The organism is Geodermatophilus sp. YIM 151500, assembly GCF_025716945.1.
Lineage (GTDB): Bacteria > Actinomycetota > Actinomycetes > Mycobacteriales > Geodermatophilaceae > YIM-151500.
In genome coordinates this window covers 57296-102049 of record NZ_JAOVZT010000008.1, presented here as the reverse complement: position 1 = coordinate 102049, position 44754 = coordinate 57296, and the positions used below count along the sequence as shown (strand labels likewise).

Annotated in this window: 39 protein-coding genes; 26 read left to right on the top strand and 13 right to left on the bottom strand. The window is 75.8% G+C overall.

The genetic code is table 11. The annotated features are described in order from the left end of the window. Positions 1 to 93: 93 nt before the first annotated feature. Positions 94 to 1365, bottom strand: coding sequence for an acetyl-CoA C-acetyltransferase (locus OF117_RS14705; protein ID WP_263553589.1), 1272 nt, complete (start codon positions 1363 to 1365; stop codon positions 94 to 96). A gap of 61 nt (positions 1366 to 1426) precedes the next feature. On the opposite strand from OF117_RS14705, the gene OF117_RS14700 reads away from it, so the two are divergent. Further along, the gene (locus tag OF117_RS14700; protein ID WP_263553588.1) at positions 1427 to 2095 is read left to right on the top strand and encodes a TetR/AcrR family transcriptional regulator; all 669 of its coding nucleotides are present in this window, start codon (positions 1427 to 1429) and stop codon (positions 2093 to 2095) included. Next, the gene (locus tag OF117_RS14695) at positions 2092 to 4164 is read left to right on the top strand and encodes an acyl-CoA dehydrogenase (protein ID WP_263553587.1); all 2073 of its coding nucleotides are present in this window, start codon (positions 2092 to 2094) and stop codon (positions 4162 to 4164) included. The genes OF117_RS14700 and OF117_RS14695 overlap by 4 nt, the downstream gene beginning before the upstream one ends. Before the next feature lie 154 nt (positions 4165 to 4318). Here OF117_RS14695 and OF117_RS14690 read toward each other — a convergent pair whose 3' ends face one another. Further along, the gene (locus tag OF117_RS14690) at positions 4319 to 7060 is read right to left on the bottom strand and encodes a SpoIIE family protein phosphatase (protein WP_263553586.1); all 2742 of its coding nucleotides are present in this window, start codon (positions 7058 to 7060) and stop codon (positions 4319 to 4321) included. 159 nt (positions 7061 to 7219) lie between these two features. Here OF117_RS14690 and OF117_RS14685 point away from each other — a divergent pair, with 159 nt between their 5' ends. Both OF117_RS14685 and OF117_RS14680 read left to right on the top strand, forming a co-directional pair. Continuing rightward, positions 7220 to 8311 carry an EAL domain-containing protein gene (locus OF117_RS14685; RefSeq protein WP_263553585.1) on the top strand — a complete coding sequence of 364 codons (1092 nt, stop codon included), beginning with the start codon at positions 7220 to 7222 and terminating at the stop codon, positions 8309 to 8311. Positions 8312 to 8415: 104 nt separating this feature from the next. Further along, entirely contained in the window at positions 8416 to 8583 is a 168-nt protein-coding gene (locus tag OF117_RS14680; protein ID WP_263553584.1) for a DUF1059 domain-containing protein, read from the top strand. Between the two features lie 66 nt (positions 8584 to 8649). On the opposite strand, the gene OF117_RS14675 is transcribed toward OF117_RS14680, so the two are convergent. Continuing rightward, a complete protein-coding gene (locus tag OF117_RS14675) occupies positions 8650 to 9570 on the bottom strand; it encodes an aldo/keto reductase (RefSeq protein WP_263553583.1) in 921 nt (306 codons plus the stop codon). Between the two features lie 279 nt (positions 9571 to 9849). Here OF117_RS14675 and OF117_RS14670 point away from each other — a divergent pair, with 279 nt between their 5' ends. Next, the gene (locus OF117_RS14670) at positions 9850 to 10134 is read left to right on the top strand and encodes an HU family DNA-binding protein (RefSeq protein WP_263553582.1); all 285 of its coding nucleotides are present in this window, start codon (positions 9850 to 9852) and stop codon (positions 10132 to 10134) included. Between the two features lie 150 nt (positions 10135 to 10284). Beyond that, positions 10285 to 11637: a serine hydrolase domain-containing protein gene (locus OF117_RS14665; RefSeq protein ID WP_263553581.1), complete on the top strand. Its 1353-nt coding sequence runs from the start codon at positions 10285 to 10287 to the stop codon at positions 11635 to 11637. A 104-nt stretch (positions 11638 to 11741) separates the two neighbouring features. Here the strand turns inward: OF117_RS14665 and OF117_RS14660 are convergent, their stop codons facing one another. After that, positions 11742 to 12203, bottom strand: coding sequence for a MaoC family dehydratase (locus OF117_RS14660; RefSeq protein ID WP_263553580.1), 462 nt, complete (start codon positions 12201 to 12203; stop codon positions 11742 to 11744). A 69-nt stretch (positions 12204 to 12272) separates the two neighbouring features. Here OF117_RS14660 and folP point away from each other — a divergent pair, with 69 nt between their 5' ends. The 4 genes from folP (at position 12273) to OF117_RS14640 (ending at position 15904) form a co-directional block, all read left to right on the top strand. Beyond that, positions 12273 to 13133, top strand: coding sequence for a dihydropteroate synthase (gene folP / locus OF117_RS14655; RefSeq protein ID WP_263553579.1), 861 nt, complete (start codon positions 12273 to 12275; stop codon positions 13131 to 13133). 87 nt (positions 13134 to 13220) lie between these two features. Continuing rightward, entirely contained in the window at positions 13221 to 13607 is a 387-nt protein-coding gene (locus tag OF117_RS14650; protein ID WP_263553578.1) for a VOC family protein, read from the top strand. 146 nt (positions 13608 to 13753) lie between these two features. After that, positions 13754 to 14182 (top strand): PaaI family thioesterase, encoded by a 429-nt coding sequence (locus OF117_RS14645; protein ID WP_263553577.1) that lies wholly within the window; start codon positions 13754 to 13756, stop codon positions 14180 to 14182. Positions 14183 to 14302: 120 nt separating this feature from the next. After that, positions 14303 to 15904, top strand: coding sequence for a 4-coumarate--CoA ligase family protein (locus OF117_RS14640; RefSeq protein ID WP_263553576.1), 1602 nt, complete (start codon positions 14303 to 14305; stop codon positions 15902 to 15904). On the opposite strand, the gene OF117_RS14635 is transcribed toward OF117_RS14640, so the two are convergent. Beyond that, positions 15888 to 16895, bottom strand: a complete 1008-nt coding sequence (locus tag OF117_RS14635) for an AraC family transcriptional regulator (protein WP_263553575.1) — start codon at positions 16893 to 16895, stop codon at positions 15888 to 15890. The two genes, OF117_RS14640 and OF117_RS14635, sit on opposite strands and share 17 nt — an antisense overlap. Before the next feature lie 157 nt (positions 16896 to 17052). Here OF117_RS14635 and OF117_RS14630 point away from each other — a divergent pair, with 157 nt between their 5' ends. The 3 genes from OF117_RS14630 (at position 17053) to OF117_RS14620 (ending at position 19173) form a co-directional block, all read left to right on the top strand. Beyond that, positions 17053 to 17751, top strand: coding sequence for an NAD(P)-dependent oxidoreductase (locus OF117_RS14630; protein WP_263553574.1), 699 nt, complete (start codon positions 17053 to 17055; stop codon positions 17749 to 17751). A gap of 66 nt (positions 17752 to 17817) precedes the next feature. Next, on the top strand, positions 17818 to 18120 hold the full coding sequence (locus OF117_RS14625) for a DUF1905 domain-containing protein (protein WP_263553573.1): 303 nt from the start codon (positions 17818 to 17820) through the stop codon (positions 18118 to 18120). A 69-nt stretch (positions 18121 to 18189) separates the two neighbouring features. Beyond that, entirely contained in the window at positions 18190 to 19173 is a 984-nt protein-coding gene (locus tag OF117_RS14620) for an NAD(P)H-quinone oxidoreductase (protein WP_263553572.1), read from the top strand. An 8-nt stretch (positions 19174 to 19181) separates the two neighbouring features. Here the strand turns inward: OF117_RS14620 and OF117_RS14615 are convergent, their stop codons facing one another. Beyond that, entirely contained in the window at positions 19182 to 21374 is a 2193-nt protein-coding gene (locus OF117_RS14615; RefSeq protein ID WP_263553571.1) for a SpoIIE family protein phosphatase, read from the bottom strand. A gap of 133 nt (positions 21375 to 21507) precedes the next feature. On the opposite strand from OF117_RS14615, the gene OF117_RS14610 reads away from it, so the two are divergent. Beyond that, positions 21508 to 22086 (top strand): bacterial proteasome activator family protein, encoded by a 579-nt coding sequence (locus OF117_RS14610; protein WP_263553570.1) that lies wholly within the window; start codon positions 21508 to 21510, stop codon positions 22084 to 22086. Between the two features lie 93 nt (positions 22087 to 22179). Then, entirely contained in the window at positions 22180 to 22374 is a 195-nt protein-coding gene (locus tag OF117_RS14605; RefSeq protein ID WP_263553569.1) for a DUF1707 domain-containing protein, read from the top strand. On the opposite strand, the gene OF117_RS14600 is transcribed toward OF117_RS14605, so the two are convergent. After that, positions 22343 to 23284 carry a slipin family protein gene (locus OF117_RS14600; protein ID WP_263553568.1) on the bottom strand — a complete coding sequence of 314 codons (942 nt, stop codon included), beginning with the start codon at positions 23282 to 23284 and terminating at the stop codon, positions 22343 to 22345. The two genes, OF117_RS14605 and OF117_RS14600, sit on opposite strands and share 32 nt — an antisense overlap. 296 nt (positions 23285 to 23580) lie before the next feature. Between OF117_RS14600 and OF117_RS14595 the strand changes: the two genes are divergently transcribed. Beyond that, positions 23581 to 23871 carry a hypothetical protein gene (locus tag OF117_RS14595; RefSeq protein WP_263553567.1) on the top strand — a complete coding sequence of 97 codons (291 nt, stop codon included), beginning with the start codon at positions 23581 to 23583 and terminating at the stop codon, positions 23869 to 23871. 146 nt (positions 23872 to 24017) lie between these two features. Here OF117_RS14595 and OF117_RS14590 read toward each other — a convergent pair whose 3' ends face one another. The 4 genes from OF117_RS14590 to OF117_RS14575 all read right to left on the bottom strand — a co-directional run bounded on the left by OF117_RS14590 (position 24018) and on the right by OF117_RS14575 (position 29956). Then, positions 24018 to 24821, bottom strand: a complete 804-nt coding sequence (locus OF117_RS14590; protein WP_263553566.1) for an HAD family hydrolase — start codon at positions 24819 to 24821, stop codon at positions 24018 to 24020. Beyond that, positions 24814 to 25773, bottom strand: a complete 960-nt coding sequence (locus OF117_RS14585) for an HAD family hydrolase (protein WP_263553565.1) — start codon at positions 25771 to 25773, stop codon at positions 24814 to 24816. Before OF117_RS14585 ends, OF117_RS14590 begins: the two co-directional genes overlap by 8 nt. Further along, positions 25770 to 27071 carry a serine--tRNA ligase gene (gene serS, locus OF117_RS14580; RefSeq protein ID WP_263553564.1) on the bottom strand — a complete coding sequence of 434 codons (1302 nt, stop codon included), beginning with the start codon at positions 27069 to 27071 and terminating at the stop codon, positions 25770 to 25772. Before serS ends, OF117_RS14585 begins: the two co-directional genes overlap by 4 nt. A 128-nt stretch (positions 27072 to 27199) precedes the next feature. Continuing rightward, on the bottom strand, positions 27200 to 29956 hold the full coding sequence (locus OF117_RS14575) for a response regulator (RefSeq protein ID WP_263553563.1): 2757 nt from the start codon (positions 29954 to 29956) through the stop codon (positions 27200 to 27202). A gap of 136 nt (positions 29957 to 30092) precedes the next feature. Between OF117_RS14575 and OF117_RS14570 the strand changes: the two genes are divergently transcribed. From OF117_RS14570 to OF117_RS14540, 7 genes are all read left to right on the top strand, one after another. Beyond that, a complete protein-coding gene (locus OF117_RS14570) occupies positions 30093 to 30476 on the top strand; it encodes a response regulator transcription factor (protein ID WP_263553562.1) in 384 nt (127 codons plus the stop codon). After that, positions 30473 to 31549: a HEAT repeat domain-containing protein gene (locus OF117_RS14565; protein WP_263553561.1), complete on the top strand. Its 1077-nt coding sequence runs from the start codon at positions 30473 to 30475 to the stop codon at positions 31547 to 31549. The genes OF117_RS14570 and OF117_RS14565 overlap by 4 nt, the downstream gene beginning before the upstream one ends. Beyond that, positions 31549 to 33015: a glycosyltransferase family 2 protein gene (locus OF117_RS14560; protein ID WP_263553560.1), complete on the top strand. Its 1467-nt coding sequence runs from the start codon at positions 31549 to 31551 to the stop codon at positions 33013 to 33015. Before OF117_RS14565 ends, OF117_RS14560 begins: the two co-directional genes overlap by 1 nt. Before the next feature lie 58 nt (positions 33016 to 33073). Next, the gene (locus OF117_RS14555) at positions 33074 to 34513 is read left to right on the top strand and encodes a GuaB1 family IMP dehydrogenase-related protein (protein ID WP_263553559.1); all 1440 of its coding nucleotides are present in this window, start codon (positions 33074 to 33076) and stop codon (positions 34511 to 34513) included. Then, positions 34510 to 34857, top strand: coding sequence for a metallopeptidase family protein (locus OF117_RS14550; RefSeq protein ID WP_263553558.1), 348 nt, complete (start codon positions 34510 to 34512; stop codon positions 34855 to 34857). The genes OF117_RS14555 and OF117_RS14550 overlap by 4 nt, the downstream gene beginning before the upstream one ends. Positions 34858 to 34946: 89 nt before the next feature. Continuing rightward, a complete protein-coding gene (locus OF117_RS14545; protein WP_263553557.1) occupies positions 34947 to 35318 on the top strand; it encodes a GroES family chaperonin in 372 nt (123 codons plus the stop codon). Between the two features lie 23 nt (positions 35319 to 35341). Then, positions 35342 to 36226 (top strand): ketopantoate reductase family protein, encoded by an 885-nt coding sequence (locus OF117_RS14540; protein ID WP_263553556.1) that lies wholly within the window; start codon positions 35342 to 35344, stop codon positions 36224 to 36226. A gap of 22 nt (positions 36227 to 36248) precedes the next feature. Here the strand turns inward: OF117_RS14540 and OF117_RS14535 are convergent, their stop codons facing one another. Beyond that, entirely contained in the window at positions 36249 to 36719 is a 471-nt protein-coding gene (locus OF117_RS14535; RefSeq protein ID WP_263553555.1) for a MarR family transcriptional regulator, read from the bottom strand. A gap of 88 nt (positions 36720 to 36807) precedes the next feature. Here OF117_RS14535 and OF117_RS14530 point away from each other — a divergent pair, with 88 nt between their 5' ends. After that, on the top strand, positions 36808 to 38907 hold the full coding sequence (locus OF117_RS14530; RefSeq protein ID WP_263553554.1) for an MMPL family transporter: 2100 nt from the start codon (positions 36808 to 36810) through the stop codon (positions 38905 to 38907). Between the two features lie 165 nt (positions 38908 to 39072). Here the strand turns inward: OF117_RS14530 and pheA are convergent, their stop codons facing one another. After that, positions 39073 to 40008, bottom strand: a complete 936-nt coding sequence (gene pheA / locus OF117_RS14525) for a prephenate dehydratase (RefSeq protein ID WP_263553658.1) — start codon at positions 40006 to 40008, stop codon at positions 39073 to 39075. Positions 40009 to 40127: 119 nt separating this feature from the next. On the opposite strand from pheA, the gene OF117_RS14520 reads away from it, so the two are divergent. Next, positions 40128 to 41849, top strand: a complete 1722-nt coding sequence (locus OF117_RS14520) for a sensor domain-containing diguanylate cyclase (RefSeq protein ID WP_263553553.1) — start codon at positions 40128 to 40130, stop codon at positions 41847 to 41849. Positions 41850 to 41950: 101 nt separating this feature from the next. After that, on the top strand, positions 41951 to 44743 hold the full coding sequence (locus tag OF117_RS14515) for a diguanylate cyclase domain-containing protein (protein ID WP_263553552.1): 2793 nt from the start codon (positions 41951 to 41953) through the stop codon (positions 44741 to 44743). Positions 44744 to 44754 lie beyond the last annotated feature (11 nt).

The window sequence follows — 44754 nt, the reverse complement described above, 5'->3', positions numbered from 1 at the left end:
ACGGCGGCGGAGTCGCTCCGGTTCCCCACCGGAGGTGTGTGGGTCGGGAGACGGCGGCGGAGTCGCTCCGGTTCCCCACCGGAGGTGTGTGGGTCAGGACTCGAGGATGGCGACGACGCCCTGGCCCCCGGCGGCGCAGATGGAGATCAGCCCGCGCTTGCCCGGGCCGGCCTCGTGCAGCTGCTTGGCCAGCGCGGCGACGATCCGCCCGCCGGTCGCGGCGAACGGGTGCCCGGCCGCCAGCGACGAGCCGTTGACGTTGAGCTTCGACCGGTCGACCGCACCCAGCGGCACGTCGAGGCCGAGCTTCTCCTTGCAGAACGCCGGGTCCTCCCAGGCCTTGAGCGTGGCCAGCACGGTCGAGGCGAACGCCTCGTGGATCTCGTAGAAGTCGAAGTCCTGCAGCGACAGCCCGTTGCGGGCCAGCAGCACCGGGGTGGCGTGCACGGGCGCCATGAGCAGGCCCTCGCCGCCGTGCACGTGGTCGACCGCCGCGGTCTGCGCGTCGACCAGGTGGGCCAGCACGGGTAGATCGCGGGCGGCGGCCCACTCGTCGGAGGCGAGCAGCACCGCCGAGGCGCCGTCGGACAGCGGCGTCGAATTGCCGGCCGTCATGGTGCCGTCCTCGCCGCCGAACACCGGCCCGAGCGCGGCGAGCTTCTCGACGTTCGAGTCCGGGCGCAGGTTCTCGTCCCGGGTCAGGCCGAGGTAGGGGGTGACCAGGTCGTCGAAGAAGCCCCGGTCGTAGGCGGCGGCCAGGTTGCGGTGCGAGGCGACGGCCAGCTCGTCCTGCTCCGCCCGGCCGATCTCCCACTGCCGCGCGGTGACCGCTGCGTGCTCGCCCATGGACAGCCCGGTGCGCGGCTCGGCGTTGCGCGGCAGATCGGGCACCACCTGCCCGGGGCGGAGGCCGGCGAGCGCCTTGAGCCGCTGCTGCACCGTCCGCGCGCTGGCCACCTGCAGCAGCACCCGGCGCAGGTCGTCGTTGACGGCCAGCGGCGCGTCGGAGGTGGTGTCGACGCCGCCGGCGATGCCCGATTCGATCTGCCCGAGGGCGATCTTGTTGGCCACGAGGACGGCCGCCTCGAGCCCGGTGCCGCAGGCCTGCTGGACGTCGTAGGCCGGGGTGCGCGCGGCGAGCTGCGAGCCGAGCACCGACTCGCGGGTCAGGTTGAAGTCGCGGGAGTGCTTGAGGACGGCGCCGGCGACCACCTCCCCCAGCTGCACGCCCTGCAGCCCGAAGCGGGCGACCAGCCCGTCGAGGGTGGCGGTGAGCATGTCCTGGTTGGACGCCCGCGCGTAGGCGGAGCCCGAACGGGCGAACGGGATGCGGTTCCCGCCGACGATCGCGGCCTTCCGCGTCATGGAACACCTCCGGGGGATGGATCGCTGACCGGTACCCACGGTATCAGGTACTCTCCGTCACATGAAGGCCGAGGTGGGAGGCCCCGCGGCCGGGCGTGACCGGCGCGACTCCCGATGGGACGCGCACCGCCGCGCGCGCCGTGCCCAGTTGGTCGAGGCAGCGGTCGCCGCGGTGGGCCGGCACGGCGCCGGCGTCGGCATGGACGAGATCGCGGCCGAGGCCGGCACCAGCAAGACCGTCGTCTACCGCCACTTCGCCGATCGCGGTGAGCTGCACACCGCCGTCTGCGCCCGCGTCGCCGAGCAGCTCACCGGCACGCTCCGGACGGCGGTCCTCGGCGCCGCGCACCCGCGCGCCATGCTCGCCGCGGCGATCGAGGCCTACCTGACGTTCCTCGAGGCCGATCCCGAGCTGTACCGCTTCGTCGTCCACCAGCACCTGGCGCCGACCGCGGACGGCGACCCGATCACCACGCTCGCCGACCTCGTCGGCGACGAGGCCGCCGCCCTGGTCGCCCCGGCCCTGCAGGCGGCCGGCCGCGATCCCGCCGCGGCCGCGCCGTGGGGGCACGGCGTCGTCGGGCTGGTCCGCTCGGCCGCCGACTGGTGGCTGCGCGCCGACCGGCCCATGCCCCGCGACGAGCTCGCCGCCCACCTGACCGATCTCGCCTGGACCGGGCTCGCCGGCATCGCGCCCGCCCCCCGCACACCCGAGAAGGAGACCCCGTGACGAGCACGCTGCCTCCCGCCGTCGACCCGGCCCGCATCCAGGAGGTCCTCGACGGGCGCTGGGCGCACGTCCGCCGCGACGCCCGGGACAGCCTGCGCGGCCCGGACCTGCTGCCGGTCTACGGCGAGACGGTCGCCGAGGCCCGGGAGCGGGTCACCCGTGCGGTCCGCCGCCTCGCCGACACCGGCCGGGTCTTCCTCGGCTTCCCGGAGGAGTACGGCGGCGACGGGGACCCCGGTGGCTCGGTGGTCGCCGTCGAGATGCTGGCCTTCGCCGACCTCTCGGTGATGGTCAAGGCCGGCGTCCAGTGGGGGCTGTTCGGCGGCGCGGTGGAGCTGCTCGGCACACGGCGCCACCACGACGCCCACCTGCGCGACATCATGGCCTTCGACCTGCCGGGCTGCTTCGCGATGACCGAGACCGGGCACGGCTCCGACGTCCAGCAGCTGCGGACGACGTGCACCTACGACCCCGCCACGGGGACCTTCGACCTGCACACCCCGCACCCGGCCGCCCGCAAGGACTACATCGGCAACGCCGCGAAGGACGGCCGCGCCGCCGTCGTCTTCGCCCAGCTGGTCACCGGCGGCCGTCCCCACGGCGTGCACGCCTGGCTGGTGCCGATCCGGGAGGCCGACGGCCGGCCGCGCCCCGGCGTGACCATCGAGGACGACGGCCCGAAGGCCGGCCTCAACGGCGTCGACAACGGCCGGCTCTCCTTCGACCACGTGACGCTGCCGCGGGAGGCGCTGCTCGACCGGTTCGGGCAGGTGCACGAGGACGGCACCTACGAGAGCCCCATCGAGAACGAGACCCGGCGCTTCTTCACCATGCTGGGCACGCTGGTGCGCGGACGGGTGAGCGTCGGCGGGGCGGCGGGCTCGGCGACGAAGCTGGCCCTCGACATCGCCGTCCGGTACGGCGAGGTGCGTCGCCAGTTCACCGTCCCGGGAGCCGAGCGCGAGGTGCTGCTCAACGACTACCTGGTGCACCAGCGGAAGCTGCTGCCCGCGCTGGCCACGACCTACGCGCTGCACTTCGCGCAGGACGAGCTGGTCGTCCGGATGCACGAGCTCCAGGTGGCGCGGGCGGACGGCCGGGCGGACGGCCGGGCGGACCGCGCGCAGGTCGGCGGGTTCGTCGACGAGGCCCCGCAGCGCGAGCTCGAGTCGCGGGCGGCCGGCCTGAAGGCCGCGCAGACCTGGCACGCCACCCGGATCATCCAGCTCTGCCGCGAGGCCTGCGGCGGCGCCGGCTACCTGCAGGAGAACCGGCTGCCGCACCTCAAGGCGGACACCGACGTGTTCACCACGTTCGAGGGCGACAACACGGTGCTGCTGCAGCTGGTCGCCAAGGGCCTGCTGACCGGCTACCGCGAGGAGTTCGGCTCGCTCGACGGCTGGGGCCGCGCGGCCTTCATCGCCGACCTGGTGCGCGAGACCGTGCTGGAGCGGACGGCGGCGCGGGCGCTGATCGCCCGGCTGGTCGACGCGGTACCCGGCCGCGACGACGACGTCCCGCTGCTCGACCGCGGCTGGCAGCTGCGGATGTTCGAGTTCCGCGAGAAGCACCTGCTCGACGGCGCCATCCGGCGGTTGCGGCGCGGGGCCCCCGCGCGCGACGCCGACCAGTTCGCCGTCTTCAACGCCGTCCAGGACCACCTGCTGGCCACCGCCGAGGCGCACGTCGACCGCGTCGTCCTGGAGGCGTTCGTGGCCGGTGTCGAGCGGACGTCGGACCCGGACGCACGGCGGCTGCTCGACGCGGTCTGCGACCTGCACGCGCTGGCGACGATCGAGGCCCGCAAGGGCTGGTTCCTCGAGCACGGCCGGCTGACGCCGGCCCGCGCCAAGGCGGTGACGGCGACCGTCAACGCGCTGGTCGCCCAGCTCCGGCCGCACCTGGTCACGCTGGTCGACGCCTTCGCCATCCCGGACGAGTGGAAGGGCGCGGCGGTCCTGCGCGAGGAGGCCGGCCGGCAGGAGGCGATGGCCGCGCACGACGCGCTGCTGCGGCAGGGGCACCGGCAGGGCACGGCGACCGCGCTGGAGGTCGTCCCCGCCCAGTAGAAGGACCCCCCTGCCCCCCACGCCTCGCACGCTCGGCGCGGGACCCTGCAGGGGGGCCGCTCCAGCACGTCACCACGCTCGGCGCGGGGCCCTGCAGGGGGCCGCCCCAGCACGTCACCACGCTCGGCGCGGGGCCCTGCAGGGGGGCTCATGATCAACCCGGGCGGGGGACGTCCAGGCGGACGGCGAGGACGGCGACGTCGTCCTCGGCGTCGGGCAGGAAGAGGCTGTCGAGCACCTCGTCGCAGAGATCCGTCAGCGGCAGCTCGGCACACCCCCGGAGCAGGCCGAGCAGCTCCTCGGTGCCGGTGTCGATGTCGCGGTCGCGGCGCTCCACCAGGCCGTCGGTGTAGAGCAGCACGGTCGACCCGGGCGCCAACGCGGTCACCCGGTCGGACCGCGGCACGTCGGGCGACACGCCCAGCAGCAGGTCGGCCGGGGCCCCGTCGAGCAGGGCCACCTGACCGTCCGGCGCCACCACGACCGGCGGCGGGTGACCGGCGCTGGCCCAGCGCAGCACCGCGCCCGCGGATCCCGGCTCGCGCTCCAGCCGGGCGACCAGCGCGGTGGCCATCGTGTCGAGGGCGAGCCCCTCGACCGCCCGGTCGAGCTCGGTGAGCACAGCGGCCGGCGGCGCGCCGCTGGAGTAGCTGATGCCACGGAGCAGGCCGCGCACCTGCCCCATCGCGGCCGCCGCCCGCGTGTCGTGGCCGACGACGTCGCCGATGGCCAGCACGGTGGCGCCGTCGGCCTGCAGGAACGCGTCGTACCAGTCGCCGCCGATCTCCACACCCGCCGCGGCGGGCACGTAGCGGACGACGATCTCGCAGGAATCCGGCTGCGGCGGCGCGGTCAGCATGCTGTGCTGCAGCGCGTCGGCCAGCGCCCGCTGCTGGGCGTAGAGCCGGGCCTGGTGCAGCGCCAGGCCCGCCCGGCGGCCGATCTCGACGGCCGTCTCGATCTCGGCGACGGTGTGCCGGCCGCGCTCCGGGCCGGTGAACAGCCCCAGCGCGCCCAGCGTCTGGCCGCGCGCCTCCAACGGCACGATCACGCCCGCCGAGGCCCCGAGCCGCAGCAGCGACTCCCGGGCGGCGGGATCGGGCAGCGCGCGCTCGATCCGCTCGCGGTCGATGACGGGCAGCACCATGGGCCGCCCGGTGGTGGTCACCACCCGGGCGCCGGCGTCGTCGGTCATCACCGAGACCATCGAGCGGACGTACGCCTCGAGCTCGGCGCGCCGGGTCGGGTCGCGGTGCGCCGAGGCCAGGTCGTGCAGCCGGCCCTGCTCGTCGGTGACCACCACCCAGCACCAGTCGCCGAGCACCGGCACGACCAGGGCGGCCAGCTGCTCGACCTGCGCGGTGATGTCGGAGGCGCCGGCGAACACCCGGCCGACGTCGGCGAGCAGCTGCAGCCGCTCGGTGACCTGCGCGGTGGCCGCCTCCGCCGCGGCCCGCTCGGCCGCGGCCTGCATGCGCGAGATGCTCAGCGCGATCTGCGCGGACAGCCCCTCGAGCAGCTCGACGTCCTCGTCGGTGAACGCGTGGTCGGTAGTCCAGTACGCGACGAAGGCGCCGAACAGCCGGCCCTCCACCCGCAGCGGCAGGGCGGCGATCGCGTGCAGGCCGAGCGCGCCGGCCACTTCGGCCAGCCGGGGGAACCGCTCGCGGCCCGACTCGACGGTCGGCAGCAGCACGGGCTCGCCCGTCCGGACCGTGTACTGGGTGGGCAGCGAGTCGTCGAGCTCGATCTCGATGCCACCCGGTGGCAGCTCGTAGTCCTCGGCCACCGAGCGGACGACGTCGACGAGCCGGCGGCCGAGGTGCACGCGCACCCGGCCGTCGAGCGGGTCGCGGACGGCGATCCCGCCGGACTCCGCGCCGAGCACCTGCGCCCCGCGGAGGGTGATGTCGGCCAGCTGGTCGATGCGGGTCGCGTGCGCCATCTCGGCGGCGACGTCGGAGATCGCCGCGGCCCGCTGCATCGCCGCCATCCGCTGGTCGCTGAGGTCGCGCGCCTCCGTCACGTCGAGGGCGGTGCCCAGGATGCGCACCGGCTCGCCCGAGGGATCGACCAGCACCCGTCCGCGGGAGACGGTCCACCGCACGCCGCCGTCCGGACGCATGTTGCGCACCTCGACGGAGTACTGGCTGCGCGCGGCGATCGCCTCCCGGATGACCGCCTCGGCCGTCGCCCGGTCGTCGGGGTGCACGTGCCCGGCCATCAAGCGGTCCATGGGCATGGAGACGGCCCCCTCGACGCCGAAGATCGCCGCGCACCGCTGGTCGGCGACGAAGGTCCCCGTCCGCAGGTCGATCTCCCAGATGCCGACCGAGCTCGCCTCCAGGGCGACGTCGAGCCGGTCGAGGGAGGAGCTCGCGTCGGCGTTGGCCGCCCCGAGCTCCAGCTCCGCGACCACCGAGGCCGCCAGGTCCCGCAGCGCGGCCACGTCGTCGTCCGACCAGACGCGCGGGACGACGTCGAAGACGCTGAGCACCCCCACGACGTGACCGCCGGCGGCGACCAGCGGCACGCCGAGGTAGCCCCGCAGCAGGCCGGCGCGCGCGGCGGGCAGGTCGCGCAGCCGCTCGTCGCCGGCGGCGTCCTCCGCGGCCAGCGGCGTACCGAGCCGCACCGTCCCGGCGCAGGGCGACCCGGCCAGCGGGAGCTCGTCGGCCGCGGCGATCTCGGGCAGCCCGTCGCTGCCGAGCACGACCTCGGCGTCGGTGACCAGGCACACGAGCGCGGACGGCGCACCGACCAGCCGGGCGGCCAGCCGGGCCAACCGGTCGTACGAGGGCGAACCGGGGCGGTCGCCCAGTAGCCGGGCAGCCGCCGCCAGCCGCTCGGGGTCGGTCAACCGGTCGGGGACGCGCGGCGGCTCGAGCGTGGCCACGCACTCCTCCCTCCGGGGTCCGACCGGGACGGCGGCCCCGGGGTCGGCTCCCATGCTCGCACGCGATCCGTCAGCGAACCGTCACACACCGCCCGGCCTCCGGCCCGCGAGGGGGCCGACCCGCTCAAGGAGCCGGCACCCGGCGCCGATGAGATCACCGTGACCGGGTCGTCCACCACCTCGCTGCCGGACTGCCGGCCGCTGCTGGCCGACCCCGACGACCTCACCCTGGTGTTCCAGCCCATCGTCGACCTCGCCGGCGCCACCGTAGCCGGGTACGAGGCGCTCGCCCGCTTCCCCGGTACCGCCGGACCCGACGTCTGGTTCGCCGCGGCCGCCGAGGCGGGTCTGGCCGCCGAGCTGGAGGCGCTGGCCATCCACAGGGCGCTGGCCGCGGTGCCCGGCCTGCCCGCGAACACCTTCCTCACCGTCAACGTCAGCCCGCACCTGCTCGGCACCGCGCCGGTGCAGCGCGCGCTGGCCGGCCGGGACCGCCTCGAGCGCGTCGTCGTCGAGCTGACCGAGCACACCCCGGTCGACGACCTCGACGCGCTGGGCGACCAGACGCAGGCCCTCCGCGACCGCGGCGCGCTGATCGCCCTGGACGACGCCGGCAGCGGCTACTCCGGCCTGCAGCAGCTCGCCACGTTGCGGCCGCAGATCGTCAAGCTGGACCGGGCGCTGGTCAGCGGCGCCGACACCGACCCGGTGCGGGTGGCGCTGGCCGAGATGATCGGCGAGTTCGCCGGGCGGATCGACGCCTGGTTGCTGGCCGAGGGGTTGGAGACCGCGGCCGAGCTGGCCGCCTTCGTCCGGCTCGGTGTCCCGCTCGGGCAGGGCTGGGTGCTCGGCCGTCCGGCGCCGGTGTTCGCCGCCCTCGACCCGCAGGTCGAGCGGCTCCTCCGGTCGCAGAACGCCCGCGCGCGGCTCACCGAGAGCGTGGCCAGCCTGCTGCGGCCGGTGCGGCAGGTCCCCCGCGACGAGGTGGACGGCATCCCGCCCGCGGTGCTCACCGGCCCGCTCGGCGAGCCGGTCGGGCTGGTGCTGTCCGACCCGCGGACGGGCGAGGTCTACACCGCCCCGGTCTCGCTGCGGGTGCACCCGTCGGCCGACATCGGGGAGACGCTGCAGCGGGCCCTGACCCGGCCGCCCGCGCACCGCTTCGAGCCCGTGCTCTGCACCGACCCGACCGGCGCCGTCCTCGGCCTGCTCCGCCTCGAGGACCTCGCGTCGGCCCGGAAGGCGCGCTGACCGAGCACCCCGCCGGCCGGCAGCGGGCCCCCCGCGGGGGCCACCCGGACCCCGGCCGCGCAGGGCGGCCGGTCGCACCACCCGACCCGACAAGGAGTCCGCCCATGAAGACCTTCGCCTGCGGCGACGTCATCCCCGGCTGCAGCGCGCGGTTCACCGCCGCCGACGAGGACGGCATCTTCAGCCAGGTCGCCGGCCACGCCGCCGCCGACCACGGCGTCACGACCGTGACGCCCGAGCTGGTCGCCGCCGTCCGCGCCCACATCCACTGACCCGTTGATGGAGTGCGAGGGTGCAGGCTTCTGCGCCCTCTTCCCTGCGCCCTCGCACTCCGCTGCTCAGGTGCTGGCGTCGGTGAGCGACTGCCGCTGGTCGTCGGTGAGCACGAGGTCCTGCATCGGCAGCAGGTCGGCGAGCTGCTCCACGGAGCGGGCGCTGGCGATCGGCGCGACGACGGTCGGCTGGTCGGCCAGCCAGCGAAGCGCGACCGCGGCCATCGGCACACCGTGCGCGTCGGCCACCTCGTGCAGCGCCGAGAGCACCCGGTCGCCGCGCTCGCCGGCGTACTCGGCCGCCTTCGCCGCGCGCGGCGAGTCCACCCGCTCGCCCGCCCGGTACTTCCCGGTCAGGAACCCGCGCGCCAGCCCGAAGTAGGGCAGGACACCCAGCCCGCGACCGGCGACGACGTCGCGCAGCTCGTCCTCGTAGACGGCGCGCTCCATCAGGTTGTAGTGCGGCTGCAGCGCCACGTACCCGCGCACGCCGAGCCGGTCGGCCGTCTCCACGGCCTCGGCCAGCCGCTTCGCCGAGTAGTTCGACGCCGCGGCGTAGCGCACCTTGCCCGCCCGCACCAGCTCGTCGAAGGCCTGCAGCGTCTCGTCCAGCGGGGTGGTCTCGTCGTCGAAGTGCGCGTAGTAGAGGTCGATGACGTCGGTCCGCAGGTTGCGCAACGACCGCTCGGCCGCCGCGCGGACCTCGCCCGCCGACAGCGGGTGCTCCTTCCGCCCCGGCGAGGCCTTGGTGGCCACCACGACCCGGTCGCGCAGCCCGCGCTCGGCCATCCAGCCGCCGAGGATCCGCTCGGAGGTCCCGTCGCCGTACGACTCCGCCGTGTCGACGAACACCGGTTGCGGGTCGACGGCGTCCATGAACCGGTCGAGCACGGCGAAGGACGTCGCCTCGTCCGCCGTCCAGCCGAACACGTTGCCGCCCAGGCAGAGGTCGCTGACGGTCAGGTCGGTCCCCGGGAGCTGCGGCATGGCTCCCACGCTAGGCGCGGCGGCCCCGGCCGCGCCCGTCGGGACGGCCCGGGGCGGGTGGGATCGGCGGGACGGCGGCGGGTCCGTCAGGCATCCCCACTGGCCAGACCGCCCGTCATCTGGCACGGTGCCCGGGGTCCCGGTCGGCCACCGGCCGGGACCCGCCGGTCCGCGCGTCGCGCGCGGACCCCAGGATGTCCCGGTCCGGCGCGACCGCTCCGGGCTCCGGAGCCGGCCGCCTGCCGAGCCCTGGCACAGCCATCACACGAAGGGAAACCCATGAACAAGGCCGAACTGGTCTCCGCCATCGCCAAGCGCGCCGACGTCCCGGCCGCGACCGTCGACTCGGTAATCTCCGGGCTCCAGGACGAGCTCGTCGACGCCATCACCCGCGGGGAGAAGGTCGCCGTGTCCGGCCTGCTGACCGTGGAGCGCACCCAGCGCTCGGCGCGAAGCGGCCGCAACCCGCAGACCGGCGAGTCGATCGAGATCCCGGCCGCGAACACCGTCAAGCTGACCGCCGGCTCCAACCTCAAGAAGGCCGCCAGCTCCGTCCCGGTCTGATCGGCGGTCCGCGGTCCGATCCGGCGGCGGGCCGGCGGTCCGGGCCGGCCGCGGGGCGGCCCGGCCGACCGTGGGCCCCTCCCCGGCGGTCGTGTCCTCCCCGCCCGCCGCCGGGCGGGCGCCCGACCCGCATGGTCCGCCCACGGTGCCGTGGGTCAGGATGCGGGTCCCGGCGCCGCCCGGCGGCGGGAGGACGACGGACGGCGGGGCGAGGGCCTCCCGCCGTCCCCGCACCCGGAGGTGACCGTGGGCAACGACCTGCACGTCGACACCGACCCCGCGGAGGTCGGCGTCGACCCGGCCCGGCTGGCGCGGCTGGACCGGCGGCTGGCGCGCTGGGTCGACGACGGGCAGCTCCCCGGCTTCCTGGTCACCGTGGCGCGGCACGGCCGGCTGGTGCACGTCGGCCGGTACGGACGGCGCAACGTCGAGGAGGGCCTGCCGGTCGAGACCGACACCCGCTGGCGCATCTTCTCGATGACCAAGCCGGTCACCTCGGTCGCGGCGATGATGCTGTACGAGGAAGGCGCGTTCGAGCTCAACGACCCGATCGCCCGGTGGCTGCCGGAGTTCGCCGAGACCCGGGTGTACGTCGCCGGCTCGGCGCTCAAGCCGGTCACGGCGCCACAGGTGGAGCCGATCCGGGTCAGGCACCTGCTCACCCACACTTCAGGGCTGACCTACGGCTTCCACCACGCCCACCCGGTCGACGCGATGTACCGCGCGATGGGCCACGAGTGGAGCACGCCGCCGGACGCGGACTCCGCGGAGGCCTGCCGGCAGTGGGCGTCGGTGCCGCTGGTCTTCCAGCCCGGCACCGAGTGGAACTACGGCGTCTCCACCGACGTGCTCGGCCGGCTGGTCGAGGTGCTCTCCGGTCAGCCGCTCGACGAGTTCTTCGAGTCACGGATCTTCGCGCCGCTGGGCATGCGGAGCACCTCGTTCGGGCTGCGCGACGGTGACGACCTCGAGTCGCTGGCCCGGCTGTACGGGGCCGTCCCGGGGCAGCCGGGTGGTGCGCCCACGGGCTTCGCGTTCCTCGAGGCCTTCGACGCGGCCGCGCACGCGAAGCCGGCGTTCCTCTCCGGCGGCGGCGGGCTGGTGTCGACCGCGGGTGACTACCTGCGCTTCGTGGAGCTGCTGCGCCGCGGCGGGGCCTACGACGGCGGCCGGCTGCTCGGCTCGCGCACGATCGCGCACATGGTGCGCAACCACCTCCCGGGCGACCAGGACCTGGAGACCTTCGGCCGGCCGCTGTTCGCCGAGACGCCGCTGCGCGGGGTCGGCTTCGGCCTGGGCTTCTCGATGGTGATCGACCCGGTGCGCTACGGCGTGGTGTCCAGCGTCGGCGACTACAGCTGGGGCGGGGCGGCGTCCACGGCCTTCTACGTCGACCCGGTCGAGGACGTGACCGTCACCTTCTTCACGCAGCTGATGCCCTCGAGCACCCTGCCGATCCGCGGCTACCTGCGCGCTCTGGTCAACCAGGCCCTCGTCGACTGACGCCCCCTCCCCCCCGGGGCATAGGAAGCTTTGCCTGCGTATCGGGCCGCTCGACGCAGGCAAAGCTTCCTATGCCCCCACCCCGCGCGGCCTCACTGCCAGGCTCAGAGGTAGCGGCGGTAGACGACGGTGGCGACCATGGCCGGCTTCGGCTGGTCCTCGACCTCCACGGTCACGCCGAAGTTCATCTGGACGCCGCCCTCGAAGGCCCTGGCGTCCTCCATCACCGCCGACGCGCGCACCCGGCTGCCCACCGGCACCGGGGCCGGGAAGCGGATCTTCTCGGCGCCGTAGTTGACGCCCATGCGGAAGCCGGTGATGTCGACGATCTGCGGGATCAGCATCGGCAGCAGCGACAGCGTCAGGTAGCCGTGCGCGACCGGGCCGCCGAACGGGCTCTCCCGCTTCGCCCGCTCCACGTCGACGTGGATCCACTGGTCGTCGCCGGTGGCCTCGGCGAACCGGTCCACCCGCTCCTGGGTGATGGTCACCCAGTCGCTGGTGCCCAGCTGCCGGCCCACCAGGTCCAGCACGCCCTCGACGCCGTCGACCGTGGTCTGCGCCATGAGTCCTCCCCTTCCACCGGTCTGGTTTCCTGACTCCACCACAGACCCACGGACGGGGGGAGGACGGGGTTGCTGCGGCTCGGCCGGCTCGACGTGCCCGACGGCGCGCTGGTGGTGATGGCGATCGTCAACCGCACCCCGGACTCCTTCTTCGACCGCGGCGCCACCTACGAGCTGACCGCGGCGCTCGAGCGGGTCGACCAGGTCGTCGACGAGGGCGCCGACATGGTGGACGTCGGTGGCGTGAAGGCCGCGCCCGGCGAGGAGGTGGACGCCGCCGAGGAGATCCGGCGCACCGTCGACCTGGTCGCCGCCATCCGGTCGGCGCACCCGACGCTGCCGATCTCGATCGACACCTGGCGGTCGGCGGTCGCGAAGGAGGCGCTGGCCGCCGGCGCCGACGTGGTCAACGACGCGTGGGGCGGGGTCGACCCGTCGCTGGCCGGCGTCGCGGCCGAGGCCGGGGCGGGCATCGTGTGCACGCACGCCGGCGGGCTGCCGCCGCGCACCCGGCCGCACCGCGTGCAGTACGCCGACGTGGTGGCCGACATCGTCGCCCGGACGACGGCGCTCGCGAAGGCCGCGGTCGCCGCCGGGGTGGACCGCGAGCGGGTGCTGGTCGACCCCGGCCACGACTTCGGCAAGAACACCCGGCACTCGCTGGAGGCCACCCGGAGGCTGGGTGAGCTGGTGGCCACCGGCTGGCCGGTGCTGGTCGCGCTGTCGAACAAGGACTTCGTCGGCGAGACCCTCGACGTCCCGCTCGAGCAGCGGCTGACCGGCACGCTGGCGGCGACCGCGGTCAGCGCCTGGCTGGGCGCGCGCGTGTTCCGCGTGCACGACGTCGCCGCCACCCGGCAGACGCTGGACATGGTGGCCTCCATCCGCGGCGACCGCCCGCCCGCGCGGACCGTCCGCGGCCTGGCCTGACGGACGACGACGTCGCGACCCGTTCACCGCTCCGCCGTGCAGGTCTAGCGTCGCCGCCGTCCGGACCCCGACCGGGAGGTGACCGTGATGAGCGACCGCGTCGTGCACTTCGAACTGCCCTACGACGACGGACAACGGGCGCGCAGCTTCTACAAGGAAGCCTTCGGGTGGCAGCTGCAGGACATGCCCGACGGCGAGTACACGCTCGTCATGTCCGGCCCGAGCGGCGACGAGGGACCGACCGAGCCCGGGTTCATCAACGGCGGGCTGAACGTCCGCTCGTCGCACCCGGCGCCCGGGCCGGTCATCGTGGTCGACGTCCCCGACATCGAGGGCAAGCTGGCCCGGATCGAGGCGGCCGGCGGCGCGGTGGTCGTCGGCAAGCAGCCGGTCGGCGACATGGGGTTCGTCGCCTACGTGCGCGACCCGGAGGGCAACGTCCTCGGCCTGTGGGAGACCGCGCGGGCCGGCTGACGCGCCGACCTCGGCTGGCGGTGCCCGACCTCACCGCGCGGAGCGGCTGACCCCACCGGCCTCACCCCGCGGTGCCCGGCCTCGCCCTGCAGCGCGAGGTCGGGCACCGCGCGGCGAGGTCGAGGCCCGGCGCTAGCGTCGCCGCCATGGCCGCCACCGGGTTCCACACCGCCGACCAGCTCAACGACCTGCTCCCCGGCACGCTGCCGGGCATGCTCGGCCTGGTCGTCGACAGCCACGAGCCGGGGCGGCTGGAGGCGCACCTCGACGTCCGCCCCGAGGTGCTCGCACCCAACGGCTACCTGCACGCCGCCACCGTGATCGGGCTGGCCGACACCGCCTGCGGCCTGGCCACCCGCGCGCTGCTGCCCGAGGGCTCGGCCGGTTTCACCACCATCGAGCTGAAGAGCAACTTCCTGGGCACCGCCCGCGACGGCCGCATCACCACCGTGGCCACCAACGTCCACGCGGGCCGGACGACGCAGGTCTGGGACGCCGTCGTCCGCGCCGCCGGCAGCGGGAAGACGATCGCGCTGTTCCGCTGCACCCAGTCGGTGCTCTGGCCGCGCGGCTGAGCCCGCGGCCGCGCCGGGGCGCCGCGCGGCTGAGCCCACGGCCGCGCCGGGCCACGGCGCACCTCGCGCCCCACCTGATGTGAGACTGGCGCCACACCGCACCCCGAGGAGGAGCACACCGTGGCGCTGGCCAGCCTCTACCCCGACGTCGAGATCCCGGACCTGTCGGTGCCCGCCTTCGTCCTGGGCGCGAACGCCGACCGTCCCGACACGGCGGCGCTGATCGACGGGCTCAAGGGCGACACGATCACCTTCGGCCAGCTGGCGGGCTACGTCGACCGGGTCGCGGCCGCGCTGCACGAGCGGGGGCTGCGCAAGGGCGACGTCGTCGCGGTGTTCAGCCCGAACACGCCCTGGTACCCGGTGGTCTTCCACGGCATCGCCGCCGCCGGCTGCGTCTCCTCGCCGATCAACTCGCTCTACACGCCCGACGAGATCGCCTACCAGCTCAAGGACTCCGGGGCCAAGGTGCTGATCACCGTCGGTCCGTTCCTCGACCGCGCGACGGCGGCGGTGCAGCAGGCGCCGGTCGACGAGGTGATCGTCCTGGACGGCGCCGAGGGGCACGCCTCGCTGCGCGACCTGCTGGCCAGCCGGGCGCCGTCGGTGCAGGTCGACATCGACCCGGCGTCCGACCTGGTCACCCTGCCCTACTCCAGCGGCACGACCGGCCTGCCGAAGGGCACGATGCTGACCCACCGCAACCTGGTCGCCAACGTGCTGCAGAGCCAGGTGATCATGAACCGGCACGAGGGCGACGAGCGGGTCATCGCTGTCCTGCCGTTCTTCCACATCTACGGGCTGACCGTGCTGATGAACCTGGGCCTGGCGCTGGGCTGCACCGTCGTCACGCTGCCCCGGTTCGACCTCGAGGACTTCCTGCGCACCATCCAGGACCACCGGATCACCCGCGCGTTCGTCGCCCCGCCGATCGTGCTGGCGCTGGCCAAGCACCCGCTGGTCGACCGGTACGACCTGTCCAGCCTGCGCACCATCACCTCCGGCGCCGCGCCCCTCGACGAGGGCCTGGCGCTCGCCGCCGAGCAGCGGCTGCGCCGGGGGGCGGCGGACGGCGTCACGGTCGCCCAGGGCTACGGGATGACCGAGCTGTCGCCGGTGTCGCACTCCACCCCGGACGCCGGCATGGAGCCGCCCGGCGCGACCGGCGGGGTGCCCAAGGGCTCGGTCGGCTACGCCCTTCCGAACACCGAGTGCCGGCTGGTCGACCCGGCCACCGGGGAGGACGCCGCGCCCGGCGAGCGCGGCGAGCTGTGGGTGCGCGGCCCGCAGGTGATGCGGGGCTACCTGAACAACCCCGAGGCCACGGCCGAGACGCTCGACGCCGAGGGCTGGCTGCACACCGGCGACGTCGCCGTCGTCGACGAGCACGGCCGCTACAGCGTGGTCGACCGGGTCAAGGAGCTGATCAAGTACAAGGGCTACCAGGTCGCCCCGGCCGAGCTGGAGGCCGTGCTGCTGGGTCACCCGGACGTCGCCGACGCCGCCGTCATCGGCGTGAAGGACGCCGAGAGCGGCGAGGAGCTGCCCAAGGCCTTCGTCGTCCGCGCGCCCGGTTCGCAGGTCACCGAGGAGGCGGTCATCGAGTACATGGCCGGCCGGGTGGCGCCGCACAAGAAGATCCGGATCGTGGAGTTCATCGAGCAGGTGCCCAAGTCGGCGGCCGGCAAGATCCTCCGCAAGGAGCTCAGGGCCCGCGGCTGACGGCGTCCGCGGCGGTCCCGGGCCCGGTGGGCACGGCTGACCCAGCCCGCACCGCGCCCGGGGTCGTGCCGACCACGCGCTTGTACGCCCGGGCGAACGCGGCCTCGGACTCGTAGCCGAACTGCCGGGCCAGCTCGCCGACGCGCGCACCGCGGGCCAGGGCCACCCCGGCCCGGTGCATCCGCCACCGCGTCACGTACCGGACGGCCGGCTCGCCGGCCAGCTCGGCGAAGCGCGCGGCGAAGGTCGACCGCGACATTCGGGCCTCGCGGGCCAGCCGCTCGAGCGTCCAGCCGTCGCCCGGGTCGCGGTGCACCCGGGCGACGACCGGCCCGATCTGCGGGTCGCGCAGCGCCCGCAGCCAGCCGGGTCCGGCGCTCGCGCCGTCCAGCCAGGCCCGGATCGCCTGGATGACGAGGACGTCGGCGAGGCGGGTGACCACCGCCTCGGAGCCCGGGCGGCCGTGCCGGACCTCGTCGGTGAGCAGTCCCAGGACGACGGGCAGCCATCCCGCGCGGGCCGCGTCCCGGCCGCCGACGACGACCACGGGTGGCAGCAGGTCCAGCACGTGGGCCGCGCCGGGCCGGTCGATCTCGAGGACGCCGCACACCATCGCGGTGCGGGCGCCGCCGCCGTCCAGCCGCAGCACCGAGTAGTGCTCGCCGAGGTGGTCCTGGGGCAGCAGGTCGGCCCGTCCCAGGATCCGTGCCCCGGGGTCGCTGCGCAGCAGGTGGCCGCGCCCGTGCGGCACCAGGGCCAGGTCGCCGACCTGCAGCTCGCAGTCGGCCCCGTCGACCTCCAGCCGGCAGCTGCCGTCGGTGACCACGTGGACGCTCAGGCACCCGTCGAACGCGGGCATCTCCATCCCCCAGGGGGCGGTGGCCTCGGTCCGGCAGTAGAAGGTTCCGCGCATCCGCAGGTCGGCCAGCACCCCGGCGAGGGGGTCGACCGGCACCCAGGGACGTTCGGCACCCGGTGCGGAAGTGCTCACGCCGTCACTGTGTGCCCGGGTGCACCCGTCGTCCAGACGTCCCGGACGAACGAGCAGGAAAGACGGACGCCCGGCCGTTCCCCGGCGTGCCGCCCGGCCGGACGCTGGGATCCGGGCCGGCCGCCGGGGCCGGCGTCCACGGAGGAGGGGAACGGTCATGAAGGTGCTGGTCGTGGGTGCGACGGGTGGATCGGGCAGGGCGACGGTCGAGTCGCTGGTCGAGAACGGGCACGAGGTCACCGCGTTCGCGCGGCGGGCGGCGGACTTCCCCGCCGGCGTGCGGACGGTCATCGGCGACGCGACCGTCGCGGCGGACGTCGACCGCGCGGTCCGGGGCCAGGACGCGGTCGTGGTCGCCCTCGGCATCCGCGAGGACGCGCTGCGGGTGCGGCTGCGCGGAAGCTCCGGCACGCCGCTCGACGTCCGCTCGCGGGGGACCGCGACGGTCGTCGACGCGATGCGGGCGCACGGCGTGCGCCGGCTGGTCGTGCAGTCCTCGTACGGCGTCGGGGGGACCCGGTCGCGGCTGCCGGTCAGCATCCGGATCGTGTTCGCCCTGCTGCTGCGGCCGCAGATCGCCGACCACGAACGCCAGGAGCGGATCGTCCGGGCCAGCGGGCTGGACTGGGTCCTCGTCCAGCCGGTGACCCTGACCGACGGCGAGGAGCCCGCGACGGTCTCGGTGGACGGCGCGGTCGAGCGGTGGCGCGTGTCGCGCCGGGCCGTGGGCGCGGTCCTCGCCAAGGCCGCCGGCGAGGCGGCGCCCGTGGGCCGCACCCTCGCGGTGTCCGGCGCCGCGGAGCGCTCGGAGGCGGCGGACACCGGCACCGGGAGGGACCTCGCCCGCCGCCGATGAGAACGCCGGACCGGACCGGTCCTCCCTGCACCCGGACCCGCCGGGCGCGATCCCAGGAGGACGGCGATGACCGGCACCCACCCGCGCACCGCTCCCGGCCCGTTGGACGTCACGTTCGAGGCCGAGCTGCTGCTCAGCCCGGGCGACGGCGGTTGGACGTACGTGCAGATGCCCGGCTCGGCGGAGTTCTTCGGCACCCGGGGCCTGGTCAAGGTGCGCGGCACGATCGACGGCCGGCCGTTCCGCAGCTCGTTCATGGCCCTGGGCGACGGCACGCACAAGCTGCCGGTCAGGGCCGAGGTGCGGACGGCGATCGGCAAGCGGGCCGGTGACCGGGTGACCGTGCACCTGGAGGAGCGGATCGGCTGATCCCGGCTCCACCCACCCGCGGCGGTGGCCGGGTGGTCGCCGCAGCCGGGTCGCGGGCAAGGTGGGGCCATGCGTGCGGTGACGATCAGCGAGCCAGGCGGCCCCGAGGTGCTCGGCTGGGGCGAGGTGCCCGACCCGGTGTGCGGGCCCGGGGAGGTGCTGGTCGACGTCGTGGCGAGCGCGGTCAACCGCGCCGACCTGCTCCAGCGGGCCGGGAAGTACCCGCCGCCGAAGGGCGCCAGCGAGATCCTCGGCCTGGAGTGCAGCGGAGTGGTCAGCGAGGTCGGCGAGGGGGTGACCGGCTGGTCGGTCGGCGACGAGGTGTGCGCGCTGCTGTCCGGCGGCGGGTACGCCGAGCGGGTCGCCGTCCCGGCCGGGCAGCTGCTCCCCCGCCCCGCGGGCGTGGAACTCGCCACCGCCGCCGCACTGCCCGAGGTGGTCTGCACGGTCTGGTCGAACGTGTTCATGCTGGCCGGGCTGCGCCGCGGCGAGCGGTTCCTCGTGCACGGCGGCGCGGGCGGGATCGGCACCATGGCCATCCAGCTCGCCGACCGCGCCGGCGCGCGGGTGTTCGCCACGGCGGGGTCGCCGGCCAAGCTGGACCTCTGCCGCGAGCTCGGCGCCGACGTCGCCGTCAACTACCGGGACGAGGACTTCGCCGAGGTGGTGAAGGCCGAGGGCGGCGCGCACGTGGTGCTCGACAACATGGGCGCGAAGTACCTGGCCCGCAACGTCGACGCGCTCGCCGTGGGGGGCCGGCTGGTGATCATCGGCATGCAGGGCGGCACCCGCACCGAGATCGACCTGGCCCGGCTGTTCGCGAAGCGGGCCTCGGTGCACACCACCACGCTGCGCTCGCGGCCGGCGACCGGGCCGGGCGGCAAGGCCGAGATCGTGGCGGCCGTCCGGCACGACGTGTGGCCCGACGTCGAGCGGGGGGCGGTCCGCCCGATCGTCGACCGGCGGCTGCCGATGTCCCGCGCCGCCGAGGCCCACGAGCTGCTGGAGGCCTCCGCGCACGCCGGCAAGGTGCTGCTGCTCATCCAGGGCTGACCGCGCGGTCAGGGGAGCAGCCGAAGCCCGGCCTGTGCGTCCGCGGCGCCGGCGTCGGCCGTCGCGCCCACATCGTCCGGGCCGGACAACCGCAGGCAGAGGACCACCACGTCGTCGTCCAGCAACCGTCCACCGGTCATGGCCGCGAGCAGCCGGTCGCACGCCTCCTGCGCGCCGACGCCTTCGAGATCGGTGGCGATCCGGGCGAGCCGGTCGAGGCCGTCGTCCAGGTCGCTGCCCCGGCGCTCGACGAGGCCGTCGGAGTACCAGACCAGCAGGGCCTCCGGCGGCACGACGAGCCGGGCGTCCGGGCGCGGCCCTTCCGCCATGGCCAGGGGCAGCGAACGACCCGCGGGCAGGAACTCCGCCCGGCCCCCCGAGACGAGAAGCGGCGGCGGGTGACCCGCGCAGGCGTAGCGCAGCTCGCCGGTGGCCGGCTCGTACTCGCCGTAGCCGATGGTCGCGAACGTCGCCCCGCGGATGTCGTTCGACGCCCGGTCCAGCGATGACAGCACCGCACCCGGGGTGTCGTGGGGCCCGGCGGCGAGCACGCGGAGGGCGGCGTGGAGCCGGCCCATGGCCGCAGCAGCCGCCAGGTCGTGGCCGACCACGTCGCCGACCACGAACCCCACCCGGCCCCCGGGCAGGACGAACACGTCGTACCAGTCCCCGCCGACGTCGTGCTGCTGATCGGCCGGCCGGTAGCAGCCACCGATGGCGACACCCGGCAGCCGGTCGGGCACTTCGGGCAGGAAGGCCCGCTGCAGTTGGTGCGCGGCCTCGCGCTCCTCCTCGTACAGGCGGGCCCGCGGCAAGGCCCGGCCGACGAGCTCCGCGAGGCCCTCGGCCAGCGCGGTCACCTCGGCGTCCAGGGCGTCGACGGCGTCGAACCGGAACTCCAGGGCGCCCATGACCACCGGGCCGTTCCTGACCGGCACGGCGAGGACGCTCCGCGGGCGCGGGTCGACGCCGGGGCCGGATCGGTCGGGCCCCTCTTCCCCCGCGCGCATCGCGATGGTCCGGCCGGTGCGGGCTGCCCGGGCCAGCAGCGCGGGTGCGGCCAGCGGCACCTCGCCGCGCGCCTCGTCGGCCCCGCCCCGGGACGTCGTCCACGTTCGCAGGGTCGCGGGGTCCGAGGTCAGGACGCCGACTGCGCCGTCGTCGGCCACGAGCGCGATCCCCCGCCGGACGACGACCTCGGCGATCGCCTCCGAAGTGGCCGCCGTGGCCAGCCCCGCGGTCACCTCCTGCAGCGCCTCGGCCGCCCGCCGCGCCGCCGCCTCGTGCCGGGACTCGCGACGCGCCCGCTGCCGCTCGCCGATCTCGACCGCCAGCAGCCAGGCGCTGAGCACCGCGACGGCCAGGAACAACTGCAAGGTGGCCAGCTCCAGGTTCGGCCGCCCGGCCAGCGCCGCCCAGGGGCCGCGGCCGGCCGCGGTCATCACGTTCGCCGTCAGTGTCATCGCCAGCCCGCTGACGGTGACCAGGGGGACGCCGGACCCGAAGGCCACGGCGAACAGCAGCGGCATCGGCAGGTAGGCCAGCGGCACCGACGCCGGCCAGAAGCCCACGACGGTCACCGCCGCCGTGGATCCGACGAGCAGTCCGCAGCGGGTCGGCGGCGGCAGCTCCCGCCGGGCGAGCGCGACCCGCCAGGAGAGCACCGTGCCGGCGACGGTCAGCACGCCCAGCCCGTCGCCGGCCCAGAACGGGAAGAAGGCGTCCCACCAGTCACGGCCGAGGGTGACCGCGTTCGTGGTGGCTCCCACGACCGCCCCCAGCAGCGGCGCCGCCAGCACGCCGCAGGTGATGAACCAACCCAGATCGCGCCGCCGCCGCAGGTCGATCTCACCGGCGACCCGGCCGAGGAGGAGGGCGCCGGCCAGCGGCTCCAGCGTGTTGGCCAGCACGAACCCGGGCACGGAGGCTGCCGGCAGCCCGTGCAGCAGGTCCATCCCCGCCTCGACCGCGGCCACCGTGGCCAGCACCCACGGCCATCGGCGGCGGCGGGTGAGCAGCAGCGCCGACAGGCTCACGCCCGCGGGCGCGAAGAACACTGCCCCCATGGACGACGCCTGGAACAACAGGAAGGCGATCGCCGAGCCGGCCGCGTACGCCACCGTCACCAGCGCGAGAAGCACCCACAGCGACCCAGCGGTCGGGATGTCCGCGCGGCGGCTACCGCGCTCCGGGCTCCTCATCGCAGTGCTCCGGCGACTCGTCGGCCCCCACGTCCGATGTCGCCGGTTGCTGCAGCGACGAGCCACCCTAGCGGGCTCGGTAGGAGGCGGGTGGGCGGTATGCCGCCGTCGCCCCTTGGGCAGGATGGTCGGCATGACTGCACCCGGAACCGGCAACGAGCACCCGCAGCAGGTCGTCGTCGTGGGCCCGGACGGTCGCCCGGTCGGCACGATGCCCGTGCCGCACGGCGGTGGCCTCGGCGGCGCGGACGGCGACGGCGAGGGCGGCGGCCCGGCCGGCGTCGGGGAGATGGTCGAGCAGCCCGCGAAGGTCATGCGGATCGGCACGATGATCAAACAGCTGCTCGAGGAGGTCCGCGCGGCGCCGCTCGACGAGGCCAGCCGCAACCGGCTCCGCGACATCCACGCGTCGTCGGTCCGCGAGCTCGAGCAGGGCCTGTCGCCGGACCTGCGCGAGGAGCTGAAGCGGCTCAGCCTGCCGTTCAGCGAGGGCGAGACGCCGTCGGACGCCGAGCTGCGCATCGCCCAGGCCCAGCTGGTCGGCTGGCTGGAGGGCGTGTTCCACGGCATCCAGACCGCGCTGTTCGCCCAGCAGATGGCCGCCCGGGCTCAGCTGGAGGAGATGCGCCGGCGCGCGCTGCCCGGGGGTTCCGCCCCGGGTCAGCAGCCGCAGCAGCCGGACTTCCGCCCGGGCGGCGGCCAGTACCTCTGACCCGCCATCGTCGGTTGATCATCGTCGAACGGTGGCCCGCGTCGGCGTGTCGGACGACCATTCGACGATGATCGACGAGGGGAGGATGAGGCGGTGAACCCCGAGCGCCGGGCGGTGCGGGCGTCGGACGCCGACCGCGAGGAGACGGTGCGTCAGCTCCAGCGCGGCCTGAGCCAGGGCCGGCTCACCGTCGACGAGTTCGACGAGCGGGTGCGGGCGGCCTGGGCCGCCCGCACCCTCGGCGACCTCGCCGACCTCACGGCCGATCTGCCGCGGAGCCTCTGGTGACGTCCGCGACGCCGTCCGGCTGACCGTTGCCGACCGGCTCGGACGACGCCAGCGCCCGGACCTCCTCGGGCGAGGCCAGCGCGGCCTGCCCGCCGTCCGCGTCGCTCGCCGCCGCCCGGACCGGCGCCGCCCCGGCGTCCGGCTCGGGCCGCCCGCCCGCGGCCTGCTCGAAGAAGCGCAGCAGCTCCACCGGGAACGGCATCACCAGCGTGCTGTTCTTCTCCGAGGCCACGTCGGCGACCGTCTGCAGCAGGCGCAGCTGCAGCGCGCCGGGGGTGGAGCTCATCGCGTCCGCCGCCTGCGCCAGCTTCGCCGAGGCCTGCAGCTCGCCGTCCGCGGAGATGACCCGCGCCCGCCGGTCGCGCTCGGCCTCGGCCTGGCGCGACATCGAGCGGCGCATGCCCTCGGGCAGCGAGATGTCCTTGACCTCGACCCGGTCGATCTTGATGCCCCAGTCCTCGGTCGGGGTGTCGATGACCGCCCGCAGCTCGGAGTTGATGGCCTCGCGGTCCGACAGCAGCGTGTCGAGGTCGGCGCGGCCGATGACCGACCGCAGCGAGGTCTGCGACACCTGCGACGTCGCGATCATGTAGTTCTCGACGTTGATGACCGCCTTGACGGGGTCGACGACCCGGAAGTAGACGACCGCGTCGACGCCGATGGTCACGTTGTCGCGGGTGATCGTGCCCTGCGACGGGACGTCGAGCACGAGCGTCTGCACGGGCACCTTGGTCATCTGGTCGACGAACGGCACGAGCAGGCGCAGCCCGGGGTCGCGCACGTTGGGCAGCAGCCGCCCGAAGCGCAGGACGACGCCGCGCTGGTACTGCTGCACCTGGCGGATGCTCGCGCCGAGCACGACGATCGCCAGGACGCCGATGACCGCGAGGATTATGAGCAGAGCGTCCACAGCACCCCACCTCCCGGGCCGGCGCGGGAGCTGCGGGACGGTCCCGCGGCGCCGGGGCGCCGACCAGTCCCTCCCCACGATCCCATCGGACGGGCTTCGGCGCCGTGACCTGGCCGTTATGTGGCGAGACCCCGCCCGGGTCCACCGTCGCGGGGGGTGGAACGGCACCCGGACGGGTGACCGGCCGTCGCCCGTTCGGAGGAGCCGTGACCGGGGACGGTGTGGGCGCTGCGGCGCGTGCCGACCGGCGAGGCGGCGGCCGGGACCCTCCCGGCCCCGACCCGACGGGAGGAAGCGTGACCTTCGAAGCGCGGACGACATCGACGACGCAGCGTCCGGCCGGCCGCAACGGGCTCGGCACCGGCGGCTTCGTGACCGGGCTGGTCGGCCTCGTGCTGGCCTGGCTGATCCCGATCCTCGGCCTCGTCCTCGGGCTGCTCGGCGTCGTCCTGGGCGGCGTGGGCCGCAGCCGGGCACGCCGCGACGGCCAGGCCACCGGGCTGGCGACGGCCGGCGTGGTGCTCGGGGCGCTGGCGCTGGTCTCCGCCGTCGTCTCCTGGGTGATCGCCTACAACGTCCTCACCTGAGCCGGCGGACGGGACGGCGCCGTCCGCGGGACGGCGCCGTCCGCGCGGGATGACGGCGCCGTCCCGCGCGTGCCGATCGGCCGGTTTGCGGTGTGGCCGGTCGGTCCACAGGGAGCGCCGGCGGCCCACGGGGACCGCCGCCGGGTTCACAAGGAGCGCAGGAAGGCGGCGACCCCGTCGTCCTCGTTCGTGCCGGTGACGTCGGTGGCCGCGGCCAGGACGTCGGGGTGCGCGTGCGCCATCGCGACCGCCCGGCCGCCGCCCTCGCGGACCCACTCGAAGGCGGCCAGGTCGTTGGGCATGTCGCCGAAGTAGACGACGTCCTCCGGGCCCACCCCGTGCTGCTCGGCCACCTTGGCCAGGCCGGTGGCCTTGGTGACGCCCGGCGCGGAGATCTCGGCGAGGGCGTCGCTCGACGAGTTGGTGACCGTCGCCCGGTCCCCCACCGCCTCCGTGACCAGCGCGAGGAACTCGTCGCGCGGCAGCGTCTCGTGCCGGGCCAGCAGCTTGGCCACCGGCGCCCGCACCAGCTCCTCGAGGGAGGCCTCGGCCACGCCGGGCGCGTCGAGGTCCCAGCGCGGCTGGTACACGGGTTCGTGACGGAACTGCAGCCCGTACTCGACCGCGAACCAGGTGTCCGGCTGCGCGCGGCGCAGCTCGGCGGTCACCGCCCGCAGCACGTCGGGCTGCACCGCCTCCTCCTCCAGCACCTCGAAGCGCTCGAGGTCGAACAGCACCGCTCCGTTGCAGCAGACGGCGGTGCCGTGCCCGACCACCTCGCGGATCCGCCGCATCCAGCGCGGCGGCCGCCCGGTGGCCAGCACGAGCGGCACGCCGTCCGCCCGCCACGCGGCCAGCTCGGCGAGGGTGTCGTGGCTGACCGTGTCGTCCCACCGCAGCAGGGTGCCGTCCATGTCGGTGGCGATCAGCCGCGGCCGCCAGTCAGACATCGCGACCCCGGTCGCCCACCGGGCGTCCCCGGTCGCCGGCCAGCACGGCCTCCAGGTAGCGGGCCACGCCCTCGGCGTCGTGCCCGCTGGTCAGCTCCGCGGCGGCGGCCCGGACGGCGGGGTGCGCGTTGGCCACCGCCACCGCCCGCCCACCGGCCTCGGTGACCGCGGCGACCATGGGCAGGTCGTTGGGCATGTCGCCGAAGGCCAACACCTCGCCGAAGCCGACGCCGTACCGCTCGAGCGCGACGGCCAGCCCGGTGGCCTTGGTGATGCCCGGCGGCAGCACCTCGATGAAGCCCAGGCCGGCGTGGGTCAGCTCCGCCTCGGCCGGGTCGACGACGCGGCGGGCCAGCGCCAGCAGCTCGTCCTGGTCGACGCTCGACGAGCGCAGGAACACCTTCAGGACGGCGCCGACCGGCAGCACCTCGTGCCGCGGCAGCAGCATCGCCGGCTCCGGGTAGGGCCAGTCGAAGCCGTGCTGCACCCGCAGCGGGCTCGACCGGGGCTGCCGGGCCTCGGCCTGCTCGGCGGCGTCCTCCACCGCGACGACCAGCTCGCCGGCGACCGCCTCGATCCGCTCGATCACGCCGTGCGCCTGAGTGCGGGGCAGGCCCATCGTGCGCAGCACCTCGTCGCGCTCCAGGTCGACGACGTAGCCGCCCTGGGCCAGCACCGCGATGCCGCGCCCGTCCAGCGCCGTCCGGACGCTGTCGAGCAGCCGGGGACCGCGGCCGGTGACGCCGACGACGGGGATGCCGGCCGCCCAGCACGCCTCCAGCGCCGCCCGGGTGCGCGGGCGGACGTGACCGGTGGAGTCGAGCAGGGTGCCGTCGAGGTCGGTGGCCACGAGCCGGGGGCGCCAGCCGTTCAGCTCCGGCAGCGGGACGACGAGGTCGGCGTCGGGGGCGGGCGCCGCGTGCGGCAGCGCGATCGGCCGGGGGCCGGTCATGCGGCCGCGGGCCCCGGCGCCGCCGCGAGCGACATGCCCGGCGTGAGCAGCTCGTGCCCGCCGAGCCACGGCCGCAGCGCCTCCGGCACGTGCACCGAGCCGTCGGAGCGCTGGTGCACCTCCAGCAGGCAGGCGATGGTGCGGGCGATGGCGCACAGCGTCCCGTTGAGGGTGGCCGCGATCTGCGGCTTGCCGTCGGCGTCGCGGTAGCGGATGCCCAACCGGCGGGCCTGGAAGGTCGTGCAGTCCGAGGTCGAGGTCAGCTCGCGGTAGGCGCCCTGCGAGGGGAACCACGCCTCGATGTCGTACTTGCGGGTGGCGCTGGTGCCCAGGTCGCCGGCGGCGATGTCGACCACCCGGTAGGGCAGCTCGAGCAGGGCGAGGAACTCCTCCTCCCACGCCAGCAGCCGCGCGTGCTCGGTGGCGGCCTCCTCCGGGGTGCAGAAGCTGAACATCTCGACCTTGTCGAACCAGTGCACCCGGATGATGCCGCGGGTGTCCTTGCCGTAGGAGCCGGCCTCGCGGCGGAAGCACGACGACCAGCCCGCGTACCGGCGGGGACCGCCCGCGAGGTCGAGCACCTCACCGGCGTGCATGCCGGCCAGCGCGACCTCCGACGTCCCGACCAGGTACAGGTCGTCGCGCTCGATCCGGTACACCTCCTCGGCGTGCGCGCCGAGGAAGCCGGTGCCCTCCATCGCCTCCGGCCGCACCAGCGCCGGGGCGACGACCGGGGTGAAGCCCGCGGCGACCGCCCGCGTGATCGCCAGCTGGGCGAGCGCGAACTCCAGCAGCGCGCCGGGCCCGGTGAGGAAGTAGAACCGGGCGCCGGACACCTTGGCGCCGCGCTCGGTGTCGATCGCGCCGAGCGCCTCGCCGATCTCCAGGTGGTCGCGCACCGGGAAGTCGTAGGCCGGCACCGTGCCGACGGTGCGCAGCGTCACGGCGTCGTCCTCACCGCCGGGCGGCACCTCGGGGGCGACGACGTTCGGGACGGCGAGGTGGGCGGCGCGCAGCGCCGCGTCGGCCGCGCGCTGCTCCTCCTCAGCCGCCTTCACCTCGGCCGCCAGCTTCTTCGCCCGCTCCAGGACGGCGGGCCGCTCGTCCGGGCTCGCCTTCTTGACCGCCTGCGACGCGGCCTTCTGCTCGGCGCGCAGGTCGTCGGCCCTCCGGACGGCCTCCCGCCGGGCGGCGTCGGCGGCGAGCAGCGCGTCGACCAGCGACTCGTCGGCCCCGCGGGCGCGCTGGCTGGCACGGACGACGTCGGGCTGCTCGCGCACGAGCCGGAGGTCGATCACCCCCCGATCGTAGGAGCCACGGCCGGAACCGCCCCACGACGGCGGGCGGTCGGCCGACACCGGGCGCGGATGCGCACGTCCGGGCCGCGGTCCTGCACGTCCGCGCACACCGTCGGCGGGCGGGCGGGTCAGCCGTCGAGCAGCGCGGTCACCGCGGCGTGCACGCGCCGGCTCTCGTCGGCCAGCTCGGGCAGGACGGCGGGATCCGCGGTCTCCTCCACCCGGCGGCACAGCTCGGCGAGCGCGGAGGCGCCCATCGCCGCGCTGCTGCCCTTCAGCCGGTGCGCCAGCCGCGCGACCTCGTCGTCCGCGCCGCCGGGCAGCCCCTCGGCCGCCGCGAGCAGCGCGCGCACCGATCCCTCCAGACCCGCGGCGTACTGCCGGTAAAGGTGCCCGAAGGCCTCGGGACCGAGGTCGCGCAGCTCGGCGACCGTCCCGGCGTCCAACGCGGCGCCGGCAGCCGGACCCGCACCGCCGGCGGTCGCCGCCGGCGGGGTGGGCGCCCCGGCCCCGGCCCAGCGGTCCAGCGCGTCCGCGAGCGTCGCCAGGCGCACCGGCTTGGTGAGGAAGTCGTCGGCGCCCGCCTCCAGGAACGCCGTCCGGTCGCTGGTCAGCACGCTGGCCGTCAGCGCCAGGACGCGGGGTTGCGCGACCGGCAGCGCGCGGATCGCCGCCGTGGCGTCCACCCCGCCGAGCACCGGCATCTGGGCGTCCATCAGTACGACGTCGAAGCTCCCGGTGCGGACGGCGTCGACGGCCAGCTCTCCGTTCGCCACGTGCTCGCAGTCGTGCCCGAGCTGGCGCAGGTAGAGCCCGACCAGCTGGGCGTTGACGGCGTGGTCCTCGGCGACCAGCACCCGCAGCGGGCGCCGTCCGTCGACCGCCGGCCCGGCCGCCGGACCGGCCGCCGGGGCCGGCGCCGCGCCCGGCCCCGCCCCGTGGACCACCGACCGGACGGCGTGCACCAGCCGCTCGGGTCGCACCGGCTTGTGCAGCCGCGCGGTGAAGTGCGCCGCGCGCTCGGCGTGCACCGGGGCGGAGCTGCTGAGCAGCAGCAGCGGCAGCGCGGCACCGCCGGGCAGGCCGCCCAGGCGGCGGGCCAGCTCGTCGCCGTCCATGCCGGGCATGTGCAGGTCGAGCACCGCCGCGTCGAACCGCCCGTCGTCGGCGACGACCGAGCCGAGCGCCTCGGCCCCGCTGCGCGCGGCGACCACCGCGGCGCCGGCGCGGCCCAGCTGGTGCTCGAGGATGCGCAGGTTGGTCGGGTTGTCGTCGACGACGAGCAGTCGGAGGCCGGCGAGCGCACGCGGGTCCGCGGCGACCGGCACCGACGAGGACAGCTCCAGGTCGACCGCGACGGTGAAGGTCGACCCGCGACCCGCGGCGCTGTCGACGGTGATGTCGCCGCCCATGGCCCGGGTGATCCGCTGGCTGATGGCCAGGCCGAGACCGGTGCCGCCGTACGACCGGGTGGTGGAGGTGTCGACCTGGCTGAACGACCGGAACAGCCGGTGCTGCTGGTCGGCCGGGATGCCGATGCCGGTGTCGGCGACGGCGATCCGGCAGTGCAGCGATCCGCCGCGGACCTCCCCCAACACGGTGAGGACCACCTGGCCGGAGGAGGTGAACTTGACCGCGTTCCCGACGAGGTTGAGCACCACCTGGCGCAGCCGGGAGCCGTCGCCGACGACGTGCGCCGGGCAGTTCCCGGGGATGTCGACGAGCAGGTCCAGGCCCTTGCCGGCGGCCTGGGGCGCGAGCAGCTGGGCGACGTCGTAGGCCAGCGCGTGCAGGTCGAACGGCGCCCGGTCGAGGTCGAGCTCACCGGCCTCGATCTTCGAGAAGTCGAGGACGTCGTTGATCAGCGTGAGCAGCGCGTCGCCGCTGCCGGCGATGGTCTCCAGGTGGCCGCGCTGCTCGTCGGTCAGCTCGGTGGTGAGCAGCAGGTCGGTCAACCCGAGGACGGCGTTGAGCGGCGTCCGGATCTCGTGGCTCATCGTGGCCAGGAACGCCGTCTTGGCCTGCCCGGCCTGCTCGGCCTGGTCGCGGGCGGCGACGAGCTCGGCCTCGCGGGCGGCGACCAGCTCGCTGCGGTCGCGCAGGGCGGCGGCGAGCTCGTTGACGTCGCCGGCGATGTCGCGCAGCTCGGCCGGCCCGGCCTCCGGGGCGCGGCTGTCGAGCTGGCCGGCCGTCAGCCCGGCCAGGGTGTCGCGCACCACCTGCGTCGGGGGCAGGATCGCCGCGGCCAGCCGGCGGTTCGCCCGCCGGACGGCGACGGCGACCCCGCCGGCCACGAGCAGGCCGAGCACCGCACCGCCGAGGAGCACCACCCGCTGCCCGGTGATCGCCTCCCCGCGGCGCTGCTCGACCGCGGCGCGCGCCTCCGCCTGCACCTCCCGGTAGGCGTCGAACAGCCGCTTGTCCTGGCTGAGCAGGTCGTCCAGCGCGGCGGTGTCGTCGACCGTGGGCTGCTCCACCAGCACGGGTGCGGCCCAGCGCTCGATCCAGGCCCGCTGCGCCTCGTAGAGGGGCGCCAGGCGGTCGCCGAGGACGGCGTCGTCGCCGACCAGCTGCTCCAGGCGGGCGTCCAGCAGCTCGAGGTCCCGCGAGCCCTTCCAGTAGGGCTGCAGGAACCGTTGCTCGCGGGTGACCAGGAAGCCGCGCAGCCCGGTCTCCTGGTTGATCATCGCGACGTGCCCGTCCTGGAGGGCGCTGAGCATCTCGTTGGCGCGGTCGACCCGCGTGCCCAGCACGGTGACGACCAGCACCACCAGGCCGAGCGTGATCGTGGTGACCGCCACCAGGGCGGCCAGCCCGACGAGCAGCGGTCGGCGCAGGAGGACGCGCAGGGGGCGAGCGGCGTCGGAGCGCCGATGAGGAGCCACGGCCATGGTGTCGGCGCCGGCGGCCTCGTCCTTGAGGAGCGCACCGCCTCCCGACCGGTGTGACCCAGGATCGGAGCCGCTTCAGTCGCGGGCCGGATCTGCCGATGCCGGTCGGGACCCGCCTGATCGGAGAGCCATGCCCCACGTCCTCGTCGTCGACGACGATCCCGTCGTTGCCGACCTCGTCGCGTTCCGCCTCGGCCGCCTCGGCCTGGAGGTCTCGAAGGAGGCCGACGGCGAGGCCGGACTCGCGGCGGCCCGCGAGCTGCGCCCCGACCTGCTCGTCCTCGACTGGATGATGCCGCGGATGAACGGGCTGGAGGTCTGCCGGGCGCTCCGCCAGGACGCCGACACGCAGCTCGCCCGCACGCCGGTGCTGCTGCTGACCGCCAAGGCGCAGGAGCCCGACCTCGAGCGCGGCTTCGCGGCCGGAGCGACCGACTACATCGCCAAGCCGTTCAGCACCGGGGAGCTGATCAGCCGGGTCACCGCCGCGCTGGCCGCCCGCAGCCGCCCGTGACCCCGCCCGGCCCGGGCGTCGCCACCGCCGCGGCCGTCGCGACGCTGGTCGTGGCCGCGCTCGTCCTGCTCCTGCTCCTCACCATCGCGGTCACCCACGTCCGCGGCACGGCCGCCCGCGCCCGCGAGGCGCGGCTGCGCGCCGAGCTGACCCCGCTGGTGCACGACCTCCTGGACGACGCCGCCCCCTCCCCCGCGGCCACCGGCGCACCCGCGCTGCTGGACACGCTGCTGCTGGACCTGGTCGGCCGGTTGCGCGGCGCCGACCGCCGTGCGCTGCAGGAGGTGCTGGTCGCCCGCGGCGTCGTCGACCGCGCCGCGCGCGACCTGACCGCCCGGCGGGCCTGGCGCCGCGGCCGGGCGGCCACCCTGCTGGGCTCGGCCGGCAGCACTCCGCACGTCCGGGCCCTGGTCGGCCTGCTCGGTGACCGCTCCGCCGAGGTGCGCGGCGCCGCGGCCCGCGCGCTGGGCAAGGCCGGCGACGCCGGGGCCGTCGGCCCGCTGCTGGCCACGCTGTCGGCCGGCGCCGGGCTGCCACCCGGCGTGGTCGGCATGGCCGTGCTCGACCTCGGCTCCCCCGCGCTACCCGCCCTGCGCGAGGCCCTGGGCACCGCGTCTCCGGCCGCCCGGGCGCTCGCCGCCGAGCTGCTGGGGCTGCACGGCGACGCGTCCGCCGTCCCGGTGCTCGAGGCGCTGCTGCGCGACCGCGAGCAGGCCCCCGACGTCCGCCGGGCGGCGGCCGCCGCGCTGGGCCGCATCGGGTCGCGCGCCGCGACCGCGTCGCTCGCGCTCGTGCTGCACATCACCCCGTGGCCGGAGCTGCGGCGGACCGCCGCCGAGGCGCTCGGCCGCATCGGCGACCCGCTGGGCATCCCGGTGCTGAGGGACGGCTGCGGCGCCGACGACCCCGACGTCCGAGCCGCCTGCGCCGACGCCCTGTGCGCCATGGGTGTCGAGGGGCGGGCGGCGCTGACCGACCTCGCCACCGGCTCGGGCGCGGCGGCAGGGGCCGCACGCGCCGCGCTGGAGGCCGTGGAACTCCCCTCGCGCCCGTCGCTGCGGATGGTGTCCTGATGCACGAGGTCGTCGGTCAGCTCGTCGTGGCCACGAGCTGGGGCGTCCTGGCCTACGTCCTGCTCCTGGACCTGTCGATGCTGCTGCTGGTGCTGGCCGGGGGCCGGCGGGTGGCGGCCAGCCGGCGGTGGTCGGGCGCCGAGGGGCACGACGAGATCTTCGCCAGCCCGCTGACGCCCGCGGTCTCGGTCCTGGTGCCGGCGCACGACGAGGAGGCCGGCATCCTCGACACCCTCGCCGCCGCGCTCGGCCAGCGCTATCCCGCCCTCGAGGTGGTGCTCGTCGACGACGGGTCGACCGACCGCACCTTCGACCTGGTGGCCGACCGCTACGAGCTGGTCGAGGTCACCCCGCGGCAGACCGCCGCGCTCGAGGTGGAGGGGGAGATCCTCTCGGTGCACCGCGCGGGCACCGGCGACCCGCTCACCGTGGTGCGCAAGAGCAGCGTCGGCCGGCGTTCCGACGCGCTCAACGCGGCGCTCAACGTGGCCCGCCACCCGCTGGTGTGCATGGTCGACGCCGACTCGCTGCTCGAGGAGAACGCCCTCCTGCACGTCGTCCGGCCGTTCGTGGAGGACCCGGTCGGCGTCGTCGGCGCCGGCGGCGTCATCCGGCCGGCCAACGGCGCGCTCACCGACCGGGGCGTCGTCGTCGAGCCGCGGCTGTCGCGGCGGTGGCTGGTGCGCATCCAGGCCGTCGAGTACCTGCGCTCGTTCCTGCTGGGTCGCACCGGCTGGGCCGATGCCGGCGCGCTGCTGATCATCTCCGGCGCGTTCGGCATGTTCCGCCGCGACGCCGTCGTCGAGATCGGCGGCCTGGACCGGCTGTCGCTGGCCGAGGACGCCGAGCTCGTGGTGAGCCTGATCGAACACCGGCGCCGGCAGGGCCGACCGCACCGGATGGTCTTCGTGCCCGAACCGGTCTGCTGGACCGAGGTGCCCGAGACCTGGCAGGTGCTCGGCCGCCAGCGCAAGCGCTGGTCCCACGGCCTCGGACAGCTCCTGTGGAAGCACCGGCGGATGATCGGCAACCCCCGCTTCGGCGCGGTCGGCACGCTGGCGCTGCCCTTCTTCCTGCTCTTCGAGCTGCTCGGTCCGGTCGTCGAGGTCGCCGGGCTGTTCTCGGTGCTGCTCGCCGCGCTCGTCGGCCTGCTCGACCCGGGGACCGCGACCTCGATGGTGCTGCTGGCGCTCGGCGTGGGCACGCTGCTGTCCACGGCCACGGTGGCGGTCGAGGTGTTCACCTACAGCCGCTACCACCGGGGCCGCGACGTGCGGGCCCTGCTCGCGGCCGGCGTGCTGGAGAACGTCGGGTTCCGGCAGCTGCACTCCTGGTTCCGGCTGCGCGGCCTGCTCGCCGCGCTCACGCGGCGGGCGCCGGTGTGGACGGCGATGCCCCGCACCGGCTTCACCGCGGCCGGCAGCGTCGCCGACACCCCGGCCGACGGGGAGCGCGTCCCGGCCTGACGCCGCCGGTCGACGCGGCCACCTGACACCGCTCCGGGTCCCGGACGACAATGTCCCCATGCGGTTCATCGACGACCGGCGGCCGGCGTACGACCTGACGTACGCCGACGTGTTCATGGTGCCCAACCACTCCACCGTCGGCTCGCGGCTCGAGGTCGACCTGACCACGCCCGACGGAGTGGGCACGACCATCCCGGTCGTCGTCGCCAACATGACCGCGATCTCCGGACGGCGGATGGCCGAGACCGTGGCCCGCCGCGGCGGGCTGGCCGTGCTGCCGCAGGACATCCCGGTCGACGTGATCGGCGACGTCGCCCGCTGGCTCAAGACGCGGCACCCGGTCTACGACACCGCGATCACCCTCGGGCCGACGTCCACCGTCGCCGAGGCGCTGGCGCTGCTGACCAAGCGCGCGCACGGCATCGTCGTGGTGGTCTCCGACGGCGGCTCGGTGCTGGGCCTGGTCACCGACGGCGCCTGCCGGGACGTCGACCGGTTCACCCAGCTGTCGCAGGTGATGGTCGACGACCCGCTCACCGTCCCCGCGGGCACCGACCTGCCCAAGATCTACGACGTGCTCGCCGACGCGCGGGTCGAGGCGGCGCCGGTGGTCGAGGGCGACCGGCTGGTCGGCGTCATCACCCGCAAGGGCGCGCTGCGCTCGGCGATCTACACCCCCGCCGTCAACGCCGCCGGGCAGCTGCTCACCTCGGCGGCGGTGGGCATCAACGGCGATGTCACGGGCAAGGCGCGCGCGCTGCTCGACGCCGGCGTCGACGTGCTGGTCGTCGATACCGCGCACGGCCACCAGGAGAAGGCGGTCGAGGCGGTGCGCGTGGCCCGGTCGGCGGCCGGGGCCGCGGTGCCCGTGGTCGCCGGCAACGTGGTCACCGCCGAGGGCACCCGGGACCTGCTCGAGGCAGGGGCGGACGTCGTCAAGGTCGGCGTCGGCCCCGGCGCGATGTGCACCACCCGGATGATGACCGGCGTCGGGCGGCCGCAGTTCTCGGCGGTCGAGGAGTGCGCCGCGGAGGCCCGCTCGCTCGGCAAGCACGTCTGGGCCGACGGCGGCGTCCGGCACCCGCGCGACGTCGCCCTGGCGCTGGCCGCGGGCGCGGCGAACGTGATGGTCGGCTCCTGGTTCGCCGGCACCTTCGAGTCGGCCGGTGACATCCACGACGACGGCGCGGGCCGGCTGTACAAGGAGTCGTTCGGGATGGCGTCGGCGCGCGCGGTCAAGGCGCGGACGTCGGCGCAGTCGGGCTTCGAGCGGGCCCGCGCCGGACTGTTCGAGGAGGGCATCTCGTCGTCCCGGATGTACCTCGACCCGGCCCGGCCCGGCGTGGAGGACCTGGTCGACGGGATCGTCGCCGGCGTCCGGTCGTCGTGCACCTACGCGGGCGCGCGGACGATCGACGAGCTGCACGCCAAGGCGGTGCTGGGGGTGCAGAGCGCGGCCGGCTACGAGGAGGGCCGGCCGCTGCCGACCTCCTGGTGAACCCGCTCCCACCCGCCCGGTTCGAGGAGCTGGTCGCCGACGCCCTCGACGAGGTGCCGCCGGAGCTGATGGACCTGCTCGACAACGTCGTCGTCCTGGTCGAGGACCGCAACGAGGAGGAGCCCGACCTGCTCGGTCTCTACGAGGGCTACGCGCTGACCGAGCGCGGCTGGCAGTACGGCGGGGCGCTGCCCGACCGGATCATGATCTACCGCGAGGCCATCTGCGACATCTGCGAGACCGAGGACGACGTGGTCGAGGAGGTCACGATCACCGTCGTCCACGAGATCGCGCACCACTTCGGCATCGACGACGACCGCCTGCACGAGCTCGGCTGGAGCTAGGCCCCCGGGTCCCCACGCCTCGCACGCTCGGGGCGGGCCCCTGCAGGAGGGCCGTTCCAGCGCCCGACCACCGGGTAGCGTGGGACGACGTGCCCTCGGACGTCGCCACGACCGCAGCCGCCGCCGTCTCCCCCACCCCGGTGAGGACCGGCGGGCTGCCGATCAAGATGCTGCACGACCGCATCCTGGTGGCGCTGCGCAAGGAGGACGGCGAGCGCCGGTCGAGCGGCGGCATCCTCATCCCGGCGACCGCCCAGGTGGCCAAGCGGCTGGTGTGGGGCGAGGCCCGCGGGGTGGGCGGCAGCGTCCGGCAGGTGAAGGTCGGCGACCAGGTGCTGTTCTCCCCCGAGGACCAGCACGAGGTCGAGGTGCACGGCGAGGAGCTGATCATCCTGCGCGAGCGCGACGTGCACGCCGTCGCCGCGGAGCGCATCGAGGAGTCCACCGGCCTGTACCTGTGACGCCCCCCTGGCAGGCTGGCGGGATGACCGACGCTCCCCTGCGCGTCGTCGTCCTCGGGCCCGGCGGGGTCGGCGGGCTGGTCGCGACGCTGCTGGCCCGCGCCGGGCACGACGTCACCTGCCTGGCCCGGCCGGACACCGCCGCCCACCTCGACGAGCACGGGCTGCGCCTGGTCAGCGACCGCTACGGCGAGCTGACGGCGCGGGTGCGCGGCGCGGAGCGGCTCGACGGACCCGTCGACGCCTGCGTCGTCGCGACCAAGGCCACCGCCCTGGACGGCGCGCTCGAGCGGGTCCGCCCGGCCGCCCTCGGGGCGGCCGTGCTCGTGCCGCTGCTCAACGGCGTCGAGCACCTCGCCCTGCTCCGCGAGCGCTATCCGGCGGCGCGCACCGTCGCCGGGGCGATCCGGGTCGTGGCCAGCCGCACCGGGCCGGGCGAGATCCGGCACGAGGGGCAGCTGGCCGCCGTCCAGCTCGGGCCCGGCGCCGACGGGCTCGCCGCCGCGCTGGCCGGCGCCGGCTTCGACGTCGAGGTCCGCCCCGACGAGGCCGGGCTGCTCTGGGACAAGCTCTGCTTCCTCGCCCCCGTCGCGCTGCTCACCACGGCCGCGGCGGCACCCCTGGGCGCGGTGCGCGACCGGCACGGCGACGACCTGCGGGCGGTCGTCGAGGAGGTCGCCGCCGTCGCCCGCGCGGAGGGGGCGCCCGCCGACGCCGCGGCCACCTGGCGGTTCACCGAGGGCGTCCCGGCCGGGATGACGTCGTCCATGCAGCGCGACGCGGCCGCCGGGCTGCCGACCGAGCTGGAGGCGATCGGCGGCGCGGTGCTCCGCGCCGCCGAGCGCCACGGCGTCGACGTGCCGGTGACCAGGCGGATCGTCGAGGAGCTCCGCGCCCGCCTCCCGTAGGCGCTCGGTCGTAGGCGCTCGGTCAGCCGGCGTCGTCCCCGGGCGGGCGCTGGTGCCGGACGGCGACGTCGGTCATCTCGGTCAGGAACCGGCGGACGACGGCCAGCTCCGCGTCGGTGTAGGACCCCATCGCCGCGAGCAGGTCGCGCTGCAGCCCGCCGAAGAACTCGGCGCCCGCCGCCATCGACGTCGCGGTCATCTCGAGCACCACGCGCCGGCGGTCATCCGGATCGCGCACGCGGCGCAGGTGGCCGGCCCGCTCGAGCCGGTCGACCAGGGCGGTCACCGACGCCGAGCTGAGGTCGACGGCGGCGCCCAGCGCTCCGGCGGTCAGGGCCGCCCCGGCCCGGGCGGCATCCATGATCGCGACCAGCGCCCGGACGTCGGTGCGGCCGAGGCCGTGCAGCTCGGCGAAGCGCGCCCCGACGGCGTCCAGCTCCACCGACAGCCGGCGCAGCAGCAGCGCGACCTCCTGCCGCTGCGCGTCGCCCACCGGTCACCTCCCGTTCGGTTGCGCCGTCGCGCCGACGACCCTAACGTCTCGATTGTCGAGATTATCGCCGATCGAGAGAACGAGCACCATGGCCCGTCTGCGCTGGCTCCTCCCCGCCCTCGTCGTGCTCGTCTGGCTGGGCGCGGCCGCCCCGCTCGGCGCGCTCAGCGGCCGGCTGACCGGCCTGCAGGAGAACGACACCGCGGCTTTCCTCCCCGACAGCGCCGAGTCCACGCGGGTGGCCGAGCTGCAGGCGGGCTTCTCCCCGGTGCAGGCGATCCCCGCCGTCCTGCTCTGGGAGGGCCCCGATGCGCTCGACCAGCAGACCCTCGTGACCATCGGCGAGCGCGTCGAAGAGGCCGCGCGGGTCGCCGAGGAGGCCGGCGCCCTGGTCGGCGAGGCCTCACCCCCCATCCCCGCCGACGACGGCCGGGCCGTCCAGGCCTTCCTGCCGCTGACCCCCGACCTCGGCGACGAGATCATCACCGTGGTCGCCGAGCTCCGGGAGACCGTGCCCGTCGAGGGCACCGACGCCTACGTCACCGGACCGGGCGGCATCTTCGCCGACTTCGCCAACGGCTTCGCCGGCATCGACGGGCTGCTGCTGCTGGCCGCGTTCGGCGTCGTGCTGCTCATCCTGCTGGTGGTCTACCGCAGCCCGCTGCTGCCCTTCCTGGTCATCGGCACCGCGGGCCTGGCGCTGACCGCCGCCAACGCCGTCGCCTACCTGCTCGCCGACGCCGGCCTCATCACCGTGAACGGGCAGAGCCAGGGCATCGCGGCGATCCTCGTGGTCGGTGCCGCCACCGACTACGGCCTGCTGCTCGTCGCCCGGTTCCGCGAGGAGCTGCGGCGGGAGCACTCGGCGCACGCGGCGATGCGCACCGCGCTGCGCCGGTCGTGGGAGCCGATCGTGGCCTCCGGCGCCACCGTCGTCCTCGGTGTGCTGTGCCTGCTGCTGTCGGACCTGGCCTCCAACCGCGGCCTGGGCCCGATCTCGGCGGTCAGCGTCAGCCTCGCCGTGCTCGCCGCGCTGACCTTCCTGCCCGCCGGCCTGGTGCTGCTCGGCCGCGCCGCGTTCTGGCCGTTCCGGCCGCGGTACGGCGTCGAGCCGCGACCGGGCCGGGGCTGGCAGCGGGTCGCCTCCCTGGTCGGCCGGCGTCCGCGCCGGGTGCTGGCCCTGAGCACGCTCGCACTGGTCGCCGCGGCGCTGTTCGCCCCGTCCTACGACGCCGACGGCATCACGTTCACCGACGCGATCCGCGGCGAGTCGAACGCCGTCGCCGGCCAGGAGGCGCTCGAGCGGCACTTCACCGCCGGCATCGCCAGCCCGACGGTCATCGTCGCGCCGGAGCAGAGCTGGCCGGCGGTCGCCGAGGCGGCGGCCGGGGTCGAGGGTGTCGCCTCGGTCGCGCCGTACACGGGCGCGGGCGCGGGGCCCGCGCCGGTGGTCGTGGACGGACTGGTCCGCCTCGACGCCACGCTGGCGGTGGCCCCCGACAGCGTCGCGGCGATCGAGACCGTGCAGGAGCTGCGGACGGCGCTCGACGGCGCCGCACCGCAGGCGCTGGTGGGCGGCGACACGGCGAGCAACCTCGATGCGCGGGAGACCGCGGCCCGCGACCTGCGGGTCATCGTCCCGGCGGTGCTCGTGGTGATCACCGTCGTCCTGGCGCTGCTGCTGCGCTCGCTGGTCGCCCCGCTGCTGTTGGTGGCCACCGTGGTGCTCAGCGTGCTGGCGACCGCCGGCGTCGCCGCGCTGCTGTTCGACGGCGTCTTCGGTTTCCCCGGAAGCGACCCCGGCATCCTGCTGATCGCCTTCGTGTTCCTCGTCGCGCTGGGGATCGACTACAACATCTTCCTGATGACCCGCGCCCGGGAGGAGTCGGCGCGGCACGGCGCGAAGCGGGGCGTCCTGACCGCGCTGGCCGTCACCGGCGGGGTGATCACCAGTGCCGGGCTGGTCCTGGCCGCGACGTTCGGTGCGCTGTCCGTGCTGCCGCTGCTGTTCCTGACCCAGCTGGCCTTCCTCGTCGGCTTCGGGGTGCTGCTCGACACCTTCGTCGTCCGCTCCCTGGTGGTGCCCGCAGCGGTGGCGATCGTCGGCGACCGGGTCTGGTGGCCGGGCCGGCCGGCCCGCCGCCCGGCGTCCGAACCGGAGCCCGAACCCGAGCTCGCCCCGGTGTGACCTCCCCACGCCCCCGGGTTGGTGCGCTCGCGTGCCCTGTGCTCTGAGTGCGGGGTGCACTCGGAGCACAGGGCACGCTGGGACAGGGAGGAGGGGAGGCGTCGGCGCCGCGGAGGCCTCCGGAGCGGCGGCGCATCGTCGCCCTGGCCCGCACCGGTCGCCGGGTCAGCCCGATGAGCCCTCGCGCAACCGGCGCAGCCAGGCCTCGGCGTCGGCGAAGGCCGCGTCGTCGGCGTCCGGGGGAACCGGCTTGTTCTCCCGTCCGTCGGCGCGCGCGTAGGAGCCGAGGAAACGGACGTCGTCGCAGACCCGGTGCAGCGCGGCCAGCGCCTCCCCCACCCGCCGGTCGGCCACGTGCCCCTCGCAGTCGAGGGAGAAGGAGTAGACGCCGAGCCGCTCGCGGGTCGGTCGCGACTCGATGCGGGTCAGCGAGATGCCGCGGACGGCGAACTCCGACAGCAGCGACAGCAGCGCGCCCGTCCGGTCGCCGACGACCGCGACCAGCGAGGTCTTGTCGTTGCCGGTGGGCGGTCGGAGCGGGCCCGGCGGGGTCACCAGCACGAACCGGGTGACCGCTCCCCGGTGGTCGGCGACGTCGTCGACCAGGCGGATCAGGCCGTAGCGCTCCGCGGCGATGGGCGCGCAGACGGCGGCGTCGTGCTCGCCGTCGGCCACCGCGCGCGCGGCGGCCGCGGTGGAGCCGGTCGGCAGGGTCGCCAGGCCGTGCCCGGCCAGCCACCCGGCGGCCTGCGCCAGCGCGTGCGGGTGCGAGACCACGGTGCGGACGTCGTCGAGCGCCATCCCCGGCCGCGCGGCCAGCGTCAGCTCGACGGTGAGGAAGACCTCGCGGGTGATGACCAGCGGGTCACCGTCGGCCAGGCCGTCCATGGTCGCCGGTACCGAGCCCTCGATCGAGTTCTCCAGCGGCACGAGGGCGGCGTCGGCGTCACCCGACCGGACGGCGGACAGCGCCGCGGCCACACTCGGCTGGGGGTACCGCGCTCCCTCCGAGGAGGCAGCGACGCTGCGGAGGGCCGCTTCGGCGAAGGTACCCTCGGGCCCGAGATAGGCGAACCGCGTCGGTGGCGTGCTGGTCGGCATTCCGCGCACCCGGCGAGGGTAGTGCGGGCGGGTCGGGGCGGGGTCCTCACCCGGGGGAGGCTGCCTCGCTGTCGGCAGTTCCGGCCGCACGGCCGGCCCACCGTCGTCTGGAGGAACGCGTGATCGCCCGCCCGGCTCGAGTCACCGAGGGTGACCCGGAGGCTGCGCTGTGGCGTCTGCTCGCCGCGGGCGACAGCGAGGACGTCCCGGCGTACCTCGCGCTGCTCGACGCGGCGCAGGAGGAGCTCGACGCCGGTACCGCGCAGCCGGAGCCGGCCGGCACCGGGCGGGACGCCGACGCCGCCGCCGGGCGCACCGCCTGGCGGCACGCCCTGGCCGCGCGGCGGCTGCTGGTCGAGGCCGACGCCCAGGCCGCATCGGCGGAGGTGACCGCCGCCCGGGAGGCCCTCGACGGCTGTTCGCCGACCGCGGACAACGCGCTGGTGCTGGCCTGGCTGGCGCACGTCGAGGTCACCGCCGACCACGCCGACGCGGCGATGCTGCTGGCCGTCGACTCGAGCCTGCTCACCGAGAGCTTCACCCCGGCTCAGGCCTCCCGCGCGCTGCTGCAGGCGCACCGCTGGCTGTCATTCACCCTCGCCGCGCTCGACCTCGAGGAGCTGGCGGTCGTGCACGCCGACCGCGGGCACGGTGTCGCCCTGGCCCTGCCCGACCCCGGAGACCGCTGGCGGATGCTGCTGCTCTCCGCCCAGCAGCACGCCGAGCTGGCCCAGACGCTGCACCGCCGCGGCGAGCACGAGCGGGCCCGCGAGCTGGCCCGCGCCGCCGTCGACCAGGCCACCGCCGCCCGCGCACTGCCGTGGGAGCCCGAACCGGGGCCCGCCGACCTGCTCGACGTCGTCCAGGCGTGGGCGCTCACCTGCCGCGACGAGCTCGACGACGCGCTCGGCCCGCTGCGCCGGTCGCGTCGCCGGGTGCACGAGGAGGGCACCCTCTGGCTGCGCGGCCTCACCGACCTGGTGCTCGCCCGGCTGCTGGTCCGGCTGGCCGCCCGCGACGACGAACCGGCCACCGGCGAGGAGGCGGTGCAGCTGATGGTCGACGCCGCGTCCGCCTTCGTGGTCGCCGGTGATCGCCGCCGCCACCGCCAGTGCCTGCTCGAGCTCGGCCAGGTGACGGCCGCGCAGGGCCGTCCCGCGGAGGCGCTGCACTGGCTGGAGGCCTATCGCGCCGACACCCGGCGCGCGCACGCGCACAGCCGCCAGCTGTGGGCCGAGATGTTCGTGCGCCGCAGCCGGCTGCGCGAGGCCGAGCGGCAGACCGCACTGCTGCGCCAGCACGCCCTCGAGGACCCGCTCACCGGCCTGGGCAACCGGCGCAGCGCCGAGCGCCGCCTGACCTCGCTGCGGCTGGGCGAGGAGCCGCTGTCGCTGGCCGTCGTCGACGTCGACCGCTTCAAGGAGGTCAACGACGGCGGCTCGCACACCTCGGGCGACGTCGTGCTGCGCCGGGTCGCCGATCTGCTGCTCGAGCACAGCCGCGCCGGCGACGAGGTGTTCCGCTGGGCCGGGGACGAGTTCCTCGTCGTCCTGCCGACGGCGACCGAACCCCAGGCCGTCGGGGTCATGGAGCGGCTGCGCACCGCCGTCGCCGGCGCCGACTGGAGCGACCTGCGGCTGCCCGAGCCGGTGACCGTCAGCATCGGGGTGGCGACCGCTCCGGCCGTCGCCGGTGGGGCGCCGCCGGTGGCGAGCTGGCGGGCGCTGTTCGACGCCGCCGACCTGCACCTCTTCTCCGCCAAGCGCAGCGGCCGCAACCGCGTCCGCGCGCCGGGCGCCGCCCCCGACGACGACCGGTCGGCCGGCGGGACGCCCGCGTGAGCCCCCGCCGCGGCTGGGGCAGGTGGGGCGGGACGGACGTCGTGCGGCGTGGCTCCGGTCATGTGCTCGACACCCGATCGGACGCCGTGCACAGTGCGCTGGTGCCACCGGGAGCCCTGCACCAGCGGGTGACCGCTGCGCTGGCGAACTGGCGGCTGGACGACGCCGAGGAGCTGCTCGCCGACGTCGAGCGGTTCCCGCCGCCCTACGTCGTCCCGGACCCCGGGAGCGACACCGCCGACGCCGATCCGGCGGCCGGGGACCCGCAGCGCACGCTGGGCCGGGCGTGGGCCGACACCCTCCGCGCCGAGCTGCTCGTCCGGCGGTTGCGGCTGGCCGGTTTCACCCTGGTCGGCGATCCGGTCGACGAGGCCGACGAGCCGGGCCTGGACCTGCACGCCGGGGTCACCGACCTCATCGACCGCAGCACGGGCGCCGCGGCCCCGACGCCGGGGACCCCGGGGCGGACCGGGACCGACGGCGACGGCCGCGGCGAGCAGGCCTCCCGCGCGGCGCTGGCGATCGCGCTGGTCCGCTCGGCGAAGGCCGCCTTCGACGCCGCCGACGACGACCTGCAGCGCGCCGCCGGGCTGGCCCGGCACGCGCGGATCGAGCTGCTCTCCCGCCGCATCGACGCGGCCATGGACGAGGCCGTCGAGGCGGCGAGCCTGCTCGACCCGGGCCTGGAGCCCGGCCCGCTGCTCGTCGACACGCTGGGCACGCTGGCCGCCGTCCTGGCCGACCTCGAGTTGATGCCGCTGGCCCTCGACTACCAGCGGCGGGCCCTGCTGGCCGCCACGGCGGCGGCCGAACGGCCGCGGGCGCCGGAGGACGGCGACCCGCGGCAGGTGGTCGCGACCGCCGCGGTCCGCCTCGGCGAGCTGTGCGCGGAGCTGGGCGAGGGCCTGCTCGACGACGGGACGCCGGAGGCGGCCCGGTCGCACTTCACCGAGGCCCGCGCGCTGGCCGAGCGGGCGCTGGGGCTGCTCGGCGCCGACGAGCCGCTGCGGGCCGCCGCCCTGGTCGTGCACGGCTGGGCGCTGGTCGGCCTGGAGGAGCACCGCGTCGCGGCACGGCTGCTGCGCGAGGCCGTGCGGGCGACGACCGCCGCCGACGACCGCGCCCTGCTCGCCTCCGCCCGCCTCGCGCTCGGCCGGGCGCTGCGCCGCCAGGGCGACCCCGGCGCTGCCGACGAGCACCTGGCCGCGGCGCTCGACCTGGCCACCGAGCACGGGCTGCCGCGGCTGCGCCGGTCGGCGCTGCGCGAGCTGTGCACGCTGCACGCCGAGTTGGACGACGCCGGCCGCGCGCTGCCCTACCTGCAGGCCTACCTCGCCGACGAACTCGACCGGGTCGACGAGCGGCGGACCCGCTGGGTGGAGCTGTTCGACCGCCGCAAGAACCTGCTGGAGACCGAGCGGGCCGCCGGGCAGCTGCGCCGGCAGGCCTACGAGGACCCGCTGACCCACCTGCCCAACCGCCGCTACGCCGAGGCACGGCTCGACGGGCTGCTGACCACCGGCGCCGCCCCGGCGCTGGCCGTGGTCGACGTCGACCGGTTCAAGGAGGTCAACGACGCGATCGGCCACCCCGGCGGCGACGAGGTGCTGCGCCGGGTCGCCGAGGTGCTCGTGGCCGGCTGCCGCGACACCGACGAGGTGTGCCGCTGGGCCGGCGACGAGTTCGTCATCCTGCTCCCGGACACGACCGCCGAGCAGGCCGAGCGGGCCCTGGAGCGCTGCCGCCGGGCGCTGGCCGCGCACGACTGGGCGGCCCTCGGGTTGCCGGAGCCGGTGACGATCAGCGTCGGCATCGCGTCGGCGGCCCGCGGCGACGACCGGCGCACGCTGTTCGCCGCCGCCGACGGGGTGCTGTACGACGCCAAGCGCAGCGGGCGGGACCGCGTCGTCCGGCTGTCCGGGGTGACCCAGACGCGGACGGGCGCGGACGCGGGCTCCGGCGCGGGGACGACCAACCCGGGAACGGCCGGCACGGGAGCGGCCGAGACCGGGAGGTCAGGTGCGGGAACGGCCGGCACGGGGGCGGCCGGCACGGGGGCGGCCGGCACGGGGGCGGCCGGTCCTGCAGCGCCGGGGCAGGTGCCACCGCAGGAGCTCCGCGGGACGGTCTTGCCCCCGGACGACGCCCGGGGCTTCGGCGCCCTGCTGGTCGAGCCGGTGGACCCGCCGCTGGGCACGGACCGGCCGGGTGAGCCGCTGCTCGGCCCGCTGCCGCCGTGGGCGACGGCCCGGGACGACCGCCCCGCCCCGGCGGACCGGTCGCGCCCGGCGCGGGTCGAGCCCGAGGTGGTCTGGGGGACCGGCCGCAGCACCGAGCAGGTGCTCGCGCTGGTGCGCGAGGCCCGGCGGGACCACCCCCACCGGCCGACCGTCGTGCTGCGGGCCGCGCCCGAGACGCTGGTCGCGGTCGCCGGCGAGCACGACGCGTACACGACGATGGACGCCGCCGCGATGGCCGCCGCGGTCGGGCCGGTGCCCGAGCCGGTCGGGCGGATCGCCGTCCTCAGCACGGCCGGTGACGCGCCGGTCGCGGCGGAGACCGCGTTCGTCGCCCGGGTCGCCGGCACCGAGGTGGTCCGCGTCGACGCCGGGAGCGGCCGGCTGCCGGCGCTGCTGGCCGACCGCACGCTGCTGCCCGAGGTCGACTGCCTGGTCGTCGTCACCGGCGCGGACGCCGCGCTGGCCGGCCTCCTCGGCACGGTCACCGACGTGCCGGTGCTGGCGGTACCGACCTCGACCGGCACGCCGGGCGCGCTCGGCGGGCTGGGCGCGGTGCTCGCCGTGCTCGGGTCGCCCGCGCCGGGTGTCGCGGTGACCGCGGTGGACGACGGCTGGTCGGCCGGCGTCTTCGCCGCTCGGGTCGCCCGCCGGTGACCTCCCGGTCC

What these genes read in the sequence shown, in the direction of transcription:
- OF117_RS14650 (WP_263553578.1), top strand. Translation starts at nt 13,221, where the DNA reads ATGAGCGACCGCGTCGTGCACTTCGAACTGCCCTACGACGACGGACAA.
- OF117_RS14705 (WP_263553589.1), bottom strand. Translation starts at nt 1,365, where the DNA reads ATGACGCGGAAGGCCGCGATCGTCGGCGGGAACCGCATCCCGTTCGCC.
- pheA (WP_263553658.1), bottom strand. Translation starts at nt 40,008, where the DNA reads ATGCCGACCAGCACGCCACCGACGCGGTTCGCCTATCTCGGGCCCGAG.
- OF117_RS14560 (WP_263553560.1), top strand. Translation starts at nt 31,549, where the DNA reads ATGCACGAGGTCGTCGGTCAGCTCGTCGTGGCCACGAGCTGGGGCGTC.
- OF117_RS14670 (WP_263553582.1), top strand. Translation starts at nt 9,850, where the DNA reads ATGAACAAGGCCGAACTGGTCTCCGCCATCGCCAAGCGCGCCGACGTC.
- OF117_RS14540 (WP_263553556.1), top strand. Translation starts at nt 35,342, where the DNA reads ATGACCGACGCTCCCCTGCGCGTCGTCGTCCTCGGGCCCGGCGGGGTC.
- OF117_RS14645 (WP_263553577.1), top strand. Translation starts at nt 13,754, where the DNA reads ATGGCCGCCACCGGGTTCCACACCGCCGACCAGCTCAACGACCTGCTC.
- OF117_RS14680 (WP_263553584.1), top strand. Translation starts at nt 8,416, where the DNA reads ATGAAGACCTTCGCCTGCGGCGACGTCATCCCCGGCTGCAGCGCGCGG.
- OF117_RS14555 (WP_263553559.1), top strand. Translation starts at nt 33,074, where the DNA reads ATGCGGTTCATCGACGACCGGCGGCCGGCGTACGACCTGACGTACGCC.
- OF117_RS14585 (WP_263553565.1), bottom strand. Translation starts at nt 25,773, where the DNA reads ATGACCGGCCCCCGGCCGATCGCGCTGCCGCACGCGGCGCCCGCCCCC.
- OF117_RS14590 (WP_263553566.1), bottom strand. Translation starts at nt 24,821, where the DNA reads ATGTCTGACTGGCGGCCGCGGCTGATCGCCACCGACATGGACGGCACC.
- OF117_RS14615 (WP_263553571.1), bottom strand. Translation starts at nt 21,374, where the DNA reads ATGAGGAGCCCGGAGCGCGGTAGCCGCCGCGCGGACATCCCGACCGCT.
- OF117_RS14660 (WP_263553580.1), bottom strand. Translation starts at nt 12,203, where the DNA reads ATGGCGCAGACCACGGTCGACGGCGTCGAGGGCGTGCTGGACCTGGTG.
- OF117_RS14700 (WP_263553588.1), top strand. Translation starts at nt 1,427, where the DNA reads ATGAAGGCCGAGGTGGGAGGCCCCGCGGCCGGGCGTGACCGGCGCGAC.
- OF117_RS14675 (WP_263553583.1), bottom strand. Translation starts at nt 9,570, where the DNA reads ATGCCGCAGCTCCCGGGGACCGACCTGACCGTCAGCGACCTCTGCCTG.
- OF117_RS14620 (WP_263553572.1), top strand. Translation starts at nt 18,190, where the DNA reads ATGCGTGCGGTGACGATCAGCGAGCCAGGCGGCCCCGAGGTGCTCGGC.
- OF117_RS14630 (WP_263553574.1), top strand. Translation starts at nt 17,053, where the DNA reads ATGAAGGTGCTGGTCGTGGGTGCGACGGGTGGATCGGGCAGGGCGACG.
- OF117_RS14530 (WP_263553554.1), top strand. Translation starts at nt 36,808, where the DNA reads ATGGCCCGTCTGCGCTGGCTCCTCCCCGCCCTCGTCGTGCTCGTCTGG.
- OF117_RS14570 (WP_263553562.1), top strand. Translation starts at nt 30,093, where the DNA reads ATGCCCCACGTCCTCGTCGTCGACGACGATCCCGTCGTTGCCGACCTC.
- OF117_RS14625 (WP_263553573.1), top strand. Translation starts at nt 17,818, where the DNA reads ATGACCGGCACCCACCCGCGCACCGCTCCCGGCCCGTTGGACGTCACG.
- OF117_RS14610 (WP_263553570.1), top strand. Translation starts at nt 21,508, where the DNA reads ATGACTGCACCCGGAACCGGCAACGAGCACCCGCAGCAGGTCGTCGTC.